The organism is Thiomicrorhabdus sp. Kp2, from assembly GCF_000478585.1.
Lineage (GTDB): Bacteria > Pseudomonadota > Gammaproteobacteria > Thiomicrospirales > Thiomicrospiraceae > Thiomicrorhabdus.
In genome coordinates this window covers 1,153,431-1,211,101 of the sequence record NZ_ARWI01000001.1, presented here as the reverse complement: position 1 = coordinate 1,211,101, position 57,671 = coordinate 1,153,431, and the positions used below count along the sequence as shown (strand labels likewise).

Genomic DNA, 57,671 nt, shown 5'->3' with positions numbered 1-57,671 from the left:
TCTTGATAGACTGATGTAATATGTTGCCAGCGACTTTCGCTCATATGACCAGGTTCAATAAGGTCAGTTCTCATTAAGGCTTGCATTGCCTGGGCTTCAAATTTGAGCGCCTCAAGCGTTTTGATGGTGGGGTAATGATTTTTTATGTATTGCGCAGTTTCATCGATATTTGACATCGCATATTTCCAACCCAGAATTGAAGCTTTTCGGAACTGTTCAACTAAATCTGGGTTTTGGTTTAAAAAGTTTTCAGTGGTGAAAAAGTTGTCACCATAAAAATCAATGCCAGCCATTCTTGGCGTAAAAATTCGATACGTTATATTCTTTTCAGCAAGTTCATAAATTTCTGATGTGGTATAGACCGTCATAGCATCGACTTTTTTGGTTATTAAGTCGTTGATATTAAAGTGATGTGGAAGCTCATTCAGTTGTGATCTTTTTATTTGAGATTGTTGTAGGTAGGCATCAATTTCAGAAGAGTTTTCTTCAATCATGATTTTGCGGCCTACAAAGTCGTGAATGGTATCAATACCATTATTTTCGAGTGCAACAATGCCTAAAGGTGAATGTTGAAAGATAACGCCCAAAACCACGATAGGTTGGTTTTGATTGTAGCTAAGGAGTAATTCACTCGTGCCCACACCAAACTCAGCATTGCCCTTTAGCACCTCGTTAATAGGGTTTATTTTTGGTTCTGCTGGAATAATCTCAACGTTAAGCCCCGCTTTTTTATAAAAACCTTTTGCTTGAGCCATATAGTAGCCCGCAAATTGAAACTGATGTTCCCATTTTAATTGCAGCTTAACCGTTTTTTGAGTATTTAACGGATGCCCCCACTTATCTTCAGCTAAGCTTTTGCAACTCAATATAAGCCCCAAAATAAATAGCAAAAGATAAGGTGTGTAATGTGAGGAAATAAAAGTTTTTTTTAATAGGTTATTCATTTAATAAACTCGGAGCACCGTAATAATATCCTTGTGAATAGTTCACACCAAGTTGGTTAAAGGCTTTAAGTTGTGCTTCATTTTCAACAGCCATAGCGATAACATCAATATCTAAACTGCTGGCAAGTTCACATAGGCTTGATACGTAATTGCGAGTTTGTTCATCGGATTCAATTGCCTTGCTAAAAGCTGCGTCTAACTTGACATAGTCGGGGCGCAAGTCTTTTAAGTAGCGCATATTACCAAGTCGACTTCCAAAGTGATCAATACCAATATTGACACCAAATTGCTTTAGCTCAGAAATTAATGGCCAAGCCAAACCCTTTTGTTCATTGATTAAACGCTCTGGCAGTTCAAATGCCATTCTATGAGTATACTTTGCGTGATTAGCTAATATTTGTATAAGATTTTTCTGGAAAGCATTATCTTCTATAACCGATTTAGAAAGGTTAATAGCTAGAATAGCGGTATCCATGTGGGTTTTTAGGTGTTGTATTACAAGATTAATAACCAGCTGATCAATTTCAGCGGTTTTGTTAAGTTGTTCTACCGCTGGCATAAAATAACCTGCAGAGCGGATTGTTCCATCACTGTCTTTAAGACGGATGAATAGCTCTTGGTCATGGACACTGTGGTTTTTATCGTAGGCGCTTTGTTGAAAAAGTATAAAGCGCTTTTCAAGAATCGCTTGGTTTATGGTCTCTTCCCAAGCATGTTCATTACTTTCTTGGTTTTGCTTAGTATTATAGTAATACACACAGTTTTTACCCTGCTTTTCTGCTTGTTCAATCGCAAAATCCAGATGGCCAAGAATAGGGCCACGACTTTGGCCTGGTTGATAATCGGTATAAGCAACAGAGATGGAGGTACTGGCAGCTTTGGCTTGTAGAGACTCTAAAATAGCAGGTAACGCATCGGTGATGCGTTGACTTGGTTCAGTAATCTTTGAGGCTACCAGGCCTGGTAATACTGCAACAAGCTCCGTTCCGTTCAGTCGAGCAAAGAGACTATGTTCACACGAAAGGTAGGTGCGCATTGTGTCGGCTAAAGACTTCATAAGCTTATCACCCACTAAATACCCAAATTGATCATTTAACTCTTTGAGTTCATTGACTCGAATTAAACAAATTATCCCTTCAGGAAGATCTTCATTTGGGTCAAGCAAGGTATCAACAATCATTTCAAAATGGCGGCGGTTGCTAAGTTCTGTAACACCATCTTGATAGGCCATTTTTTGTAATTTTTCAGCACTATTGGCATCACGCTCAAACACCGTCTGTAGCTTATTGACCATGGCATTCATTGCCGAGACAACTTGTCTGAATTCAATGGTTGAAGGTAGCTGGTCTTGAATTAAATACTCTTTTTTAACAATGGCTTCGGCTTGTTTTTCCATATCTTTTAAAGGTTTGAGAATCACTTTTAATGTATAGATAACTACCAATATTGCGAATATCGCGGCAAGGCCAAACCATAACAGTAAGTTTATTGCTGTTTTCCAAAGTTCTTTATAGGCGTATCCTGTATGGCTTTGAACACTAAGGGTTCCAATCGGAATCCAGCCAGCTTGAACAAGTGATTGAGCTTCTGGGGCTTCTAGTTTTATGGCATTAATAAACCAGTCTGGAACAGAGTCTAGACTTTTGGTGTTTTCACGGCTATATAGGCCAATGTTTTCCATGTCGGTAAGTGTAATGTGATTGTAGTAACCTCGATCAAAAACGGCATTGATCATGGTTTCCATGCTGGAAATGTCCTCAGGATTCTCAATACTACTAAGGGATAGACCGAGTGAGGTGGCAGTATCTTGAGCGTGAGATTCAAGCTGGTTCTGTAAAAAGTTCTTGGTGTTGTTCAAATTTAAGGTAAAAGTACCCAATAGTAAGATGATTACCATTGTGGCTATGAAGAGAATCATTTGTTTATTTAAACTCATACCTAAATCCTTTTAACACTTGTGTGTTAGGCCAATATTTTAGCCTATTGTTTTTTCATTAATTGCGATTATTTATTTAGCCGTTCTAATAGGCTGTTCCAGTTTTTTAGTTTAGCTGTTCCGCCAGAAACTGACCTACCTTTACCTCGCTCTCGAGCCAGCCATAAACCGTCACCATTAAAACTGTAAATAGGAACCAAATCGGTTCGTCGATTGGCTTCTAGTATGCGTTTATTGATGTTATCTAATACCAACGGAATCGATTTAGGGGTTTTAAAATAGGTGAGAACCATATGGGCTTGGTTAAGGCGAATGGCTTTAACATAAGTGATATAGAGTTTACTTTCAGGAACGCCTAACGCTTTAAGGGTGAAGTATTTTGCGATAGAGTAGTCTTCACAGTCTCCTGCATCGGTTGCTAGCATCTCCAGAGGAGTGGCCCAGTAATCTTTCTTTTGCCAATGAATAATGTCATCAATAAAGCGTACCTGGTTGAAAAAGTCATTAACAATCTCGAGTTTATCTTCTTCTGATTTATGTTGATTTTTATCAACCAGTTCTTGCCATTCGGTTAAACGCACAGCGGCCCGTGAACCATATTTTATTTTTGTCTGCTCAATCTCTTTTAAGGTTACGACCTTAGGTGTTTCCTCGGCTGAAACCCAAATAGCTAAAACTGCACTGAGAAGTACAGAGATTGATAGGGTTTTTTTGAGGGACATTTTCATGAGATTAAGTGTAGCCACTGTAAAAAATAAAGGCAACCAATGGTTGCCTTTACATCTTACAAAATAGCTTTTAGCTGCGTTGTTATTTAACTAACATCTCTTCTGGAATGGTTGTTAACGCATCAGCAGGCAGTTGATCTTTAGGGATAATCTGAACCTCAATTCGTCGGTTTTGTTGGCGACCTTCCGCTGTTTTGTTGCTGGCAACAGGCTCCATTTCGCCTTTACCATTTATATAGATTCGGTTAGTCTCATAATCTAGATGCTGTTCCAAAAAGTCTTTGGTGCTGTTGGCACGTCTCCAAGAAAGTCTCTCGTTAACAGGTGCTTTGGCTTGCCAATCTGTATGACCTGTAATCAATACGACTTGACCCTCTTTAAGTTCACTGAGTACACCCACATCACTTTTGAGCTTGGCAACTTGATCATCACGGATTACGTGTTCATAAGAGTCAAAAACAATGTTTGTTAAAGCGACCGCTTTAGGTTCACAACCATGTGTGTTAACAACAGTGCCTTCTGGTGTGTCAGGGCATAAATCATCCGCATCGTTTACACCGTCTTTATCGCTATCGCCAATGGTTTTACAGCCAACTTCATCAACAACGGTGCCTTCGGGTGTTCCTGGACATTGGTCTTTGCTATCGTAAACACCATCATTATCCTCATCACCTTCACAGCCAAAACGGTTAACCTTTACACCTGGAGCTGTATCAGGACATTGGTCTAAACGGTTAAACACACCATCTTGGTCTGAATCTAATTCACAACCTTTTGCATCGACATCAACATGTAATATGGTATTAGGGCAATGATCGAGTTTATCTGCCACGCCATCTTGGTCTAAGTCTTTGTAGCTGTTTTCAACAAGATTGGCATCCACATTAGGAATGCTTTTAAGTGCTTCTGTCTCTTGTCCTGCTGGATTGTAATCAAGCGGGAGTGGTTTTTGTTCTGCAGCATTTGCAGGTGAAAGCAAACTGACCAAGCTGATAACTAAAAGGCTGTTTAATATTTTCATAGACGTCGTCTCAATAATTTATTTTGAGTGATTTGATTAATTTATTGCCAATCATACACTTTTTTTTAGTGGGGTTAAAAGGAAAAAACAGGAAAAAATACCTATAATTATTTGCTAAAGTCTTTGTTTTACAGGGAGTTTTCAATCGATTGCCTGAGTTGATGGTCAGAAAGTGTTACGGAGTTACCTAACATGCTTCCACTTCGACAATTTTTAATCACCACGGATATGTTCTCTTGGGTCAGTCCAAATTCAGCTAAACCTTGCGGTGTATATTGTTGGGCGTATTGTTGTAAGGTTTTTACCAGGCCTGGTAAAAGGGCTTCGTCATTGAGTTCAGAATTAAATAATTGACTGACTTGTTGATATTTTTTTAAGGTCAATTTTGCGTGTTCTGATGTGTCTTTTTGTAAAGATAGGATATTCTCTTGGGTGATTGGTGCGAGTAATCGGGCGCAGACAATGCCGTGTGGTGCTTCAAAAAAAGCGCCAATGGGTCCCGCTAAACCATGTACTGCCCCTAAACCCGCATTGGCCAAAGTTGTGCCAGAGAGTGAGGCGGCAAGCATTAAGTTGCTGTAACCATTTTGTTGGCGCTTTTTATCGCTACTATTAATGTCTTCAAAAGCACCTTTAAACAGTATCATGCCTTTCCAAGCGAGTGCGTCAGTCATAGGATTGGGTTTAAGAGTTGTATACGATTCTAATAACTGGGTAAAGGCATCCATACCTGTTGAGTAAAGCACCTCTTTGGGGCAGGTGGTTAAAAGTTCAGGGTCTAACCAAGCTTCTTTGGCGAGTAATTTATTATCCCTAAACGATTTCTTAAATTCACCAATGCGAGATAAAACCGCATTTTTAGTGGTTTCACTGCCTGTACCTGCGGTGGTTGGAATGGCGATAAACGGGCAAGTTTCCACGTGAAACGGCTTGCCAGCGCCCACGCCTTCTAAATAATCCATGACTGAGGTTTGGCTTGGAATCAATCCCGCAATTGCTTTGGCGGCATCTAACACACTTCCTCCGCCTAAACCCAGAACGATATCTGTGTCAGAATCACACTGCTGAACAACCTCATCCACAATATCGGGTGAGGGTTCACCCGAGATAATAAAGTGTTTTACCAGGCCTGTTAACTTTAACTTTTGATAAAGCTCATCCCCAAACTCACCAGGGTGTGCTATGGTTTTACCAGTAATTAACACCACGCTTGTATGCCGTTGCTTTGCTAAGGTTTTAATAAGCTGATGACGAATTCCCCAACCAAAATGAATATGAGGCATAGGGGCAAATTCAAAGTTTGTAATGGGGTTTGTCATGTGGTCTCCTAATCAGTTAGTGGGCTGATTTAGTTTTTCTTAAACATCGATTTTAAGTTGGCAATATGGGCATTGCCTGTTTCCATCTGCTCTTCTTTAGAAACCACAACCCCAGGTTTGCCTTCCCACTGTAACGATTCTGGTGGCAACTCTTCTAAAAAACGGCTCGGTTCACAGGCCATATCTTCACCATATTTACGGCGCTTGGTGGCATAAGTCATGGTTAAAGAGCGTTGTGCGCGTGTGATGCCAACATACGCTAAACGACGCTCTTCTTCCAGGCCTGGTGATTCTAAGTTTTGTTTATGGGGTAGTAATTCTTCTTCCATGCCAATTAAAAACACATGCGGAAACTCCAACCCTTTAGAAGCATGTAAGGTCATTAAACTCACCATATCATGCTCTTTTTCAGACTCATTTCGCTCCATCATATCCATTAGAGCCATGTGCGTCACAATGGTTTCTAAACGTTTTTCTTCCCCGTCTTCCTCTTTGGCTTTATTGACAATACGCTCAATCCAAAGAATTAAATCTCTTACATTGTTAATGCGACGTTCAGCGGTTTTTGGGTTACTTGAATTTTCATGTATCCAGTTGTCGTACTCTATTTTTTCAACCAGTTGTTTCACAAAAGAGGGTACTTCTTCGCCAGATGCGCCATCGGCTTCTTGAATCCAACCTAATAACTGCTCACCAAAATATTGCACTCGCTTTAAAGCTTTGTCCGACAAAATGGTGGTTAAACCAAACTCTTGCGTGGCGTCAAATAAGCTAATGCCACGGCCAGTTGCGTAGGTGGCGAGTTTTTCTAAGGTGCTGGCACCAATCTCACGTCTTGGCGTATTTACAATTCTTAAAAAAGCGGCATCATCATCTGGGTTAACGATAATGCGCAAATAACTCATCACATCTTTGATTTCAGCGTGGTCAAAAAACGATTTACCGCCCGATATTACATAAGGAATATTCTGTTCACGCAACGCACGTTCCATTAAACGGGCTTGGTGGTTACCTCTATACAATATGGCGTAATCGCGATTTTTGGTTTTGTGCTTGAATTTATGCACAATAATTTCAGAAACCACACGCTCAACCTCTTGGTTTTCATTGGCACAAGAGATAACTCGTAAAGGATCGCCTGCACCCATCTCACTCCACAAGGTTTTTTCAAATACGTGTGGATTATTGGCAATAAGTTGGTTGGCCGATTTAAGAATTCGATTGGTAGAGCGGTAGTTTTGTTCAAGTTTAATCAGTTCAAGAGAGGGAAAATCTTCTTTAAGCATCGCCAAGTTTTCTGGTTGCGCACCTCGCCAAGCGTAAATTGATTGGTCATCATCACCTACCACGGTAAAACGAGCTTGGACACCGACTAACTGTTTAACCAAAGCATATTGTGAGGCGTTAGTGTCTTGATACTCATCCACTAATAGATAACGCACACGGTTTTGCCATTTTTCAAGCACGTCAGGGTTTTCAGAAAACAGTTTTACTGGCAAACCAATCAAATCATCAAAATCGACCGCGTTATAGGCTTTAAGTTGTTTTTGATAGGCCTGGTACAAAATAGCACGGGCTTGTTGTTGAGCATCTTCTGCTTTTTCTAATGCTTGCTCGGGTGAAATATGAGCGTTTTTCCAGTTAGAAATATCCCACTGAACACCTTCTAATACTTCTGGGTCTAAGGTTTGTTTAAGCATTAACTCTTTTAAAATTTGCCCGCTATCAGCAGCATCCATAATCGAAAAGTTAGACTTATAGCCAAGCGCTTTATATTCACGACGAATAATGTTTAAACCTAAGTTATGAAAGGTCGAGACATTTAAGCCCGTAGTATTCTCATTTTTTAATAGCTTGGTAACACGCTCTTTCATCTCTTTTGCGGATTTATTGGTAAAGGTGACGGCATAGATATTGTGAGACTTTACATCGCACTGGCGAATCAAGTAAGCGATTTTTTCTGTGATAACTCGCGTTTTACCCGAGCCCGCACCCGCCAAAACCAAGGCTGGGGTCTCAATGTGTTTTACGGCTTGGCGTTGTCTTTCGTTTAAACTGTGCATGGATGATTTATGGCTTATGCTTTTTAAATTAGATGTTGTAGAAAAGGTACAATATGATAATTCAAAATGCAGAAAATTACTGGGAAATACCGTGGCAACAATTGAAGAATTAAAACAAGATTTACATATTCAAGCGAACTTAGCTGGCAAAGAGTTAAAGTTTGCTACTACTTGGGGAATTTTTAGCCCAAGAGAGATTGATTCAGGTACCGACCTGTTTCTGAAGTATTTAGAGATTAAAGAGGACGAAATCGCCCTGGATATTGGTTGTGGCTACGGACCAATTGGTTTGGCGATTGCCGCCAATGCACCAAAAGGTCAAGTACATATGGTTGATAAAGATTTTGTGGCGGTTGATTATTCTAATAAAAACGCCAAGTTAAATCATTTACCAAATGCCAAAGCCTATTTATCAAATGGGTTAAGTGCCGTGCCTAAAGATATTCAGTTCACGACTGTAGTGTCAAACGTGCCAGCTAAAGTCGGTAAAGAGATGTTAAGTATTATGTTGCATGATGTACATAATCAGTTAGCACCAGGTGGACAGTTTGTTGTGGTCACCATTAATGGTTTAAGACAATATATGAAACGTAACTTTATGGAAGTGTTTGGGAATTACGAAAAAGTGAAACAGGGTAAGGACTACACCATTTCACGTTGCATTAAACAATCTTAATAAAAGAGACCTTTGCACGAGGCCCTGAACACATAAAAACAGCTATAATTCTCTATCTTCAAGCTAAAAAATCCGCCCAATAACTCGTTATTATGCTAATTTTTTAACCTAAATCTAAAGAATTCTATCTTGTTTTTCTTGTGCCCCTGTCTCGTGCAAAGGCCTCTAAAAAATAGGATTTGATTTTAGATAATCTACCAGGCCTGGTAAGATGCATTTTTCAAATTTAAATGAATTGTTAGAGTTAGGAGTTTTGCGTGAAATCGCTATTTACTATTAAACCGAGTTTTATTGTTTTATTCACCCTGATGTTTGGCTTGTTTTCAGTAGCGCAAGTGGCTGAAGCTAAACGTTTTGGTGCAGGTAAAAGTTTTGGGTACAGCAAACAAGTTGCGCCTAAACAATACAATACTCCACCTAAAGCAGCGCCTGCTAAACCAGCGGCCAATACTGCAACCGCAGGTAAACCAGTATCAGGTGCTTCAAAGTGGTTGGGGCCTTTGGCAGGTTTAGCAGCGGGTGGTTTATTGGCGGCTATGTTGTTTGGTGATGGTTTTGATGGTCTTCAGCTCTTTGATATTTTACTGTTTGCTCTGATTGCCTTTGTATTGTTTAAATTGTTTGCTCGTAAAGCCCAAGGCCGTTCTCAGCAAGAGTATCAGCCAGTATATTCAGAGCCAGAACCTTCTCATCAAGCGTCTTATCGTTCTGAACAAAATGCATATCGCCAAGCTAACGAGCCTGCGTCATCCAACTCAACCTCATCGAATACAGGTTCAATTATTGGTGCCGACTTAGAGGATGGTGTTGGTCAAGGTGTGAGTGAAAATGCTCAGTTTTTAAATGAAATCCCAGCCTGGTTTGACGAACATGGCTTTGTAGAGGGTGCCAAATCACACTTTATTACCCTGCAAAAAGCTTGGGATAATGTTGATTTAAGTGAGATGGAATCTTACTGCACGCCAGAGCTTTTTAGTGCTTTGCAACAAGAGTTAAGAGGTGTGCAAGCGGGAGATAATCAAACGGTTGTGGATACCTTAGATGCTGAAGTTGCTGCTATGGCGGTTGATGGCGAGTACTTTATTGTGAGTGTGCGTTTTAGCGGGTTTATTCAAGAAGAAGCCGTTAAGGGGGCACACGCCTTTAATGAGATTTGGCATATTCGCCGTTTAGCGAACGATGAAGGTAATTGGCAAGTTGCGGGTATTCAACAAACCAATGGTTCGTTATAATCAAGTCTCAAAATAAACGGTTAAACAAAACAGAGGTGTTTTATGCGTTATTCTTGGATTAAACTTTTTAGCCTGAGTGCGATGGTATTCAGTTTTTTGTTTCTCCAAGCTTGCAGTAAAGCACCTGTTACCATTACCACCGCCAAAGTGGTGAGTGGTTTAGATAAAGGGTCTGGTAACTTTGACCGAGTATTACAAATCTGTTTTGCCGAGCCTTTAACTTCAACCTATTATCACAAAATTACGATTATTACCAAAGAAGACGTCAAGATTACTGGGTTTGGTACTTTGCGCCCTTTAGCCTCTGACCCCGATAATAAGTGTCATCTACGTAATGTCTATTTGTATATACATAAAGATTCTCCTGTTGATGCACGTCAGTTAATTAAAGACTATGTATTACCTGGTAATATTCGTCAGGTATTGGTACAGATTTATAATGAAAAACCTGAAGGCAAAGAACTCCCTATTGCTGAAAAGGTGTTTACCGATTTATAAAACTGAATGAGTTTTGATTATTTTTAAATGAAAGGCCTGGTGAATTCCAGGCTTTTTTGTGTCCCCCATAAGAAAGCCAAGTGCTAGAGAGCCAAATGTTCCTAAACAATCAACCGTCCACTTCCGATTCAAATCAAAGTTCTCTATTAAATATTAAAGCGGACTTTAATTTATTGGCTTATGCCTATTCGCAACCGATATTAACGGGTCAGCTAAAAACCATTCCAGAAGACTTTAAGGTTGAAGAAATCATAGAAAATCAGTTAACGGGGGAGGGGGAGCACCTATGGTGTTGGGTAGAAAAGCGAGGACAAAATACCGATTGGGTGGCGGGCATGTTAGCTAAATGGGCAAATACCGCTAAGCATAATGTGGGCTTTGCAGGCCAAAAAGATAGACAAGCGGTCACCAAACAGTGGTTCAGTATTCAACTGCCAGGTAAAGCCGATCCCAATCCTGCAGAGCTAAACTTGGATGACGTTAAGATATTAAAGATGCAACGTCATAATAAAAAGATTCAACGAGGAGGTTTGCAGGGTAATCGTTTTGAACTGGTTTTAAGAAATATTACTGGGCGCACTACCGAGCAAACTGCCGATACGATGATGGCTGAACTGGAGTCTCGTTTACACAAAATTCAACTTGAAGGAGTCCCTAATTACTTTGGTGAACAGCGTTTTGGTCGAGATGGTAATAATTTAGCACAAGGTGAAAAACTCTTGCTGAGTGATTCGTTTGCCAATAACCGAAGACAAAAGCGGGGTGCCAAACGAAAAGGTGGCAATCAAAATCAGCAAAGTTTGTATATTTCAGCACTTCGCTCTTGGATGTTTAATGACCTGCTTAGTCTGCGACTTCAGCAAAATAATTGGAACCAAGTGCTTTGTGGCGATCTTTTACAGAGTGCAAATGGCCATGAGGTTTTACTTGCTGATGAGAATCAAGAAATTGAACAGTTGCAGAAAAAAGTAGTGTTGTCCGAATGGTTTATCACAGGAGGTTTATTTGGTGATGGCACCTTGCCAACAAAAGCGGATGCACAAAGACTAGAACAAGAAGTGGTTGAAAAATACCAGGCCTGGTGTGATGCCCTAAGTGCCAATAGAGTAAAGCAAGATAGAAGGGCTTTAAGAGTTATGCCTGAAGAGTTAAGTTGGTCTTTTGAACAGCTTAATGAGAGTGATACTGATGCCCATCAAGACTCAAAAGGGGGGGCATCAAGTCTTACGCTAAACCTTAAGTTGAGTTTTAAACTCCCCGCAGGGAGTTTTGCAACCATGTTGTTAAGAGAACTCATGTATATATAACGTAGTAAGGCCTTTAATGCTTGCAGTACATGACTAAAAGTCGGCCCACTCATCGTTATTAGGACTGGTTGGTTTGACGTTCTGTGTTAGTGTTTTTTGAAGCCCACCACTTGAAGTTTCTGTTTCAAAAGGTTTTATTAATTGCGCTTTTTCTGTTGATTTTGTGGTAAATCCGCTCGAGATTTCCCTCTCTAACTGCCTGATTAACTCAATCACTTGGCTGCTTTCACCTTCGAGTTTTGACATTTCAATATTAGCGGTTTCAATATCACCAATGTCTTTAAGTTCTAAAATTCGTCCAATAAATTGATGAAGTTCAGCGTGTGCTCGCTCGAGTGCTTGATAACTTGATAAGGACTGATACTCTTTACCTTGACCATATATCCATTGTCCAAGGGCACAGAGTGTTCCATCTTTAGCGGTATTGCGATCAAAATCCACCTCAATATCATTGATATAGGCGCGTACTTTTACTCGCCACTGGCGATGTGACCTACGCGTTTGTGCAAAATCAAATCCTGTCGCCGTTGAGGCAATATCAAGACTTGTTCTTGAGCTATCAACTTTAAAGTGCGAGATGTTTTTTGTCATCATTTGAGACATGGTGCCAAGTTCTTCAGCGGTAGCTGCGGTTTCTTCAACTAAGGCCGCATTTTGTTGTACCGCGCTGTCAATTTGGCTAATGGCGTCATTGACTAAATTAACGCCTTCACTCTGTTCAGCACTAGAGTTTGCAATCTCTTCAATGATTTGATTTACATTGTTAATGGATTCTACAATGGCGTTTAATGACTCACCAGAACCTTTAACATGGACGGTTCCTTCGGAAACCTTTTTAACAGTATCTTCAATTAATTGACGGATATCTTTTGCGGCATCAGCCGACTTTTGAGCCAGAGTTCTGACTTCACCCGCAACCACGGCAAAACCTCTGCCATGTTCACCCGCTCTGGCTGCTTCAACCGCTGCGTTTAAAGCGAGCAAGTTGGTTTGAAAAGCGATACTGTCAATCAAGGTGATAATGTCATTGATTTTTTGGCTCGATTTATTGATCTGTTCCATGGCGAGAATGGCATTTTCCATGACGGAAACACCCGATTTAGCCAAGTCTGCGGAGCTGTGGGTGACCTGAGAGGCTTGTAATGCATTTTCAGCAGTCTGTTTTACCGCCGCCGTCATTTGTTCCATGCTGGAAGCGGTCTGCTCAAGCGATGCCGCTTGGTTTTGGGTACGATTATTTAAATCGACACTGCCCTGATAAATTTGCGATGAGCTATTGCTGACATTATTGACGGCTAATTTGGTTTGCGACATCATAGAGCCTAAGTTATCTACAGCCACATTCAAACTGTCTTTCATTACTGAAAAGCGCCCTAAGTACTCGCCTTTAATATGTTCCGTTAGATTGCCTTCAGAAAGAGAGACTGCCACTTTGACCACTTCATTGATGGGGTTTTCAATATTGGCAATTAATTCATTAATAGATTCACTCAACTCTCTGGCTACACCTTCGGTTTTGTCCAAATCAATTCTGCGGTTAAGCAACCCTGCTTTTGCCGCTTCGATGGCATTACCGACTTCTTGCAGTAGTTGTTTGTCCGCAGTTTTATCTTGCCACTCGACAATAGTGGCTGTTTGTAAATTGTTTCGATTGAATACAGGGATAATATTTAAGTCAAGGTGATAGTGCGCCATTTTTATGTGTGCAGTCGTCGGCTCTTTAATGTTTGCCAGCATCGCTCTATTGTGTTCAGGGTTTTGGTGGAATATGTCGATATTGGAGCCCAAAATAGATTTGGCATCTAGGTTAGGTAAATCCTTCTTAAGGTTGCTTTCGCGCTGCAAAAAGAAGGCCTTCATTGCGTTATTCATATAGATAATATCCAGCTTATTATCCGCAATCATAACGTTAGAGTTGATTTTATCCATGGCTGTTTGTAAACGCTTGGCATTATCAAGTTGGTATTGACTCTCTTCAATTTTTTCTTGTGAGGCCAGTGCGGTTGATTTAATGGCGCTGCGAATTTTGCCACTAAATGTCAAAGGGTCAAACCACACATTATCGATTCTCTGACCACTGGCGATACTTCGTAGCGTATGGCGGTTTTGACGTTCGTTTTTGAGTTGAGAAAGGCCTAATAAGTAAGGCGGTATAAGACCTAACAGGCCAACAGTGATGATTTCACTTAGATGGTGTCCATCAATTGTCGCATAAATAAGGTAAGGGATGAGATACAGCAACCCTACCATAATGCTTAACTGATATTGTGGGTTTAATCGAAAGTAGAGGTTGCGTATTGGTAAAAAATCAAAGCCGTAAACAACACGGCCATTTTTGATTTTTGCGCGGCCATCTTTTATGTCTTTATAGGCTTTTTCTGTCGCTGCAATTTCATCCGAGGAGGCCTTTGAACGAATCGACATATAGCCAGTTATTTTGTTGTTCTCAAACAAAGGAGTGGCATTCGCTTTCACCCAGTAATAACCACCGTCGGCTCGTCTGTTTTTTACAATTTGAGTCCAGGGGGATCCTATTTTAAGGCTTTTCCACATGTCAGCAAAAACCGCCTCTGGAACATCGGGATGTCGAATCATATTGTGGGGTTGACCAATTAAATCGCTACGAGTGAAACCACTGGCAAGTTCAAAGGCATCATTACATTCTAAAATAGTACCGTTTAAATCTGTTTTAGAAACAAGGGTCATATTTTCAGATATAACAAATTCATTATTATTGGTTGGCTGATTATTTCTCACAGGATAAGGCTCCGTTGTCCTATTCGCTTGGTTTAGAGCACCTATGAAGGCAGGCTCTCTATTGCCGAGGCTTGATTTTTAAAAATCACGATTGAATAAGAACTGATTAACTTGGTAAAAGAGATTTCTTTTATGTACAAAATCGGCTTATTCAAGTTAATTATTATACATATATTATACAAGCTGTACAGGTGTGTATTCATTCAATACTTAAGCTTGCTTGAAAAGCCACCAAGGTTACAATAGTTGAACTCTTTATAACTGAATGACATGAGTTAACTCGGTTGGTTTATGTCTAAAATCATGGCAAAACTATGTCAAATAATACCGATCAAGCCAATTTGAAAAACCGTTCTACAAAATCTAAGTTTAAACTGCCACTGATTTTCTGGTTTTCTATGTTGAGCTTTGCTTTTTTTATTGTCACGATTGTGGTTTATATCATTTCGCAAAATGAACAGCGTGTAACGCAAGCGGCAAAAATATCGGCAAACGGCTTAGCTTCATTTGTTTCTGATTATGTTGAAAAGCATCAGTTAATTGTAAAATCCATCGCTTATCATCATCAGGATAGAATTTTACAGTTATCAAAAGGGGCTGGTTATCCTTATGATTTGGCAGAGATAGCAAGTGATGTAACAGAGTTATTTCCTGCGGATACTGAGTTTGCTGTTATTAATCACAAGGGCAAAATCATAGTGGGTAGCCATGTTGAAGATATGGGGCCAAAATGTCGACGTTTAATTCAAGAATCTATTAACACTACAACGCCAAGTATCCCACGAGTAAATGCACATCAGGCGCCTGATGGCGGCTTTCATTTTGATATCCTTTTTCCCATTACGGTTGTCGATAAGTGGGCTGGACTGTGGGTAAAACTCTCTTTTAAACCGCTTGAAAGATTCATTGTGAATTTGAATATTCAAGAGTATGAACTTGTTATTAGCGAACAGTTTCCACCCTATAAAACCTTATTGGGTGATCACCCTGAGGGTGAAATGAGTAGCTCAAAAATTTCAGTTTTTTTCAATGAGATGGATTCCAAAACCTTAGGTGCAAGACCAGGTGAAAGGGCGTTAGCCATTGCATCTATTGATAACGTTGCATGGCAAGTGCGAGCGATTCAGCGTAACGCAGTGTTTGATGAGTATGTGCATAATGTTGTGTTTATTGCTTTGTTGCTTTTTATTGTTGTTTTTATCATCACCACACTTCTTTATTTGTTCTTTAGACAATTGCAGGAAGAGCGAGAAAGAATTAAGCAGGCTGCGGTTCATGACCAGTTGTTCAATGCAGGCCCAACCATTTTATTGGAAAAGAAAATTGATCGAAATATGTCAATTTTATATGCTTCGCCTAATGTGGAAAGTTTATTAGGTAAAGATTCAAAAAGTTTAGTTGAGCACTCTTTTATTGAATGGATTCATAATGATGATGTGGATGAGGTAAGGCAAAAATTACTCACAGCCTACTTAGAGAATCAGGATAAGGTTGAAATGGTGTATCGACTTAAAACCAATGGCAAGGGTTCATATAAATGGATTTATGACTTGAGCCATATTTTATACAACCGAGCGGGCAAGCCAGAAATTCTTCGTGGTTATATCACTTCTATTCACGCCCAAAAAACAGCAGAAAAGAATGCAACAGATTTGATTCAATCTGTACCAGAGGCTATTTTTGTTATTAACTTTCAAGGGCGAATACTGAACGCGAATACAGCCGCTGAGAGTTTACTAAAATGCCAAAAAAGTGATTTGCAAAACAAGTTGTTCAGTCTCTGGTTAGAAGCCGAAAGTTTTGCGATATACGATCGCTTGAAACAGCATTATTTAAATAATAAAACATTACAAGAAGACTCTTATCGCGAAAACGCACCTCTGTTTTTAAGGAATGCTATTGGGCAGAGGGTATCCGTAGAAATTGGCTTTAACCAGATTGAATTAAATGGTGAGAACTTTTTGGTTCAGGTAGTGAGAGATATTACTTTACAGCAACAAACGCAGCAACAATTAAGCTTGGCTAAAGAAAGAGCTGAGGCCTTGGCAAAAGCTCGTAGCCGTTTTGTGGCCACAATCAGTCATGAAATTAGAACACCAATGAATGGTGTTTTAGGGATGGCCGATTTACTGTTTGATACGCCGCTCGATTCAACTCAAACCCAGTATTTACAAGCCATTAAACAAAGTGGTGATATCTTGTTAAAAATCATTAATGAGGTGTTGGATTTTGCCAAGTTAGATGAAGGGCAAGTGTTTCTTATTAAAGAGAAAGTGGCATTACAAAGTTTGGTAGAAGAAACCCTTCATCTGTTATCAACCACCTCAGAAGAGAAGTCGATTACCTTAAAATATGATTATGCAGATAATCTTCCTAAAGCATTTTTAGGGGATTCTATGCGTATTCAGCAATTACTTATGAACCTTATTGGCAATGCACTTAAATTTACCGAGAAGGGCGAGGTTCTTGTAAGAGTAAGGCTGGTTGAGGAATATAAAAATACCACAGATGTGATGATTGAGGTCATTGACAGTGGTATTGGCATTGCAGAGGAGCACTTAGATAAGTTATTTGATTCATTTACTCAAGCAGATGGCTCAACCTCCAGAAAATTTGGTGGCACAGGGTTAGGTTTAGCAATTTGTAAACAGTTGGTTGATTTAATGGGAGGGGAGATTGGCGTTACTTCAGAGTTAAATAAAGGTAGTTGTTTTTGGGTTAAGTTGCCTTTTGAAAACTTTTCTAAAATCAATATGATTGACTCAACCGCTTCTCATCAGGTTGAAGATACCAGTCACAAAAATGCTAAAGAGTTACCACTATTGGGTAAACATATTTTATTAGTGGAAGACAATCTCATAAATCAAAATGTAATTGATGCGTTTTTACAGCGATTAGGCGCTAAAGTGGATATTGCAGATAATGGACTTAAAGGGGTCGATTATTGGCGTCTTAATCCGAAAAGATATCACCTTATTATTATGGATTGCCAAATGCCTGTGATGGATGGTTTTGAAGCGACTAAAATGATAAGAAAAGAAGAGCGTTTAGCTAATGTAGCTAATGATGTAGCGAATGAGGTTGCTCATATTCCAATTCTCGCGTTAACGGCAAATGTGATGGTGCAAGATAAAAAACGTTGTTTACAAGCAGGGATGGATGACTTCTTGGCAAAACCCATTGAAAAAGACTCTTTTAATGAGATGGTGCTTACTTGGTGTTTATAAACCCCGTAACTATTTGTGTGATGCATGAATAATCGTTTGAGTACTCCTCAGCAGATTACGGGGGTTATTATTGCGGGTGGCCAAGGTAGCCGAGTGGGTTATCAACAGAAAGCGCTATTGCCTTACCATGGTGAGCCGATATTAAAACCGATTTTATCGCTGTTATCGAGCCAGGTTAAGAATGTATGGGTTAATGCAAACGCCGAATTGCTACGTTATAAAGCCTTCTCAGAGAAGTTATTCAGTGATGAATATCAAGGGTTTTTAGGTCCGCTAGCTGGTATGCATGCTGCTTGGCAGCACATTGATACAGAGTGGGCGGTGTTTGTGCCATGCGATAACCCCAATATTCCCAACGATTTTGTAGAACGTTTAGTTCAAGCCTATAAACAACAGCCAAATCCGATTGTGGCCGTGTTTGATGGCCAAAGGTTGCAACCGTTGTATTTGTTAATGCATTGTTCAATGAGAGAGTCTTTAGGTCATGCAATTGATATTGGACATTTAAGTGTTAATCGCTGGGTAAAAGAGAACCCATTTACCCAAGCCAATTTTGCAGACTGCTGCCCAGATGCCTTTAAAAACCTGAATACCCTAGAAAGCTTTAACCAAAGCTGATTAGAGCTATCCTGGTTAATAAAATATGAATGCGACAGAATAACCAGGCCTGGTAACTTCTGTAGCAAACTTATTTTTTGTATAAATCTTCAGGGTTAATAATTGGGTTTGTGGTAATAGTGACTTTACCAGCTTCCACTTGTGTGTAAAAGCAGCTTTTACGACCTGTATGGCAAGCAGGCCCTGTTTGGTCTACTTGTAAAAGAATGGCATCACCATCGCAGTCAAAAGTTAAAGATTTTAAAAGTTGAACTTGTCCAGACTCTTCACCTTTACGCCAGTAGTTTTGGCGTGAACGCGACCAATAACAGACACGACCTGTTTGCAGTGTTTCTTCTAAAGATTGACTGTTCATCCAAGCCATCATTAACACTTCTTTTGTGTCAAACTGCTGGGCAATAGCGGGAATTAAGCCGTCTGCATCAAACTTAATTTGAGACTTTAACTCTTGCCAATCAAATTGCTCGCCTTGTTGAGCCTTCTCTAATTGCTTAAAAGTCGTGTTGCACATTGAAAAAGTTCCTTTACTTGAGTTGCCCTAAAGCGGCAAATGGGTTGTTGGTAATTTGTTCCTGCTTTTTCTTAGGCTTCTTTTCTTCAATCTTGGATTGAGTACCTTTCTCTAGCATCGCTTTAAAAAGGTCAACGGTCGCTATGGCATCGGCCAAAGCGTCGTGCGCATCGCCAGGGAATGGTTTGCCTAAAACTTCTTCATAGGCCACAGTCAATTTTGGTGTTTTAAAGAACCAATACATGTTTTCACTGTGCCAACGCATAGCACCAATTAGGTCTTTACTCAGCTCAGCGGCATCTAACCAGGTGTTGTAGTCTAGCTCAAATTTGAGCATCTTCTTTTCAGCACTTTTTTCTAGGTACATAAAGTCGCTCTCGGTGCTGTAAGCTAATACCACATCGGCTTGTAAAAGGGTGTCGTGAATCAGGTCCCAGGCCTGGCCAAGAGAGGGTTGGCCTTGAACCATTTCGGTTGTGATATTGTGTTTTTCGTTTTCTGGAATGTCATAACCTGGGTTGATTAACTGATTAAACAGCTCTTTGCCGTTAATGTCACAAGCTGAAACTTGAATAATATCCGCTTCTGGATCCGTCGAAATATTGGTCGCTTCAATATCAATACACACCACATTCTTACCTTTTAGGTCTTTAGCGTGGTTTTTAAGTTTGAACAGAGCGTCATTACGGCTTTCTTGAATAAGTGGAATCACATCAGAATCACAAAATTCTTTGATTAATTCAGCCAGTTTTTTTGAAAAACGAGCTACCGATTTCGTTAAGGCTTTACGAACCTCTTCCTCTTCTGAGCAGCGCTGAATGAACTCGTTAATATCGATGATTTCTTCATCAATGGTGAGTTTGCTTAAAGACTCTTCGGCCAATTTTTTTGGGTTATAGTCAAAGTCTTCAAGTGGTGGAATAAAGATGTTGGCATTGAGTAACGATTTTTGCCCTTTTGCTGGAGAGGCCATAATTTCAACCCCTTTGATATTTAGGCCGTCGGAGGCAGCGACTGCAACAAGATACTCTTTAAGAGGTTGTTTACGTTTATCTAGCAAAATCAGTTGTGCATTACTCATAAGAAAAGGGCTTTATTGTTTGGGAGCTTATTTAGGCAAAGCTTTTATGTTAAAAAAATAATGAGGGGTATTGTACCGTTTATACAGTCAGATAACTAAAAAATCCATCAGTTAATATGGGTTCAGTTAGACCAATCAATCGGGCTTAGATTTTGTAAAAATTGTTGGGAGGCATGTGGCCAGTTAAATTGAGGAATGCTGAGGTGTATATTCTGTTTGGGTAGGGATAAAGCGGTTTTAATGGCTTGTTTTAGGTCGTCATTGACTGAACCATTTAAGCCTTCCGTAATAATATCTTTGGGCCCCGTTACAGGATAGGCAGCAACTGGGGTTCCGCATGCAATTGATTCAATATTGACCACACCAAAAGTATCGGTTTTAGAAGGAAAAACAAAGACATCGGCTGAGGCATAAAATTCGGCTAATGTTTTTCCTGATTTAGCCCCTAAAAAATGACTATGAGGATAGCGTTTTGTTAAATTTCCCCGTTCTGGGCCTTCGCCAATAATGAGTTTGCTACCTGGTATCTCTAATGACAAAAATGCTTCAATATTCTTTTCAGGGGCAATACGGCCAACATAGAGCATAACTGGTTTTGGATAGTCGAGCTCTCGATGCTGTTGTGGATTAAAAAGCTCTGTATCTACGCCACGTGACATTAAGGTCAAGTGGTTAAAGGCTTTTGCCTGTAAGTCTTGCAAAATAGACAGGCCTGGTACCAGCGTTTTTTGTGCTGGGCGGTGAAAATAGCGTAATACTCGGTAAGTAAGGCCTAGAGGAATGGGTATGCGCGCACGAATGTATTCTGGATAACGAGTGTGATAACTCGTGGTAAATGGTAATTTGTTTTTAAGAGCAATGTGTCTGGCAAACCAGCCCAAAGAACCTTCGGTAGCAATATGAATAGCATCAGGTTTAAAGTCTAATATTCGGTTATTTAAACCTTTTGGTCGCCACACACATCTAATTTCAGGGTAAGTCGGTAACGGAAAACTTTTGTATTCAGAAGGTTGAATAATATCTACCTTAACACCTTGGTTTCTAAGTTCTTTAATAAGGTTTGTTAAGGTCGTCACAACCCCATTCACCTGGGGTGTCCAAGCGTCGGTAATTAAGGTGAGTCGCTTAATGTTTTTTAGGTTTTCTACTTTCATTGTTACAAATCTAATAGAAACGTATTAAAAGTAGATGAACTCTAAGTGACAAAGTAATGATATTTAGTTCATTCAAGCGTCATATTATTGTCAAAAAAGCTTTGTAGACTGTCTCAAATCCCCTAATTATTTTTGAGATGTTTACATGGAATTTAGTGCGCAAAACTTGAATCAAAAAAACATTCAAGGAAACGAGGAAATTAGTTTTCCAAATTGGATGGCTTCCATCGCAGAAGCGGATTTTATTTTGGCCGAAAATGACCATGAAAAACACTTGTTTAGAAGTGTTTTTATCTCAGATACACACTTGGGAAGTAAGGGTGCCAAAGCTGAATTTTTAGCTGAATTTCTTAAATATAATCATTGTAAAAACCTCTATTTGGTTGGCGATATTATTGATGGCTGGCGTTTAAAAAAACGTATGTACTGGCCACAATCACATACCAATGTAATCCGTCGTATTTTAACCATGTCAAAACGTGGTACCGATGTGACTTACGTAACGGGAAACCATGACGATTTTCTACGTCGTTATTCAGGTGTGGATTTTGGCAATATTACTCTGTGTGATGATGCGGTGTTTGAATCGGCTCGTGGGCAACGGTTTTTGGTGATTCATGGCGATAAGTACGATAGCGTGGTACAAACCCATAAATGGTTAGCGATTATGGGTGATTGGGGTTACGAATCATTGGTGATTGTGAATCGCTACTTCAACCACCTGCGCCGTAAATTTGGTATGGGCTATTGGTCGCTGTCATCCTACGTTAAGCAAAAGGTAAAAGGCGCTGTTTCCTTTATTTCAGCTTACGAAGAGGCGGTGGTGGATGACTGTAAAAAAGAGGGTTTTCACGGGGTGATTTGTGGGCATATTCATCACCCAGAAATCAGAATGATTGACGATATTCAATATTTAAACTGCGGTGATTGGGTTGAGTCTTGTACGGCTATTGTGGAAACCTTAGAAGGTGAGATCAAGTTATTGCGTTGGGTTGAAGTGAATCACGATAATCAGTAAGTCAAAGACCACTCTGTGCTTCGGCTCTTCGCCGAGTTTTTGCTTTGTGGTTAAAACCATTTTGTTATGTGGGTATTATGCAGGGACGGTACCCAAAGGTACCGTCCCTCATTCACATTCCTAACCACAAATCTACCAGGCCTGGTAAGTATGGTTTATGGGTTTAAATTTGATTGTCTTCAAGTACCTTAGGAGCAAACTTGTTTAATAATTTGGCAAAGCCTTGCATAATTAGGGTGCGAGAACATGAAAGGTGTTTGGTATAAAACGCTGTGTATTCAATGGTAGGTAGGCCGCCACGCGCTCGTTTAAAACTACCCGCACCCGAGCTTAAATTCATCATCTGACCCGATTCATACGTCTCTTTTAATAAAACCGCCATCAGCAAACGATACAATCCCAGCTCTTTTGGTTGCTCAGTATCGTAACCTACCATGGGGGTGGTTATGATCTCTTGCTGTGTAAACAAGCCAATGGAGGCTATGATTTTATTGTCTTCAGGGTTTCTAAAGCTGTAAAACTGAATTAAACCGATATTATGCATCTGGTACAAATACGCTGCGCTAAATTGAGGGTTAAAATGCGAGTGCTTTTCAATAAAAAGTTTATTAAAGCAGTGCACAATATCCTCAAAATCAGCTTCTTGATGTTCATGTGGCTCCATGAGTTTGAGCTGAGTTTTGCGCAATAGATTTTGATCTCTTTTGGTGTGGCTTCTGTGCCACCACTGTCTATCTTGATTATCAAACAGATAAACCTGTCTTGCTGGAATCAATAGCCAACCATTGTCTTGCAAGGATTGCATGAGCTCAGCATTATTGTGCCAGTTTAAAGAGCGAATATTAAAGCTGTGTACAGGATAACGGTGAATCAGTTTATGGGTGAGTTTAGGAACGGTTTCTTTAGACCATTTAGGAGGTAAGTTGGTCGAAACTAACCAGTTGTTAATGGAGAGTGTTTGGTTGATTTTGGCCAGTTTTAACAGCTTATCGGCAATGCGAATAGCGCCTAAAAACAGGTTTCGCTGACTTTTGGATTGAATCAGCTCAAGTTCATCTTCAGCATAGGAGATGTAAGCGGTATACGGAGAGCACACATAACTATTGGTAAATTCTTCGTCATTAAGTGTTGTTGGAACAGGTTCTCCATCAACCACCAGCAAGTCGAGTTTGGTTTGGACGTTGCAAATGGCTTGGCTGACACCAAGTTGTTTTACGGTATTCACATAGAGTATTGAACGATTCAGTATATCCATTAAAGTATCTTCTGGCCTTCTGTGGTGCTGGAATGAATATAGAGATGTACTCCACCATAGATGCCCGAGCGATCTTGTTTAGTATAGTTTTGATTGTCTTCTTGGTTAGTATGCCAGTGCTGAAGAATCGAATGCGGCAGTTTCTCTTCTAAAGGAGAAGTATCGCCAGCGGTTCTAAATACCACGCGGGCATTTGGCATAGCGGTACGGTTCACCTCTTGCCATAATTCAGTCAGTTGTGTTTCATCCATCCAATCTTGAGCGTCTAAAAACAGGTAAGCATTTAAGCTGTTATCTGGCAGGTCTTTAAGGCGTTCAGTCATGGAAATGTGAGTGACATTCACCTGATTAACGTGATTTTGCAAAGCCTCAAACTGGTCGCTTTTTAAATAACGTGGCACCGCTTTACGATGTTTAATGTCATATCCACGGTTAAATGCTTGCCATGCAAAGTAGTTCTGATCTAGCGGGAAGTCACAAGCCAGTTGACGAGCGCGCTCTTTAAGCAGTAAATGCATACCAATTTTGGCTTGTTTAGAGTCGCGGTTCATCTCTTCAAATTGCGCAGGCGGAATCCCCAGGCTATACATTACCATTGAGCGGTTGCATAAAAATTTCAGCAGTTTTGTGTCGAATACAGGAGCAACATGTTGGTCAAACAGCACTTGCTGTTCTTGCATTGTACGGGCTTGCATGACTTGTGAAATATCATGCCCTAAACGTTTGCTGGTCCAATGTATTAAACCAATAAAATGCCCAAGTAAACCATGTTTATAAAAACCATTGGTAAAATATTCAATACGCTTCTGTTTCCAAGGTCTTTCTCTAGACTCCCAGTATTTTAGGGTTTCAGAATCTAAATTTGGTTTAATGTAAGCTTCGTATCGGTCTATGTTTTTAGGTAAATCGGCGCGGCCAAAAAAATCAAAAAAGGCTTCATAGCTAGGCAGGTGTTGAATAGCGATCAATTTCAGCTTAATTAAAGCGATGTGCGCTTCATTTAAATCAACGACCTCAATCACTTCAGGTTGTTCTGTTAAATAATTAAGTACATTACAACCACCCGAAGAGATCGTAAAAATTCGTGAATTATGGTTCAACTGTAAAGCCTGTATATCCACTTCTGGATCTTCCCAGATTTGCGGATAGACCAAACGATCAAACCAAGCGGTAAACAGTCTATCAAGAAAGCCTTTGCGACTAAATATGGAAGTGTTGTTAACCGCAGAACCCAAAAGTTTACGCGTGTTTTTATTCTCTACATTTACATCCATTGCTGAAGTGCTGTTCATTACTTTTATACCTAAGATTGTGGTTTAGTCGGCTTTTTACAGAGGGTGTAAACGGCAGGGACGACTATACAAAATTGTTGTTAGGTATATTAATGAGATGTCGTTACCAAAATATGACGCTAGGGTAACAACTTGGTGAAGATTGTTATAAGGATGCTAGCCATTAACCTACAAGTTAATGGGTGCAGTCTTATTAAATGTAATCGGTTGAGCAGGCCTGGTAACTTATTTAAGAAGCGGAATGACCGATAACAGCGTTTGTTGTAGTAGATAGGGGGCGTTGCCCATTGCTTCGTGTTCGTCCATGACTTTGTTTACAATGCTAAAAATGGCTTTAAATTCGGGAAGCTCTTCTACTGAACAAGTTAGGCTACCGCAAAGACCAATGGTGGGTACATTGTATTTTTGGCCGAGTTCAGCAATTCTTAATGGCAGTTTTCCAAAACGGGTTTGGTTATCAAACCGTCCTTCGCCAGTAAGGATGTAATCGAAATTTTGATTTTTAATAAGCGCTTCAAGTTGGAGTGTTTCATTAATTACATCAAACCCAGGTACCAGTTTGGCATTTAGCAATCCCATAAAGCCAGCGGCCATACCGCCCGCCGCCCCTGCGCCAGATTCTAAATGAACTGCCTTATTGGCATGTGACTCTAGTACTTTGGCAAATTGGCTTAACGCTTTTTCTAAAATTTCAAGTTGTTGCGGTTGTCCACCTTTTTGTGGGCCAAAGATTGCTGTTGCCCCTGTTTCACCCAGTAAAGGATTGGTAACATCACAAGCAATTTGCCAGTCTATTTCCAAAAGGTGTGATGGGATTTCACCAATTGTGGCTAACTCCTTTAGGGCTTGGCCACCTAGGTTAATAGATTGGTTTTTGCTGTTGAGCATTGGTACACCTAATGCCATTAAAGCACCGGCACCGCCATCATTTGTGGCTGAGCCACCGAGTCCCAGAATGATTTTTTTAGCCCCCAAGTCAATCGCTTGTTGAATCAGTTGGCCAGTACCGTAGGTATGGGTGTTTAACGGGTTTAATTCTTCTTTGCGAACTTTTGTGATACCCGAGGCTTGTGCCATTTCTATAATGGCGGTTTGACTCTCTGCTTGCCAAGCAAAGTTGGCTTTGGTTTTTTTACCCAAAGGGTCTGATACCCAAGCCGATTTAGCTTGCCCAGCCCCTGCGCAAACAAAGCTGTCTACAAAACCTTCACCGCCATCTGACATAGGGCGAGAGAAAACCTGGGCGGTGGGGGCTATTGCCTGAATGACTTGGCTAGCAATCTTACAAAAATCGGATGCATCTAAAGACCCTTTAAAGCTGTCAGGGGCCAGTAAGATAGAAAGAGGTTTAGACATATAAAATCCTATGCATTTATTGGGTAGCGAATCTAAGAGGGTGGCGACTTTGCAAGTATAAGGGGAGTTCACAGCGTTGTTTACTCGAAATTTCATTATAACCGAGCCTTTAAAAATATCTACTAGGCTTAGCCTTTGTTTACTGCGTTTGATTAAGAAAGTATGACTGAAAATGAAGATTAAGTGATTGATTAACACCAATGAATAAGAGACTATAAATAACCTGGTCGTGTGAGTATAAAGGATTAAAACTGATAATGAGTTCCGCTAATTTTGAACAAGAACTAGCTGTATTAACCCACCTAGAAGAGGGACTTCACGCTGAGATTTATCAGCCATTGCCTGATGATTGGTGGGTTGTGATAACCGATGTGAAAGGTTCAACCAAAGCCATTGAGGAGGGGCGTTATCGAGATATAAATGCCATTGGTGGCAGTACGATTGCTGCGGTTCTTAATGCGCTTAAACCTTTAAAAGTACCTTTTGCTTTTGGCGGGGACGGCGCTAGCTTTTGTATCCCTTCTGATTCAATCACCGTTGTTAAGCAAGCTTTAAAAGGGTGCCAAGAGCTTTCAAAGGATTCATTAAAGCTAGAACTTAGAGTAGGCTTAGTGCCAGTTAATCGACTTACCAGGCCTGTTAATATTTGTAAATATAAAGCTTCAGAGTCACTCGTTCAGTATTTTTTTATGGGGGGTGGTTTAGAAGAGGCAGATAGTTTAATAAAAAACCACGCTGAATTTGCTTTAGAAAAAAATGTACCATCCAATGCCGATTTTAGTGGTTTCGAATGTCGATGGAACGAAGTCCCTAGTCAACGTGGTGTGACCTTAAGCTTGCTGGTTAAAGCACAAAAAGAGGCGCAAGCTTATTCTCTGTATCAAAATGTTTACCAAAAAATTCAGGATTTATTAGGGGGTGTGGAATTTCACCACCCTCTAAATGTACAAGGTATGTCACTCTCTTTGAATAAAGATAAACTCAATATGGAAGTGTTGGCCAAGAGTCAGAATCAAAGCAAATGGCATCAATGGAAGGAGAGACAAATCATTCGGGTTGAGAACTTGATTGGTAAGCTTTGGATGCGCTTTAAAGTCAAAAATACTTATGGAGACTGGGGGAAATACAAGCAAGAGATGGTGGTGAATTCCGATTATATGAAGTTGGATGATACCTTTCGTGCGGTGCTTTCGGGTGATTCAGAAAATGTGCAAGCGCTCTTAGATTGGCTTGAAGAGGCTTATAAAAAAGGGACTTTGTTTTATGGCTTTCATTTAACGGATGCCGCGCTAATTACCTGTTTAGTGGAAAAAACAGGTATTGAGCATATTCACTTTGTGGATGCCAATAAAGGGGGGTACGCCTTGGCGGCTAAACAATTAAAGAAGCAAATGTCTCAAGCTTAAACATGAGGTTATATTGAGTTTAAATGAGGGTTAATACAATCCGTTTGCATTCCTATAAGTAATAATGAATAGACTTTATGGGTTGCATTAGTTAGTGTGATAGTTGTTCTATTTCTAATGATAAGCCTGGAGTGGCAAGATGGTCTTAACTAAGAAAATCTATTTACGGTTCATTATTTACTTCACGGTTTTTAGTTTTGTGGTGGCGTTTTTAACAGCGTTCGTTACCTATAATGCCGAAGGTTATAAGTTAAGTGAAAATGTTTATAAGTTAGCAGAGACCAAGGCAGATCAAAAGCGCAATGCGATTCGATTCGCTTTAAAAGGCATTGAAGACCAAGTGAGTGCCATTATTGATAACCCTCTTTTTGGACAGTACCTCTCTCATCCAAGCCAAATCTCTCAGGCTCAAGCCGAAAACCTTTTTTTGTATGTTTCAAATGCCAACAACCAATTTTTTCAAGTACGGTTTATTGACGCCAAAGGGTTTGAAAAAATCCGAGTTGAAAGACCAAGAGGTACATTTCAATCTATTTTGATTCCTGAAGTGAACTTACAAGATAAGTCTCTACGTTACTATTACAAAGAGTTGTTAACGGCTTCGCCAGGCCAGTTTTGGCACTCTAGTCTTGACCTAAATATTGAAAATCAGCGTGTTGAATTGCCTATTAGACCCACTTTAAGGGTGGCCAGCCCCGTGTTTAATAATGGGGTGTTTGCTGGTTTGGTGATTATCAATACAGAAATGTCTCATTTACTGGATGTGTTACAAGAGAGTTCAGAATTTAATGTGTATTTGGTTGATGAGGACGGCTATATTTTAATCAATCCTAATGATGCTTTGAACTGGGCAAGGTATCTTGATACAGGTTATAAAATCCCAAGCGTTTTACCAGAAATGACCATGGACGTTTTAAAAACCTCTAGATATCGTTCTGAAGATTGGTTTAGTTTTTCGCTCAAAGAGGACTTTAAAAGCCGTGAACAGCTGTTCTTGATTTTGGAAACCAAAAAAGATTTTTTAAATAGTTTGAATGAGCAAAACCTGCAGGTCACACTCTATTTGGCGCTATTAATTCTATTGGTAGCCATTCCGACCGCCCTACTTATTGCTGTTTCGCCCTCTCGATTGCAACAAAAACTCAATGTTGAAATTGAAAAAAACACCAAAGCACTTGCGATTATTGATGAATACGTTGTAACCGCTTCATTAGATTTAGAGGACAACTTTACCAAAGTGAGTAAAGCAATGTGTGAGTTGAGCGGTTATAACGAGTCTGAACTCATTGGTAAGCCAAGTACCATATTAAAAGCGCCAGATAGTGTTGATGAACAGAGTGAAGAGATTTGGTACAAGCTTTCACAAGGATTAATCTGGCGTGGTCAGGTCAAAGACCAAGCCAAAGATGGTTCCATTTTTTGGCTAGACAGTACATTCCTACCTGAATATGAAGGTGAAAAGATTATTGGTTATCGAGAGGTCTCTCAGAATATTACCAATGAAAAAATGATTGAAGCCATTTCTGAAACCGATGCATTAACAGGCGTATGTAACCGAGTGAGATTAGATGCCGTATTGGAGAATGAACTACAACGGGTAAAACGTTCTCAATCCTCGTTTTCAGTCATTATGGTTGATGTTGATTGTTTTAAAGCCGTTAATGATCAATATGGCCATTTAGTGGGTGACAGTGTTCTAACAGAGCTGGCGAATCTGCTTAAAGACAATTGTAGGGTGGTTGACACCGTTGGGCGCTGGGGCGGCGAAGAATTTATGATTTTATGTGTCGATACCAAGCTAAACGGTGCTGTAGAGTTAGCCGAGAAGTTACGCCAAATCATTTGTCAGCATACTTTTGAGCATATTGGGCATAAAACAGCGAGTTTTGGTGTGTCTGAGGCGACAGCAGAAGATGGTGTTGATCAAGTTATAACCAGAGCAGACAATGCACTTTATCAAGCCAAAGCGTTAGGGCGCAACCGAGTTGAATTTGGTTGAATGAATAAAACCATGGTTATCAGCGTTTTACCAGGCCTGTGCTTTTGGTAACGGTAAACTTGGTTTTAAAATCTAACTTTTGAAGCGTTATAATATTGCTGTTTTATAAAGAGTTTAAAGATAAAAATGACATCAAAAGATACCAAGCAAGAAATTACTGAACTTGCGCTCAAATGTTTTTCACAACGTGGGTTTAGTAAAACCAATATGTCATTAATTAGTGAATATACAGGCTATTCTCGGGTAACGGTTCATAAATATTTTAAAAATAAAAAGGTTTTATTTAGAAACGTTGTTCAACACTGTATGACGAATTCGATTGGTGAAGCTCAAGCGAGAATGCAAGAGGTTGATGTAAAAGATCCCTGGGATGCGATTGAGGAGTATTTAATTGCCAGTGGAAAAAAAGTTTTTGAAAATGTGCATGATGATTTCATTTTGAAAGATTTGCATATTGCTATAAATGAGTTGGCTGAAGACTTGGTTGATACTAAACAGCAAATTATCATTCAATTTATTCAAGAGGAATTAGAGAGGGGCGTTAACGAAAATCGTATTACCTTGTCACCTATTCAGACGACTCCTAAAGGACTCGCTCATTTGCTGGATTATTGTTATTTGGGAGTGATGAGAAATGCGCCTGTTCAGCAAATTAAGGGGGAGTTACATCACTTAATTCGTGTTTACCGTAAAGCCACTCAGGTTAAATGAGCGGCTTTAATGTAATTCAAAAGTGAACAAAAAACTAAAGCGATTTTTCGATTGCTTTACGTTCTTCTATCCACGCTTTTTGGTCAAAATCTACATTCATACAGCTGTAGCAATGCTCTTTAAAAATGCCAAGTTTTGCCAGAATCCAGTGAATCTTACAGCCCAAACAGAAACCAAAAATTGCCTCTAACCACATTAATGCAAAACAAATACCGACAAGTAAAGGAATAAAATCTGGCATCCAGTTACTGGTTGTTGCTAGTAGTTCAGCGCTAAAGAGTGCATTAACCGTTCTGGCGACCGAATCAGGGTTAAAAAACATTAAGCAAGAAATAATTAACACCGCACCAATTGTCCAGGCAAACCGTTTGGGTTTGAGAGGTTCCCATTTAGGGCGGATATTTCGGGTAAGAAATGTCGCTATGTGAATTGTTGGTGAAAGGTAAGCGGTTTTGATAAACATACCAGCCAGCATTTCAAATAAGCCGAATAAAAGTACAATACTTGGAATGGTGTAATCAAATACCGTTTTAGAAGCCTGTACATTAAAAATGACTCGCCAATCCTGAGTCATATCAAAAGTCTCTTCTACAAATGTGTTTGGTAAGACTGTCCAGGTTGGGGCAAGTACCGTTGTGAATAGAATAATCACCATGTAAATAGGTATGAGTAACATCAAACCAGCACGCATTTGCACGGCATATTTATTTATAAAAACAATCTCTTCCGATTTGTCTCTAAACCAGAGGTTTTTAAAGTGATATTTCAGCATGTTTTGCCCCAAAATTTTAAGTAATAAAGTTAACAGATATTATATAAGTGTTAACTTTAGAAGCGAATCAAATTAATTTATAGGGGTGTGATGGGATTGGATAAGGAAGCTTTGTTTAAGGTTTCCATTTGATAGAACAGCCCATTGATGGGATTTGTTCTAAAGGGCCTTGTCCTGTTTGAGCGACTTGTTTCATCGCTTCTAATAAATCTCTTTTAACACCTTCAGCTGAAGTCTCTTTGCGAGACTCGTCTAAACGACCACGGTATTGTAGTTGTAAATCAGCGTTATAACCAAAAAAGTCAGGGGTGCAAACGGCGCCATAGGCTTTGGCCGTTTCTTGTGTTTCATCTAAAACATAAGGAAATGGGAAATCCCAAAGTTCTGCGACTTTTTGCATATTCTCAAAAGAGTCTTCTGCATATTCATTTGGATCGTTAGACATAATAGCAATACTGTTCACGCCATATTCATCACGCAAAATACGCGTGTCTTCAACTAATCGTTTATGAATCGCTTTTACATAAGGGCAGTGATTACAAATAAACATGACTAAAAGACCATTTTTACCTTTGGCTTTTTCAAGTGACCAGGCCTGGTTATCTACGCCAGGTAAATTAAAGTCGATAGCGGGTTGGTTAAAATCACAAACAGGGGTAGTTAAACTGACCATCTTATTCTCCTTGTTTTGAAACCACAAAGGCACGAAGTCACGAAGAGTTTAAGGTTTTAGATTTAACTTGGTTAAATCTAAGTTAGCAGGCAATCGGTGATGAATGCTGATTCTTAAAACTTCGTGTCTTCGTGCCTTCGTGTGAATGCTTGTCAGACTATTTTAGTTGCGAATAAAGTTATTTAGCCGCACTGTATAATTCTGAAACTTTATCCCAGTTAACCACATCCCACCAAGCTTGCATGTAAGCTGGGCGTAGGTTTTGGTAACGTAGGTAGTATGCGTGTTCCCAAACATCTAAACCTAGGATTGGCGTACCTTTGGTATCGGCGCAATCCATTAATGGGTTATCTTGGTTTGGTGTAGAAGAGATTTCTAATTTACCGTCGGCTGAAACCGTTAACCAAGCCCAACCAGAACCAAAGCGTGTAGCACCCGCTGTGTTGAACTGTTCTTTCATGGCATTAAAACCACCAAATGTGGCATTGATGTCATCGGCTAATGCGCCCGTTGGCGCGCCCATGCTATCTCCAGACATAACATTCCAAAAGAATGAGTGGTTCCAGTGTCCACCACCGTTGTTGCGAACGGCAGGAGGTAAAGTACCTGCTTTAGCCATCATCTCTTCTAAAGAAGCGTCAGCCAATTCAGTATCTGCAATGGCATTGTTTAAGTTAGTGATGTAAGTGTTATGGTGCTTGGTATGGTGAATTTCCATAGTACGAGCATCGATAGAGACTTCAAGTGCGTCGTAGTCATAAGGTAGATCTGGAAGAGTAAAAGCCATGCTGATATTCCTTGTAAAATGTGTGATGAAATTAAAACTAAACCTCTATTGTATTCACATTGTGTTGTTTGTAAATACTTGAGTGATTTAATTGGTTATTCAGGCGTAAAGTTCACAGGCCTACTGTTCGTATTTAACAGATATTATCTAAACGTTCAGGAGGTGGTGCCATGTCACCCATTTTCTCAATTTCATTAGGTGGCATCTGCATAAAATAGCCTTTGGTGTTAATGGATTCCAAAACACTCGTGGCATCTTCTCTCGCTAATTTTTTATCAGCAGTGAGTTCAAAATCAATGATGTGTTCAGGTTCACCAAACATCACTAAAAGTTCATTTGGCAGGCCTTCTAAGCCTTTTTCTTCGGGTACAAATAAATACAGTTCGGCTTTTTTGGGGCTTCTGTAGGCTGAAATGTTAATGGCTGACATGCTTTAATCCTTTATTTAATTTTGCGCGTATTGTATCAAAATAGACAGGGTGAATCTGAGATTAAAACTTGACCTTGCATCAGCATTTACTTATTCTTACTCGGTTTGGTAAAAAATAATGAATGAATAATATTGGATAAAGCATGTTATTAGGAAATAAAGTCAGTGTATTTGGTGGAACAGGTTTTGTTGGAAAATCTGTTGTAAACGAATTGTCCAAAGCCGGTTACGAAGTAAAGGTTGTGGTACGACGTCCTGAGAGATTTAGAGAGTTTTTGCTTTATCCTAATGTGACTTTGCATACTTTAGAAAGCTACGATAATGCAGAGCAGCTTAAAGCGGCTGTTGAAGGTGCAAGTATTGTTGTTAATTTAACGACAGATCGTTTAACCGCTACTGAAATGGTTGAGCAAAAAGATTTGACCTCTGTGACGCAAAAAATTAAATCTGTTTCTGAGACGGCAGGGGTGAAGCGTGTTTTAAGTCTTTCACAGATTGGTGCGAATAATAATGCGCCCAATTCTGACTGGCTTGGTGAGCTAGGTGAAGTCGATAATTTGATGCACAATGTCGCTAATGCAAATGTGACCATCTTCAAACCAAGTCTGTTGATTGGAGAAGGTGATGACACTACAACACGTTTTGTAAAGCAGTTAAATCGTATGGATTTATTAATGGTGGCTAATTCAGCTACGGTTGTTCAGCCTTTGTGGATTAAAGACTTTGCCCAAGCAATGGTTTCAAGCATTAAAAAGCCTGAAACGTTTGGTAAAAAAATAGAGCTTGCAGGTGAAGAACGTTTAACGATGAAAGAGCTGGGTGAGTTGGTGGCTGAGTTGATGCAAAAAGACGCGATTGTTTTCCCAATGTGTAAACTGAATGCAAATATTATGGCCTTTTTTGGCCCCTTTGCGCCAGTAGCGTCGGTTTCAAAGTCACAGCTGTTTATGTTAAATAAAGAGATGACAAGCGATACTGACTTTGCAACCCAGTTTGGTTTTGTTCCAAGTAGTTTGGAGTGGTCGATTTCAACGTATGCCGCTCCACACGATATTCGTGAACGTTATAATTTCTACCGTAAAGAAGCGGGTAGAAACCCAAGTGAGCTAGTGTAATAAGTTAATTTAATTTGTTAACCATAGTAACCGATTTAAAAGCCGTCATTTTTGACGGCTTTTTTGTTTGAATTGATTCGTAGATTTCACCTTACATTTTCTATGTTTAGGTAGAATGGTGTTTTTAGAACTCTAGAAATAATAGGTTTTTGTAGATGCAGATATATTTAGTTGGGGGCGCGGTTAGAGATGCCATGCTAGGTAAGCAAGCTTATGATCAGGATTGGCTGGTTGTTGGCGCAACGCCTGAGGAGATGCTTGCTCAAGGTTATCAGCAGGTCGGTAAAGATTTTCCCGTTTTTTTACATCCCAAAACCAAAGAAGAATATGCATTAGCGAGAACCGAACGTAAAGTAGGCGCTGGCTACCACGGTTTTGAAGTGTTTTCAGATCCCACTGTAACGATTGAAGAGGATTTGATTCGTAGAGATTTAACGATTAATGCGATGGCACAAGATGCTGATGGCAATCTTATTGATCCCTATGCAGGCCTGGTAGATTTGGAAAATCGAATTTTGCGCCATGTGTCTGATGCGTTTTCAGAAGACCCATTAAGGGTACTGCGTGTGGCGCGTTTTGCCGCCAAACTGGCCTCTTATGGCTTTACCTTAGCAGATGAAACTAAGCGGCTTATGACTGCGATGGTGGCTTCTGGTGAGTTAAGCGATTTAACGCCTGAGCGTGTTTGGCAGGAGGTGGTTAAAGCACTTAAAACAACGAAACCCAGTGTGTTTTTTGAGGTTTTGGACAGTGTAGGAGCGGTAGAAAAGCTGTTTCCAGAACTAAGTGCATTACACGGTGTAACCCAGCCTGAAAAATATCACCCAGAAGGCGATGTGTGGATTCACACGATGATGGTTCTGGATGCCGCAGCTAAGTTGAGTGAGTGTGAAAACGTCCGTTTTGCTGCTTTAGTGCATGATTTAGGTAAAGGCATTACGCCAAAAGAATTATGGCCAAAACATACAGGCCACGAAGGGGCTGGTGTCCCTTTAGTAACCAAATTGGCGCAGCGCTATCGATTGCCAAAAAAGACTCAAATAATGGCGGAGAAAGTCACCGAGTTTCACGGTTTAATTCATCAAGGGTTAACTTCGGATGGCATGCCTCACTTAAAGCCCAAAACCTATTTAAAAGTATTGAAACATTGCGGAGCGCTGAAAGATGCAAAAAACTTTGAGTCGATTTTAGTGGCTTGTGAAGCCGATGCAAAAGGGCGTTTAGGTTTTGAAAATGTAGAATATCGCCAAAAATCATTTTGGCTTCAAGTCTTAAAAGCGGCCAATCAAATAGATAATCAGCAGATATTGGCAACGGGAGTCAAAGGGGCGGATATTTCGGTAGCGATTGAGCAAGCTAGGATTAAACAAATTAAAGATTTTCTTCAGGGTTATTCGTCGTAATCATTATTTTTAAAGTATAAAATTGGTTTTTACCAGGCCTGGTAGAATGCCTAAAACAAATTAAGATGAGACTTTATTTTTTGAAATGAGTCCTAAAATAGATAAAAGAGCAAAGTCTGATGTTGCAAAAAATGAAGCGTTTTTTAATTCCATTACTGATTGTTGCATTGTCCATTGTGGTGTTTGTGTATATGAAATCCACAAAGCCAGTGCAGAAGCCAGTAGAGATTAAAGAAAAAGTCTGGATGGTTGATACGCTAACCGCTAAATTTGAGAGCTTAGCGCCAGTGCAGACCTTGTACGGTAAGGTTGAATCTTATTCGATGGTTTCTGCTTCAGCGCCTGTAAGCGGTGTGATTGAGCAGGTCTTTGTTAAAGAGGGGCAGGCCGTCAAAAAAGGTGAGAAATTGGTCTTTTTGAGTGAGTCAGATTTGCAAATTCCTCTAGTCCAAGCCAAAGCGGATGCGGCGGATGCAAAAGCTCAGTTGGCATTGCAGAAATTAACCAACCAAGCCAATCAAAAACGTTTAGAACACGAAAGCAAGGTGCTTAAATTAAAGCAGACTGCAGTTACTCGTGCAAAACAATTAATGCAGAAAAACCTGGCGTCACAATCTTCTTTGGATATCGCCAATGAAGCTTTGGTAAGGCAAGAGTATGTGGTGGTGGGCGCTAAATTAGCAGTACAAGAAAATCAGTTGAAAATAGCTCAAGCCCAGGCGCGCCTTGAAAAAGCCCAGGCGACTTATCAGCAAGCCCAGTTGAATTTAAAGCGCGGGCAATTGGTGGCGCCTTATGATGCACGAATCGCTAAAGTGAACGTGAGTGAGGGCTCTCGTGTGAATGCGGGTGCAGTAATGGTGAGTTTTTACTCTTTAGAGAGTTTGGAATTAAGGGCTAAGTTACCTGTGGCTCAATTGCCTGTGCTTGAAAAAGCCTTACGAGAAAATGTGGCTTTAAATGCCATTTATCAATCGGCCAACAAAGAGACAGAATTGCCTCTATTGCGTTTAGCGGGTGAAGCAACCACCAGTGGGTTAGATGCGTTTTTTAAACTGCCGAGTAGTTTATTGGAGCTTAGACCTGGTGAGTTGATGGAGGTGAGTTTACGTGGTGTTGTCAAAGGCAAGGTGCTTGCAGTGCCTTACAGTGCCATTTACGGTAATAACCGACTTTACCTTGTAGAAGAGGGGCGTTTGCAATCCCATACGGTACAAATAGTGGGGGAGGTAATGCGAAATGGCCAATTATGGGCTTTAGTAAACCCCGAGTTTTCTGAAGGAGAGAAGGTCAGTATTACCCATTTACCCAATGCAACATCAGGGTTAAAAGTGGCTGAGGTGGCTAAATGAGCCAGCTAGAAAATTCAGAAAAAGATGATTTGGATATTCATCCAAAAGAGTCTAAGTTTAAATCTCGAGGCATAATTGGTGTTTTTGCACGCCATAAAGTTGCGCCGAATTTGCTGATGCTGATTATGATTCTTTCGGGAGTTGTAGCATTGATGAAGTTGAATGTTCAGTTCTTTCCTACCTTTGAATTGGATTATGCTTCGGTACGAATTGTTTGGCCAGGAGCTAATGCTCAAGATGTGGAAACCAGTATTACCGAGCCTGTTGAACGCGTTCTGAGAAATCTAGACAGTCTAGATGAGATGACCTCAACCTCTTCTTTAGGGATTTCTTCGATATCGCTAAAGTTTGAAGAGGGCACTGATATGATTGAGGCGATAGATCAAATCAATCAACGGGTAGGCGAGTTAAGGAATTTACCGCAAGACTCGCAAAAGCCTATTATTGAAAGAATCGTACGTTATGAATCCATTGCGCGGGTTTTAGTGGTTTCTGATAAGGGCAGTTTGGAGGAGCTGCGTCCAATAGTGCGGAACTTTGAGAGAGATTTACTTAACCGTGGAATTGATAAAATTAATTTCAAAGGTTTGCCAAGTGAAGAGATGGCGGTAGAAATCTCTCAGGACACTTTAGAACAGCATAATCTGACGTTAGAGTCTGTTGGTAATCAACTGGCGGGCATGAGCCGAGATTACCCTGCAGGTTCAGTGGGGGATAACGATAGTGTGCGTGACTTACGTGCCTTGGAACAAAAGCGTACCGAAATGGCGTTTAATCAAATGCCTTTAATTGTATCTGATTCACAAAATCTCTCATTGGGTGATATTGGAACCGTTGAAAGACGACCAATCAAAAACGCCCCTTTTCTAACGGTAGATGGTTCAACGGCGATTGAAATGCAGTTGATGCGTGCCGAAAGTGGCGATACCTTAAAGTCATCTGAGATTATGCAAAAGTGGGTAAATGAGGTTGAACCTCAATTGCCTCAAGGCGTTCGCTTACAGGTTTATGATGAAACTTGGTCATTAGTCAATCAACGTATTATGCTGCTTGTTAATAACGGTATTGGCGGGTTAATTCTGGTTGTTTTAATTCTGTATATTTTTCTTAATGGACGTGTGGCCTTTTGGATTGCGGTGGGGATTCCCGTTTCGTTTATGGCGACCTTAATGATTATGTATTTGGCAGGCGGCTCAATCAATATGGTGAGCTTGTTCGGTTTGATTATGGCGTTGGGGATTATTGTTGATGATGCCATCGTGGTGGGAGAGGATGCTCTAGCGCATCATGAAATGGGCGAGCCTGATTTACAAGCCGCCGAAGGTGGCGCACACCGAATGCTGGGGCCTGTTACGGCTTCATCATTGACCACCGTAGGCGCTTTTTTACCGCTTATGTTGATTGGTGGTGAAATCGGTAATATTCTGTTTGCAATTCCACTGGTCATTATTGCGGTTATTTTTGCCTCTTTAATTGAAAGTTTCACTATTTTACCAGGCCACTTGCGCCATGCCTTAAAAGGGGTAAAAAAAGCCAAAGAAGGTTCGGTTCGTTATCGTTTAGAATCGGCTATAGACCATTTTAGGCATCATCAATTTAGAAGTGTGATTCGTTGGGTCTTACATCACCGTGGTATTACCTTAGCGAGCACGCTTGCACTGATGATTTTTGTTATTGGTCTGTTAGCTGGAGGCCGTTTAGGTTTTGTATTTTTCCCGTCGCCTGAATCAACTAAATTAAATGCGGATGTCCGTTTTGTGGCGGGTACGCCCGCATCAGTAACAGCGGATTATGTTGATCAACTTTATCAGGCTCTATTGGAAACTGAAAAAGAACTTGAGCCAGGTATCTTAAAAACCGCCGTGGTTCACTATAACGAAACGACCACTCAGGCTGGGGCGAATTATGGTGCAATCAATATTCAACTTGAAGAGCCTGATTTAAGAGCCACACGAAATGCGGAGTTTGTAAAGGTTTGGCAAGAAAAGGCGGGCATGGCACCAGGCCTGGATACTTTAACCATTAGTGCGCCAAGAGCAGGGCCACCTGGGAGTGATGTCGATGTTCGTCTGTTTGGCGCTGAGCCTTTAAAACTTAAAGAAGCCGCTTTAGATTTAGAGCAAGTATTACAGCAGATACAAGGTGTTAGTGGGGTGCGTGATGACCTGCCATTTGGTCGAGATCAATTAATCTATCAGCTTACTCCTCAAGGGGAGGCGTTAGGATTTACTTATGTCTCTTTAGGTCGTCAGTTGTCGGATGCCTTTTCTGGCCGATTAGTGCAAATTTTCACTGATGGTGAAGATGAGGTTGAGGTGCGTGTGCAGTACCCAGTATCGGAACAGGTCTCTTTAGCTTCAATTAATAAAATGCAGGTGGTCTCACCTAGCGGTGAACGTGTGCCATTAAATTCAGTTGCCAGTTGGACTACTCAGCAAGGCTTTGATGCTATGCGCCATGTGGATGGGCAGCTTGCCGTTACTGTAGTGGGTGATGTTGACTCTAATGCCAATAACGCCAATCAAATACTGGAGAGTTTACAACAAACAGCGCTACCTGAGTTGGAGCGCAAATATGGTATTAGTTATACCATTGAAGGGCAGAATAAACGTCAAGCTGAAACGATGGATGATATGAAAGTCGGTTTATTGATTGGTTTGTCGATGATTTATATTGTACTGGCTTGGGTGTTTGGCTCTTATGGTTGGCCTTTGGTGGTGATGATGGCGATTCCATTTGGTTTAGTGGGGGCGATTCTAGGGCATTGGTGGATGGGCTTAGATATGACTATTTTGTCAATGTTTGGCTTTTTTGGTTTGTCGGGAATAGTGGTCAATGATTCCATTATTTTGGTGAGTTTTTATAAATCGCTGAGAGCGTCAGGCCTAGGAATTAATAAAGCGTTAGAAGAAGCGGCAGTGCAAAGAGTGCGAGCGGTAATCTTAACGTCGCTTACAACGATTGCAGGTTTAACCCCGCTCCTGTTTGAAACGTCATTACAGGCGCAGTTCTTAATTCCTATGGCAACAGCGATTGCCTTTGGTTTGATGTTTTCAACCTTTTTAATTTTGTTGGTATTGCCGGCAATGCTGTCAATTTATGAAAATTTAATGGAAAAACGTGGTAAAAATTCTATGCCTCCAGTTAATGAAGCGGACGCTGTATCTGCTGTTATGTAGCTGTCATAATAGTTTAATGACTCTTTAACCCAGGTTTAGCCTGGGTTTTTTATATTGCAAAAGCATTATTGTTTGTTTGAGTTTAAATAACTCTTTGTTCTAAATAGAGACTTTATAGTCATTTAGGTTTTGTAAAAACCGTCTTTATTTGTTTTTTTTGTTAAATAAAAGCAATCAATAGATAAGAAAACTTGATGATTTTGTCATTTTGAGAGAGAATAATCGTCCAAATTTATATTGCGGTAATTATTGAAGTCCTTATTTACTCATCAGATGATGTTGATATTAACCCTCTGAAACTTCAATAAGTTTATCCCGCAAGTACCGAATTTTTAAAATAGTTGAGGAAGTTGTATGGCAACTCGTAGAGATTTAGCAAATGCAATCCGTGCGTTAAGTATGGATGCAGTTCAAAAAGCAAATTCTGGTCACCCAGGTGCTCCAATGGGTATGGCGGATATCGCTGAAGTATTGTGGAACAGCCACATGAAATTCAATCCGACAAACTCTAAGTGGGCAGACCGCGATCGTTTTGTACTTTCAAACGGTCATGGTTCAATGCTTATGTATTCTCTATTACACCTATCTGGTTACGACCTAAGCATGGACGACATCAAACAGTTCCGTCAGCTACACGCTAAGACGGCTGGTCACCCAGAGTATGGTTATGCAGAAGGGATTGAAACGACTACAGGTCCTCTAGGTCAGGGTATTACCAACGCTGTTGGTATGGCAATCGCTGAGCGCACTTTAGCGGCACAGTTTAATAAGCCTGGTCACGAAATCGTAGATCACAACACTTATGTATTCATGGGTGATGGTTGTTTAATGGAAGGTCTTTCACACGAAGCGTGTGCAATGGCAGGTACTTTAGGTCTTGGTAAGTTAATCGCTTTCTGGGATGACAACGATATCTCTATCGATGGTAATATCGGTGACTGGATGGAAAAAGGTGTTCCTGGTCGTTTCGTATCTTATGATTGGCACGTTATTCCTAACGTTGATGGTCATGATGCTGATGCAATCAATGCAGCAATCGAAGAAGCTAAGAAAGTAACTGATAAGCCTACTTTAATCTGTACTAAGACGGTAATCGGTTTCGGTTCTCCTAACAAGTGTGGTACTTACTCTTGTCACGGTGCACCTTTAGGTGACGACGAGATTGATTTAGTTCGTAAAGAACTAGGTTGGACTGCAGCTCCGTTTGAAATTCCTGAAGATATCTATGCTGGTTGGGATCATAAAGCACAAGGCGCTAAAGATGAAGCGGCTTGGAATGAGAAGTTTGCAGCTTATAAAGCGGCTTACCCAGCTGAAGCAGCTGAGTTTGTTCGTCGTATGTCTGGTGAATTACCAGCTAACTTTGAAATGGATATGGATGCGTTCATCGCTAAGACTCAAGCAGAGATGCCTAAGTTAGCTTCTCGTCAAGCTTCACAGAAAACAATCGAAGAGCTAGGTAACTTATTACCAGAGATGTTCGGTGGTTCTGCTGACTTAACAGGTTCTAACTTAACTAACTGGTCTAAGATGGTTAAGGTAAACAAAGAAAACGCGAACGGTAACTACCTGTCTTGGGGTGTTCGTGAATTCGGTATGGCTCACATGATGAACGGTATGGTTCTTCACGGTGGTTTCAAAGTATTCGGTGGAACATTCTTCATGTTTATGGAGTTTATGAGAAACGCGCTAAGAATGTCTGCATTGATGAAAATCGGTACTATCTATGTTTACACTCATGACTCTATCGGTCTAGGTGAAGATGGTCCTACTCACCAGCCTGTTGAGCAGTTAGCGACAATGCGTGTTATCCCTAACTTCCAAACTTGGCGTGGTTGTGATGCGGTTGAGTCGGCAGTTTCTTGGAAACGTGCCATCATGCGTAGTGACGCACCAACGGCATTAGTATTCTCTCGTCAGGCTCTTGAGCCAATGGAGCGTACACCTGAGCAAGTTAAGAACATCGAAAAAGGTGGTTATGTACTTAAAGATACTGCTGGTACGCCAGATATTATCTTTATCGCTACAGGTTCTGAAGTGGGTCTAGCGGTTGAAGCGGCTGAAGCAATGGAGGAAAACGTTCGTATCGTTTCTATGCCTTGTACTGATGCTTATGATGAGCAAGATCAAGCGTATAAAGATTCTGTACTTATTCCAGGTGTTAAGCGTGTTGCAATCGAAGCGGGTGTGGCTGACGGTTGGTATAAATACGTTGGTCTTGAGGGTGGTACAGTTTGTATGACTACTTTCGGTGAATCAGCACCAGCTGACGAGCTATTCAAAGAGTTCGGTTTCACAGTAGAGAACGTTGTTGCTACAGCGAAAAAAGTATTAGGTAAATAATCCATTAGCCATCTTTTAATGATGGCTAAGTTGTTTACTAGATAAATCTTTAAATTTTTTATTAAGTCAGGCCTGGTAATTATTTAGCAGGCCTGGTAACAATTGGAGTAAAACTCAATGACTATTAAAGTTGGTATTAACGGTTTCGGCCGTATCGGTCGTATGGCTTTCCGTGCAGCAGCACAAGATTTTCAAAACATCGAAGTTGTTGCAATCAATGACTTACTAGATCCTGAATACCTAGCATACATGCTAAAGTATGATTCAGTACACGGACGTTTTGACGGTGAAGTTGAAGTTAAAGACGGAAACCTAGTTGTTAACGGTAAGACTATCCGTATCACAGCTGAGCGTAACCCAGCTGACCTAGCTTGGTCTGATGTAGGTGCTGACCTAGTTATCGAATGTACTGGTTTCTTCCTAACTGAAGAATCTTGTCAAGCACACATCGAAGCGGGTGCTAAGAAAGTAGTTCAGTCTGCTCCTTCTAAAGATCACACTCCAATGTTCGTATATGGTGTTAACCATAACGAATATAAAGGTGAAGCAATCGTTTCTGCGGCTTCTTGTACAACTAACGGTCTAGCTCCTGTTGCTAAAGTACTTAACGACAACTTCGGTATCAAACGTGGTCTTATGACTACTGTTCACGCTGCAACAGCTACTCAGAAAACTGTTGATGGTCCTTCAATGAAAGACTGGCGTGGTGGTCGTGGTATTCTTGAGAATATCATTCCATCTTCAACGGGTGCGGCTAAAGCGGTAGGTGTTGTTCTTCCAGAACTTAACGGTAAATTAACTGGTATGGCTTTCCGTGTACCTACTTCTGACGTTTCTGTTGTTGACTTAACAGTTGAACTAAACAAAGAAGCTTCATACGAAGATATTTGTGCAGCAATGAAGAAAGCTTCTGAAGGTGAAATGGCAGGTGTATTAGGTTACACAGAAGAAGCGAACGTTTCTACTGATTTCCGTGGTGATTCTCACCCATCTATCTTCGACGCTAAAGCAGGTATCGCTCTAGATTCTACTTTCGTTAAAGTGGTTGCTTGGTACGATAACGAGTACGGCTATACATGCAACATGATGAGAGTAGTAGAGCACGTAGGCAAGTAATGGTTTTGTGAGTTCATTAGCACTGGTACTTCTGCGTTAGTTGTCGGTTGTGTGCCATTTGCACACGCCCTCCGCCAGCCTTGAATTACCAGCACCACTGAACTCACAAATTCCATTCTTGTTGCTTTACAGCAACTCTTATTGTTATTAATTTGGAGGGAGTTATCTCTCCAAATTAAATTTTCTTGTTTGTATTTGGTTTTTTCTGAGTATAAAAAAGTAAATTTAATTGTTAATCGAATGCTGTTACATTTCTGTAAACAGCCTTAAACTTGAGGACTCAACATGTCTGTAATTAAGATGTCTGATCTAGATTTAGCTGGTAAACGCGTATTGATTCGTGAAGACCTTAACGTTCCAGTTAAAGACGGTAAAGTAACTTCTGATGCGCGTATCCGTGCTTCATTACCTACAATCAAAATGGCAGCTGACGCTGGTGCTAAGGTAATGCTAATGTCTCACCTTGGACGTCCTACTGAAGGTGAATATGAAGAAGAGTTCTCTCTTGCTCCTGTTGCGGCTGATCTTTCAGCTAAACTAGGTAAAGAAGTTCGTCTTGTTAAAGATTACCTAGATGGTGGTTTTGATGTCGCTGACGGTGAAGTGGTTCTTTTAGAAAACGTTCGTTTCAACGTTGGTGAGAAGAAAAACACTGAAGAATTATCTAAAAAATACGCAGCACTTTGTGATGTTTATGTAATGGATGCTTTCGGTACGGCTCACCGTGCTCAAGCTTCTACTCATGGTGCAGGTGCATATGCTGATACGGCTTGTGCAGGTCCTTTATTGGCAGCAGAATTAGATGCTCTAGGTAAGGCTTTACATAACCCAGCTCGTCCAATGGTTGCGATTGTTGGTGGTTCTAAAGTTTCTACTAAGTTAACGGTTCTTGAGTCACTTTCTGAGAAAGTTGATCAGTTAGTTGTAGGTGGTGGTATTGCTAACACGTTCATCGAAGCGGCAGGTTATAACGTTGGTAAATCACTTTCTGAAACGGACCTAGTCCCTACTTGTAAGAAACTAAACGAAATCATGGAAGCACGTGGTGCGGCGATTCCTTTAGCTTCTGACGTTGTTTGTGGTAAAGAATTCTCTGAGTCTGCAGCTGCAGAAACTAAAAATGTTTCTGAAGTTTCTGATGACGATATGATTTTCGATATCGGTCCTGATTCAGCGGCTGAACTAGCGGAAATCATCAAAAACGCGGGAACTGTTGTATGGAACGGTCCAGTAGGTGTTTTCGAATTCGATCAGTTTGGTGAAGGAACTAAAGCGATCTCTATGGCGATTGCGGAATCTTCAGCTTTCTCTATCGCAGGTGGTGGTGATACTTTAGCGGCTATCGATAAGTACAACATTGCAGATAAAGTTTCTTACATCTCTACGGGTGGCGGTGCTTTCTTGGAATTCTTAGAAGGTAAAGAGCTACCAGCAGTTACTATGTTAGAAGCTGCAGCTGCAAAATAATTCGTTTTACGAATAAGTTACCAGGCCTGGTAAGGTTGAATCTACCAGGCCTGGTAAAACTAAACGATTCAAAGGCTTTGAGTCGTTTTAATTTTATTGTCATATAACTTTGTTAGATTAAAAAGGTTCACTAAAGAGGGTGACTCGGTAAATAACACTTTAGACACCTCAGCCAAAAGATTGGCTGTTAAGTTAGGTCGGAGTTTATTTTGCGAGACATCTTTTTTGGACACTAACAAGTTCAAATTTTTATAAGGTAGAAAAAACAAAATGCCAAGTGGTTTAAGAAGAACAAAAATTGTTGCAACTTTAGGTCCTGCTACGGATCGTGAAGGTGAATTAGAAAAAATTATTAAAGCAGGTGTAGACGTTGTACGTATCAATATGTCTCACGGTAATCCTCAAGAACATATCGAACGTGCTCAAGCGGTTCGTGATATCGCTGAAAAGTTCGATAGACAAGTGGGTGTTCTCGTTGACCTTCAAGGGCCTAAAATTCGTATTGCACGATTTGCGGATGACAAAGTTTTCTTACAGGCAGGTGATAAATTTGCATTTGATAACGGGGTAGGTAATAACGACGGTAATCAACATGAAGTTGGTTTGACCTACAAAAACCTACCTTATGATGTAAAGCCTGGTGATAAGTTACTGCTTGACGATGGCCGCTTGGTTTTTCAAGTAGATAATGTAGAAGGTGAGCGTGTTAATACCACCACGATTGTGGGTGGTGCTCTATCTAACAACAAGGGTATTAACCTTGCTGGTGGTGGTTTATCGGCCGCGGCTCTAACGGATAAAGATAAAGAAGACATTATTACGGCAGCTGAAATTAATGCAGATTATCTAGCATTGTCTTTCCCACGTTCTGCAGAAGATGTTGAATATTGCCGCTCTTTAGCTTCTAAAGCAGGCTTGAACTGTAGCATTGTTTCTAAAGTAGAACGTGCGGAAGCGGTTGCAGACGATGCGACTCTTGACGGTATTATCCTAGCTTCTGACGTTATCATGATTGCTCGTGGTGACTTAGGTGTAGAAGTCGGTGATGCACAATTACCTGCATTACAGAAAAAAATGATCAAACGTGCTCGTCAGCTTAACCGTGTCACTATTACGGCTACACAGATGATGGAAACGATGATTGATAATGCTATCCCTACTCGTGCAGAAGTATTTGACGTAGCTAATGCGGTAATGGATGGTACAGATGCGGTTATGCTTTCTGGTGAAACAGCAACTGGACATTCTCCAAGTTTGGTTATTGAAACCATGGGAAATATCTGTCGTGAAGCAGAGAAGTCACGCACTTCTCGTGAATCTACTCACCGTATTGATGAATCATTCACGGCGGTGGATGAAACCATTGCAATGGCAACTATGTATGCGGCTAACCACTTTGATGTGAAATGTATTGCAGCGTTAACTGAATCAGGTAACACGGCATTATTGATGTCACGTATCAGTTCAGGTATGCCGATTATTGCAATGACACCGCACTTGGATACACGTCGTAAAGTAACTCTTTTCCGTGGTGTATATCCATCAAGCCTGACTTATGATGGTTTAAATGATGAAGAAGTCAAAGCATCGATTATGGATCGCATTAAAGAATTTGGTATCGCTAAATCTGGTGATCTTATTCTTATGACTCGTGGTGAAGTTAATGGCACTATGGGTGGAACAAACAAAATGGAAATTGTAAAACTTCCATAATTTTAAGCTTTGTTAGAAGCACTCAACTAAAGAGATTTTGAGTGAATTCAAATTGGCGAGTTTATGAAAAGCTTGTTAAAATACAAAGATAACTTTTTTGAAAACCAACTAGAGGAGTCTCGCACATGGCGATGATTACACTTCGTGAATTAATGGACTACGCAGCAGAAAATAACTTCGGTATGCCTGCGTTTAACGTAAACAACATGGAACAAGTTCGTGCCATCATGCGCGCTGCTGACGCTGTAGATTCTCCAGTAATCCTTCAGGGTTCTGCAGGTGCACGTAAGTACGCTGGTGAGCCAATGCTTCGTCACATGATCGCTGCTGCGGTTGAAATGTTCCCTAACGTTCCAGTTGTAATGCACCAGGATCACGGTTCTGATGTTGGCGTATGTCTACGTGCAATCCAGTCTGGTTTCACATCTGTAATGATGGATGGTTCTTTAGAAGCTGATATGAAGACTCCTGCTTCTTATGAGTACAATGCGGGTATCACTGCTGAAGTGGTTAAAATCGCTCACGCTGGTGGTGTTTCTGTTGAAGGTGAACTAGGGTGCCTAGGTTCATTGGAAACTGGAATGATGGGTGAAGAAGATGGTCACGGTTCTGACGAGAAGTTAGATATGCATAGCCTATTAACGGATCCTGAAGAAGCGGCACAGTTTGTTAAAGATACTAACGTTGACTGTTTAGCAGTTGCGGTTGGTACTTCTCACGGTGCTTACAAGTTTACTTCTAAGCCTTCTGATGATGTACTAAAAATTGACCAAATCAAAAAAATCCACGAGCGTATTCCTGATACTCACATCGTAATGCACGGTTCTTCTTCTGTTCCTGAAGAGTGGTTAGAAATCATCAACAACTACGGTGGTGATATGGGTCAAACTTATGGTGTTCCTGTTGAAGCAATCGTTGAAGGTATTAAATATGGTGTTCGTAAAGTAAACATCGATACTGACTTACGTATGGCTTCTACTGGTGCAATCCGTAAGCACCTTTCAGAAAATACGTCTAACTTCGATCCTCGTAAATTCTACAATGCGGCAGAAAATGCGATGATGGAAATCTGTAAAGCACGTTTTGAAGCATTTGGTTGTGCTGGTCACGGTTCTAAAATCAAGTCACTTGGTTTAGAAGAGATGCAAGCCCGTTACGCTTCTGGTTCATTAAACCAAACTGTTAAATAATAACCGTTAGTTATGAATTGATTAAAGGCCCGCTTCATGCGGGCTTTTTTGTATCTAGGGTTTATTACAGGAATGGTTTATAAAGAACATAACGGCATGTAATAGTTCCGTTTAAAAGCACTGTTATAATAGGATAAATAATTCGTTACACAGGTACCAAAATGAGTAGTAATCAAGTATTAAACTTTGAAATTTCTCAAAGTAACTTTAATTCAGTTGTTTTAATGAATTCGTATAAGCTTCCTGTTTTCACTCTTTTTATGAGTCCGAGTTTGGGTATGTGTATTCAGTTAGAAAACCTGCTTACTAACTTTGCAGAGGACTTTGCAGGGCAGTTTCTATTGGCACGTGTAGATATTGATATGGAAACAGATTTACGTGAGCAATATGAGATTGTTAATGTACCAACTTTAAAAGTATTTAAAGATGGAGAGATGGTTCATCAAGAAGTTGGATTGCTTGAAGAAGCTGAATTGGCCGCCTTATTAAAATCCTACGGTATTTATAAGGCATCAGATGAGATGCGTGAACAAGCTAAGACAAGTCATTTAAATGGAGATACTGCAGGGGCGATTAAGTTACTGACTGAAGCGATTCAGAGCGATCCTAGCAATACGCGTGTCGCGTTAGATATGATTCAAATATTGCTCGACATAAATGAACTTACAGAAGCGAAATCGCTGTTTAATCGTTTACCAGACAAAGATAAAAATTCAGAAATCGGCAAGGCGATTATAGGGCAAATGACATTTAAGGATTTAGCGACCAAGACACCAGGCCTGGTAAGTCTGCTAAAAACAGTTGAAGAGACCCCAGAAGATTATGAAGCTCGGCTTTATTTAGCAGTATGTTATGTTGCTGAACATGCGTATGAAGAGGCATTAGATCAAGTGTTTGAGATATTGGAAAACGACCGTGGATTTAAAGAGGGGGCTGCCCAAGAGCTTACCATCACGATTATTAATATGTTAGAAGGCAGTCAGCCTGAACTCGCAAAAGATGCCCGTAGGGTTTTGAGTAATTTATTAGCTCAATAAAAGTTATTCAGTTATGTTAGAAACAAAAAAGGGCGGTTAAACCGCCCTTTTTTGTGGAAATATGACAAAACTATAACGAACCTGAATAAGAACTGGTATCTTCTACTTCCATATCAGCGCTACTAAAACGGCAAACGTTAACACTGATATAGTCATCATAAGCACTACCTGAGCTGACCCAGTTTTTTACTTTGTTTTCGACAGCTTGCGGCAATAACTTTTCATTCAAAACATAGCAAAAGCCATATTTGAATCTAGGGCTTTCATTGGTTTCGACAATCACTTCACTGCCTTCAACAAAAAGCTTAACAATGGCTTCTTGTCCTGGCATGGTAACAAAGGCATTTGCACCATGTTCTTTAACAAGGTTCATTAACTGGTTATTAAAGTGCATTTTACTGATTGGGTTGTATTGATAGTACTCTTGAATTAAATCATTAGAGCGCTCGATTAGTGATGCTTTAAGCGCATCTGAAGAGTCAAACGTTTCATCACCCATTTCAAAAATAACATAAGCTTGCTGAGATTTTCCAAGGGTCAGAGCTTTATCTTCAAAGACAATTAGAGCGGCGCCATCAATAATGGCTTGATAGTTTTCATCTGGAAACTCATTTAAAGCTTGTTTAAACTGTTCTGCGTTCATTGTTTAATCCTAATTAATTGCACTATTTGCAATGTATTCTATCAAATTTGGGTATAAAAAAACCCTAGCCAGTTTCCTGACTAGGGTTTTGGACTTGATTAGCAAATAAAGCTAATTAAGTTGTCAGGTTGGCAAATAATTGCGGTAACTTCTCTGGTAGTTTCATTACGTCATCAACAATAGCATAACGATTCTGTCCAAAGATATTATGTACATATTTATCTGCGTATTGGTCAATCGTTAAGCAGTATGAGTGAATACCTTTTGATTGCAGCTCTTCAACGGCTTTCTTGGCATCCTGTTTCAAATACTGACCATCTTGTTCATCAATATCAGCAGGCTCACCATCGGTAATCACTAACAGTAGCTTCTGCTTGCTGTTCTGTTGTTCAAGATAGTGCCCAGCATGACGCATCGCTCCACCCATACGGGTTGATAATCCACCTTGCATGCCCGCTAAACGAGCGTGAACGTCAGCATCAAAAGAGTCATCAAACTGTTTAAAACGGACATACTGTAAATCATGACGACCATCCGAAGAGAAGCCATGTACAGCAAATTGGTCGCCAATACCATTGATGGCATGTGAAACCAGAATGGCCGCTTCTTGAGTTACTTCCAGAATGGTTCTATCCGTATCAGCAACCATCTCATTAGTGGATTCAGATAAGTCTAATAAGATAACCACCGATACTTCACGGCTACGAATCACATTTTTCATGGTAATTCGTGGATCAGGTTCCTGTCCCATACGGATTGAAGTGATGGCCTCAACACAAGCATTCAAATCTAACTCATCACCGTCTTCTAAGCGACGGATACGTTGTAAACCAACCGCTTGTAATTTATCAACAATTTGTTTAATGCGGTGAGCAATCCCTTTATTGGCATCTAAGATACGATTATAAAGTTCAGGATCACCTTTTTTAGCACGACGTTCATACAGTGTTACCCAGTTAGGACGGTTCAGTTGAACACGGTAATCCCACTCGTGATAGTGGTAAGGGTCTGAAACAGGTTCAATCCCTTCCATTTCATTGTAAGAAATACCGTTGTCTTCATATGGCATTAACTCAGAACCGAGTACCCAAACTTCATCATGGTCAACATCAACCAGTTCTGAGTCTATTTCGTTAATCATCTCCATAACCGAGACGTGACGGCGAACGGTTTCTTGGTAGCCAGTCGAGCCTGCTTCCATCTCCGCCCACTCTTCTGAAGCCCATACAAAACGGTTATCATCACGGTAGCCAAAACGTTGTTTATTCAGCTCTGTTAACGAAACCCATTTATTGGTTGCGATGTTGAGTACGTTATGTAGTAAAACACCTAACTCCCAAGACCATTTTTCATTGTCGAGGTTGTCTTCGATTTCAGAATAGAACTTATCGGCAACAATCATCAGTTGCTCATCTTGCAGGTCGTATTGTTCGTCCATCAGTTTAATGGCAAGTTGCTCAATGCGATAAGCATTAGACTTAGGATCTAAATCGACTTGTTCCTGGCTCGCTCTGATGACTTTCATCCACAGGTTGCGTAACCCTGGGAACTGCTTAATGGCATTGTATTCCACTCGTGCATCTTCGATGATTTCGATAAAAAACATCTGCTGTGGTGTTAGCTGTTCCATTGAAATAGCCGCTTTACTGTAGCAAACGTGTGATGCCAAGTGCGCTGCCATTGCACGATAAAGCTCACCACCTGATACGTCACCCAAATCATTTAGGGCGTCTGGCAGGTGTAAAGCCATTTTTTCAAAATAAGGTTTAAAGTCCTCAAAGTCAGCTGCAGCTGGACGGATAAAAAAATCACGAGCCCAGAAAGCACGCAGGTAAAAGTTGATTGGTCGATGGAAATCGATAAACAATGAACCCTTACGCTGTTGCTGAAATACCGCTTTTGAATCTTCAGACTCTAAACCAAAGTATTTAATTTGCGCAGGGAAGTTACGGGCGTGTGCTTGCGCACCCCATTGAGCCCAACGACGTAAACCAGATACAGTCAGCTTAGACATAAGCTCATCCATATTGGCTAACATTGGACGCATGCCACGAGGTGTTTTAGAACCAATTTGATAAATCAGAGCTAGATATTGTCTGGTCAGATCGATATCACGTGTTTTATCGGCAATGGTCGGCAATGAATCCAAAACGAGCGCAATGACTTCACCAGAAGTTACTGATGATAGTTTCATTACGTTTTCATGGATATCGTCCAGAATCTCGTCTTCAACCTTAGCAATAACTTGTGGAACTGCTTCAAGATAACTCACTACAACATCTTGCCCTTTACCAAGATAGGCAAGCGCATTGGCGTTGTCTAACCACTCTTCTCGAGAGTGCTCATTCATGTAGTGAGAAGCTTCTTGTATCAAAGAGTCAAGCATATCCTCTAGTTGAGGAACGCTTTTAATCAATGATGCTTTGACTTCTTCTAGATCAAAACTCATAACATTATCCTATACATTTTTAAATTCAACTGAGTGCCTGGCTACATCTTCAGCTAAGAGTTACCAGGCCTGGTGGCTTTATTCAAAAAATGTATCTACTGTTGTTAATAACGTATCTAAAATATCATCATCATCCGTTAATGGAGTGATAAGCGCCATAGTACAAGCTTTCTTAGGGTCTACACCTTTATTGATTAATTGTGCTGCGTAAACCAATAGACGAGTAGAGATACCTTCATCCAATCCGTGACCTTTCAGGTTACGAGAGCGTTGAGCGATTTGAACCAATTTCTCAGCGGTTGCTGCATCGATTCCTGCTTCTTTAGCTACGATGTCTGCTTCAATCGCTGCTTCAGGATAGTCAAAACGGAAACCACCAAAACGTTGCTTAGTCGATTGTTTTAAGTCTTTCATCATTGACTGGTAACCAGGGTTATAAGAGATAACCAACTGGAAATCAGGGTGAGCTTCAACCAATTCACCTTTTTTATCCAAAGGTAAAATGCGACGGTGATCCGTCAGCGGGTGAATAACAACGGTAGTATCTTGACGTGCTTCAACCACCTCATCCAAATAACAGATAGCACCGATACGAGCAGCAACTGTCAAAGGACCATCCTGCCAACGAGTACCGTTGATATCGATTAAGAAACGACCTACTAAATCAGATGCGGTCATGTCCTCGTTACAAGCAACCGTAATTAGAGGCTTGTTTAGTTTATGAGCCATATACTCAACAAAACGTGATTTACCACAACCAGTAGGACCTTTAAGCATGATAGGCATACGCGAAGCGTAACCAGATTCAAATAACTCAATTTCATCCGCAACAGGGCGGTAGAAAGGTTCTTCTTTAATTAGGTATTGAGATGGATCTAATGCATTGACTTCTGACATGGGGTTTCTCCGTTAGCATGACAAATTCAAAAAAGAGTTTTCAAACTTTTAGATTTGTTCACTTATTAGAAATAAACAAATCTAAAGTGAAAGGTCGGCCAGTTTCGGGGCCAGCCGACCCGTGTTACTAAATCGTGAGGTATAAAAGTGATTTAGCAAACTTGGTTAAGAAAGGCCTAGACTTAATTGTATAGGCATTTCTCAGAATTTGGATAGACTAGAAAAAGCTTTTCTAGTCTAAAAGGTTGGTGGTTTATAAACTTACCAGGCCTGGTAAGTTTATAAAGAACACCTGATATCAATAAGAGCGTAACACGCTGTTATTACATATCACCACGCTTAACAAGCATGTTAGCACCTTGAGACTGCGCAAAGTTATCATAACCAATCAAACGAACGTGGTTGTTTGGGTTAGCTTTGATGCAGTTATCAACTTCAGCAAGTACTGCGTCTGCAGAAGTTTCACCGAACATTGGAAGTTTCCACATGTACCAGTAGTAATCAGTAGCACGCTCTGGCTCTGAATGTTCGATAGCTGGGTTCCAACCTTTATCGATGATGTACTGAACCTGAGCTTTAACTTGGTCAGCACTCATAGACGGAAGGTATGAGAAAGTCTCAGCCTTACGTGACTTAGGGTCAGAGATTCTTGAAGGGTAATCTTGTACACTCATTGGTATATTCTCCTAAATTTCAATTACTTATGCTTAACGTCAAGCTTGTCAACTGTGTCGAATTCGAACTTGATTTCTTTCCAAGTTTCCATAGCGATCTTAAGTTCTGGGCTATCTTTAGCAGCGTTAGTAAGGATATCTTTACCTTCTTTCTCAACTTCACGACCTTCGTTACGAGCTTGTACACAAGCTTCCAACGCAACACGGTTAGCAGCTGCACCAGCGGCGTTACCCCATGGGTGACCTAAAGTACCACCACCGAACTGAAGAACAGAGTCATCACCGAAGATAGTAACAAGAGCAGGCATGTGCCATACGTGAATACCACCAGATGCAACTGGAATAACACCAGGCATTGCACCGAAGTCTTGATCGAACATGATTCCACGAGCACGATCTTCAGGAATGAAAGAATCACGCATGATATCGATCCAACCTAGAGTTGCTTCACGGTCACCTTCTAACTTACCTACAACTGTACCTGAGTGTAAGTGATCACCACCAGATAGACGTAGAGCTTTAGTTAAAACACGGAAGTGAATACCGTGGTGTGGGTTACGGTCAATTACACCGTGCATTGCGCGGTGAATGTGTAACAACAGACCGTTTTTACGGCAGTAGTTAGCTAGACCAGTGTTAGCAGTGAAACCACCAGTTAGGTAATCGTGCATGATGATTGGCGTACCAATCTCTTTAGCGAATTCAGCACGCTCATACATTTCTTCTGGCGTACCAGCAGTAACGTTTAAGTAGTGACCTTTTTTCTCACCAGTTTCAGCTTGAGCTTTCTCGATACCTTCCTGACAGAATAGGAAACGATCTCTCCAACGCATGAATGGCTGTGAAGTTACGTTTTCATCATCTTTAGTGAAGTCAAGACCACCACGTAGGCACTCATATACTGCACGACCGTAGTTCTTAGCAGAAAGACCTAGCTTAGGTTTGATAGTACAACCTAACATTGGACGACCATACTTGTCCATTTTGTCACGTTCTACTTGGATACCGTGTGGAGGTCCACCACAAGTCATAACATACGCTAGTGGGAAACGGATATCTTCTAGACGACAAGCACGTAGTGCTTTAAATCCGAAAACGTTACCAACTAATGAAGTCATTACAGATACAACTGAACCTTCTTCGAAAAGATCGATTGGGTATGCAATGAAAGCGTAGAAACAAGTATCGTCACCAGGAACGTCTTCAATTCTATACGCACGACCTTTATAATAGTCAAGGTCAGTTAATAAGTCAGTCCAAACAGTTGTCCATGTACCTGTTGAAGATTCTGCCGCAACAGCTGCTGCGATCTCTTCACGCGGAACACCATCCTGTGGAGTTACTTTAAAACATGCTAGAAAATCTGAGTCTTTTGGCTCGTAATCTGGCATCCAATAAGTTTCGCGGTATTCTTTTACACCGGCATTGTAAGTCTTAGCCATGTTCTACCTCATTTAGGTTAAAAAAACTGTAATCTGAAAATCGTTTATTAAGTTGGGAAGTCGTCCCTTCGTTTTCAGTTGCTGCCCATGTTAAAAACTTTCTTCAATCTTGGCAATACAGCGATTGTTATGCACAACATATACAAATGTATATAATAGAAAAGTCTGAAATTCATCAATTTACAATGGCTAGGATCAAATTTTACTATGCATAATCTCCATGTTACTGCCCAACAAATCCGTATATTTGAAGCGGTTGCACGCAACTTGAGTTATACCAAAGCGGCTGAGGAATTGAGTCTTACTCAGCCTGCCGTTTCGATCCAAGTGAAGCGTTTAGAAGAGAATAATGATGTCAAATTTATTGAGGTAGTGGGTAAAAAATTGTTTCTTACCAGGCCTGGTGAACATATGTATAAGAGTTGCCAGAAGATATTAGATGAGCTAAAAGAACTCAATGTCAGTATCAAATCTGAGCAGGCTCGTATTGATGGTGAACTTCGTATTGCCGTTGTCACACCAGCCAAATATTTTATGCCTTATATTCTCAAAGCTTTTTTGAACCGTTTTCCTGATGTTAAGCCAATGATAACGGTTATCAATAGACGCCGAATCCTCGATGAGCTCAAGCATAATCAGTATGATTTGTCGATTATGGGACGGGTTCCTGAGGACTTAAAAATGGATGCCTTTCCCTTTTTTCAAAATGAACTTGTGGTCGCGGCGCCCTCAAAACATCCCCTCTCTAAGGAGAAAAAAATTCCAATTACGGCCTTGTCAAATGAACGCTTTTTGATGCGTGAGAAAGGGTCTGGTATTCGGGATTCTGTTGAGGATAGATTTAAAGAAAATGGTATTGATTTAGAGCCTTATATGGAGCTGGGCAGTACAGAAAGTATTAAACAAGCTGTAATGGCTGGGCTAGGTATTTCAGTTTTACCAAAGCAAGCGATTCGCTTAGAAACTCGCTATCGACATATTGATGTGTTGGATGTAGAAGGTTTTCCTGTTACCCGTGATTGGTATGTGGCCAAAATGTCGGGAAAATCATTGGTTCCAGCTGCAGAAGCTTTTTTAGATTTTGTGAATGCTGTGGATATTAATAAACTATTAGTTATGTCTGATACACGTTAAACCTGTTTTTTTGTCATAAAATATTCATAAAAATTCTTATTGATAGGTAGTCTCTAATGCCTGAAAAAATATCCGTTCTTGCTCGAAACGCCACTTTAAGACAGTTACAAGTGTTTGAAAGCATTGCGAGGCATAATAGCTTTTCTAGAGCTGCTGAAGAGTTGCATTTAACTCAACCCACTGTTTCAATGCAGGTTAAAAAGCTCAGTGAGGCTTTAGATACGCCGCTGTTTGAACAAATCGGGCGTAAGGTCTATTTAACGGATGCGGGCAAAATACTCTACGAGTCTACGGATATCATTCTCAAACAGTTATCTATAACAGAGCAAAAGATTAATCATCTTAAAGGGTTTTCGGGCGGTAGTGTTAAGCTTGCAGTGATCTCAACAGCTCAGTATTTTGTGCCTAAAGTCATTCATGAATTCACCCAGGCTTATCCCGATGTGACCATCTTATTACGTGTGGGTAACAAAGAGACGCTCTTAGAAAGAATTGCAAAAAATAGTGACGATTTCTATCTGTTAGGCCAGCCAACTGAAGAGCTTAACGTTGAATCTTCTCAGTTGGCGGTTAACCCACTTGCCTTTGTGGCCAATGCAAATCATCCTTTAGTAGGTAAGAAATTAAATATTACCGATCTGGCCAATGAACCGTTTTTAATGCGTGAAACGGGGTCAGGTATTCGCGCCCAAATAGATAAAGTGTTTGCTGAGTTTGAGTTTCAACCACATATTAAAATGGTTTTAGGTGGAAATGAGGCGATACGTTTGGGTTTATTGCAGAACTTAGGTGTGACAGTTGCCTCCGTTCCAACTTTAATGGAAGAGATTGGCCAAGGTAAGATAAAAATCCTTGATGTAAAGGGGTTTCCGATCAATCGTCATTGGTACTTGGCTTATCCAAAGGGTAAAGTGCTCTCCATTGCGGCAGAAAAATTAATAGAACTACTTAAAGTAGAAGGCCAAACGCTGAGTCAGAAGGCCTTTAACGAATTTTGATAAGGGGTTCGTGAACTTTACATGTCTGTTTTGTTATCAATAAACTTCAAATAAAAATGTATTTTCTATAGTCTTAAAGCTATAGGTTTAATCAAAATTATTGATTTGAACTTATCGCTTAGCTCTCTATAATGGTCTCTCGTTTCGGGGTTAAATCAAATTTAATACTTCTTAAATGATTTGAAGTATCAAAGATTTAACTAAAAATTAAGGGCAGTGAATTTCATCACAAACCCCAAAATTGAGGTATAGAAAATGGATCAGTCGAATCGTTACGCTGACTTAACTCTTTCAGAAGAGAAATTGATTGCTGATGGTAATCACCTATTAGTTGCATACCGTCTTAAACCAGCTGCTGGTTACGGTTTCCTTGAAGTTGCTGCTCACGTTGCAGCTGAGTCTTCAACAGGTACTAACGTAGAAGTTTCTACTACAGATGATTTCACACGTGGTGTTGATGCATTAGTTTATGAAATCGACGAAGCTGCATTTGGTGAAAAAGGTGGTCTGATGAAGATCGCTTACCCAGTACCTCTATTTGATCCTAACCTAATTGATGGTTTCTACAATGTTTCTCATATGTGGTCTCTAATTTTAGGTAACAACCAAGGTATGGGTGACCACGAAGGTCTACGTATGTTAGATTTCTTGGTTCCAGAGCAAATGGTTAAGAAGTTTGACGGTCCTGCGACTGATATCTCTGACCTATGGCGCGTATTAGGTCGTCCAGAAGTTGATGGTGGTTACA

45 protein-coding genes (2 of these 45 cut by a window edge) are annotated in these 57,671 nt (G+C 40.4%); 23 read left to right on the top strand and 22 right to left on the bottom strand.

The genetic code is table 11. The annotated features are described in order from the left end of the window. The 6 genes from A379_RS12640 to rep all read right to left on the bottom strand — a co-directional run. Positions 1–866, bottom strand: partial view of an ABC transporter substrate-binding protein gene (locus A379_RS12640; RefSeq protein ID WP_198525651.1) — the 5' portion only. 763 nt of this gene lie to the left of the window's left edge; only the first 866 of its 1,629 coding nucleotides appear in the window; it begins with the start codon at positions 864–866; the stop codon falls past the left edge of the window. Positions 867–936: 70 nt separating this feature from the next. After that, on the bottom strand, positions 937–2,880 hold the full coding sequence (locus A379_RS05770) for an EAL domain-containing protein (RefSeq protein WP_040726617.1): 1,944 nt from the start codon (positions 2,878–2,880) through the stop codon (positions 937–939). Between the two features lie 68 nt (positions 2,881–2,948). Further along, positions 2,949–3,608 carry a transglutaminase-like cysteine peptidase gene (locus A379_RS05765; protein WP_369759610.1) on the bottom strand — a complete coding sequence of 220 codons (660 nt, stop codon included), beginning with the start codon at positions 3,606–3,608 and terminating at the stop codon, positions 2,949–2,951. An 82-nt stretch (positions 3,609–3,690) separates the two neighbouring features. After that, entirely contained in the window at positions 3,691–4,629 is a 939-nt protein-coding gene (locus tag A379_RS05760) for an OmpA family protein (protein ID WP_051145030.1), read from the bottom strand. A gap of 128 nt (positions 4,630–4,757) precedes the next feature. Next, on the bottom strand, positions 4,758–5,948 hold the full coding sequence (locus tag A379_RS05755; protein WP_040726614.1) for an iron-containing alcohol dehydrogenase: 1,191 nt from the start codon (positions 5,946–5,948) through the stop codon (positions 4,758–4,760). Between the two features lie 29 nt (positions 5,949–5,977). Continuing rightward, positions 5,978–8,011, bottom strand: coding sequence for a DNA helicase Rep (rep, locus tag A379_RS05750; protein ID WP_040726610.1), 2,034 nt, complete (start codon positions 8,009–8,011; stop codon positions 5,978–5,980). Positions 8,012–8,102: 91 nt separating this feature from the next. On the opposite strand from rep, the gene A379_RS05745 reads away from it, so the two are divergent. The 4 genes from A379_RS05745 (at position 8,103) to truD (ending at position 11,724) form a co-directional block, all read left to right on the top strand. Continuing rightward, positions 8,103–8,687, top strand: coding sequence for a class I SAM-dependent methyltransferase (locus tag A379_RS05745; RefSeq protein WP_040728755.1), 585 nt, complete (start codon positions 8,103–8,105; stop codon positions 8,685–8,687). A gap of 257 nt (positions 8,688–8,944) precedes the next feature. Beyond that, positions 8,945–9,919 (top strand): Tim44 domain-containing protein, encoded by a 975-nt coding sequence (locus A379_RS05740; protein ID WP_051145029.1) that lies wholly within the window; start codon positions 8,945–8,947, stop codon positions 9,917–9,919. A 42-nt stretch (positions 9,920–9,961) separates the two neighbouring features. Further along, positions 9,962–10,417: a hypothetical protein gene (locus tag A379_RS05735; protein ID WP_040726608.1), complete on the top strand. Its 456-nt coding sequence runs from the start codon at positions 9,962–9,964 to the stop codon at positions 10,415–10,417. 95 nt (positions 10,418–10,512) lie between these two features. Next, the gene (gene truD / locus A379_RS05730) at positions 10,513–11,724 is read left to right on the top strand and encodes a tRNA pseudouridine(13) synthase TruD (protein WP_051145028.1); all 1,212 of its coding nucleotides are present in this window, start codon (positions 10,513–10,515) and stop codon (positions 11,722–11,724) included. A 33-nt stretch (positions 11,725–11,757) separates the two neighbouring features. Here the strand turns inward: truD and A379_RS05725 are convergent, their stop codons facing one another. Beyond that, the gene (locus A379_RS05725) at positions 11,758–14,481 is read right to left on the bottom strand and encodes a methyl-accepting chemotaxis protein (protein WP_051145027.1); all 2,724 of its coding nucleotides are present in this window, start codon (positions 14,479–14,481) and stop codon (positions 11,758–11,760) included. Between the two features lie 314 nt (positions 14,482–14,795). Here A379_RS05725 and A379_RS12635 point away from each other — a divergent pair, with 314 nt between their 5' ends. Both A379_RS12635 and mobA read left to right on the top strand, forming a co-directional pair. Then, positions 14,796–17,708 (top strand): ATP-binding protein, encoded by a 2,913-nt coding sequence (locus A379_RS12635; protein WP_051145026.1) that lies wholly within the window; start codon positions 14,796–14,798, stop codon positions 17,706–17,708. 24 nt (positions 17,709–17,732) lie between these two features. Then, complete coding sequence (mobA, locus tag A379_RS05715) at positions 17,733–18,326, top strand: molybdenum cofactor guanylyltransferase MobA (RefSeq protein ID WP_040726605.1); 594 nt, start codon at positions 17,733–17,735, stop codon at positions 18,324–18,326. Between the two features lie 70 nt (positions 18,327–18,396). On the opposite strand, the gene hisI is transcribed toward mobA, so the two are convergent. From hisI to A379_RS05700, 3 genes are all read right to left on the bottom strand, one after another. Next, on the bottom strand, positions 18,397–18,837 hold the full coding sequence (hisI, locus tag A379_RS05710; protein WP_040726603.1) for a phosphoribosyl-AMP cyclohydrolase: 441 nt from the start codon (positions 18,835–18,837) through the stop codon (positions 18,397–18,399). Between the two features lie 13 nt (positions 18,838–18,850). Then, positions 18,851–19,918, bottom strand: a complete 1,068-nt coding sequence (locus tag A379_RS05705; RefSeq protein ID WP_040726600.1) for a 3'-5' exonuclease — start codon at positions 19,916–19,918, stop codon at positions 18,851–18,853. 122 nt (positions 19,919–20,040) lie between these two features. Further along, positions 20,041–21,072, bottom strand: a complete 1,032-nt coding sequence (locus A379_RS05700) for a glycosyltransferase family 1 protein (protein WP_040726595.1) — start codon at positions 21,070–21,072, stop codon at positions 20,041–20,043. 145 nt (positions 21,073–21,217) lie between these two features. Here A379_RS05700 and A379_RS05695 point away from each other — a divergent pair, with 145 nt between their 5' ends. After that, positions 21,218–22,090, top strand: a complete 873-nt coding sequence (locus A379_RS05695) for a UDP-2,3-diacylglucosamine diphosphatase (protein ID WP_106381687.1) — start codon at positions 21,218–21,220, stop codon at positions 22,088–22,090. 163 nt (positions 22,091–22,253) lie between these two features. Here A379_RS05695 and A379_RS05690 read toward each other — a convergent pair whose 3' ends face one another. The 3 genes from A379_RS05690 to A379_RS05680 form a co-directional block, all read right to left on the bottom strand. Continuing rightward, entirely contained in the window at positions 22,254–23,345 is a 1,092-nt protein-coding gene (locus tag A379_RS05690; protein WP_040726593.1) for a hypothetical protein, read from the bottom strand. Continuing rightward, entirely contained in the window at positions 23,345–24,637 is a 1,293-nt protein-coding gene (locus A379_RS05685) for a DUF3419 family protein (protein ID WP_051145025.1), read from the bottom strand. The genes A379_RS05690 and A379_RS05685 overlap by 1 nt, the downstream gene beginning before the upstream one ends. Positions 24,638–24,862: 225 nt before the next feature. Continuing rightward, positions 24,863–25,993 carry a glycerate kinase gene (locus A379_RS05680; RefSeq protein ID WP_040726591.1) on the bottom strand — a complete coding sequence of 377 codons (1,131 nt, stop codon included), beginning with the start codon at positions 25,991–25,993 and terminating at the stop codon, positions 24,863–24,865. A gap of 257 nt (positions 25,994–26,250) precedes the next feature. Between A379_RS05680 and A379_RS05675 the strand changes: the two genes are divergently transcribed. The 3 genes from A379_RS05675 (at position 26,251) to A379_RS05665 (ending at position 30,109) form a co-directional block, all read left to right on the top strand. Then, positions 26,251–27,399 (top strand): DUF3095 domain-containing protein, encoded by a 1,149-nt coding sequence (locus tag A379_RS05675; RefSeq protein ID WP_081696347.1) that lies wholly within the window; start codon positions 26,251–26,253, stop codon positions 27,397–27,399. 139 nt (positions 27,400–27,538) lie between these two features. Beyond that, entirely contained in the window at positions 27,539–29,398 is a 1,860-nt protein-coding gene (locus A379_RS12630; RefSeq protein WP_051145024.1) for a GGDEF domain-containing protein, read from the top strand. A 126-nt stretch (positions 29,399–29,524) separates the two neighbouring features. Beyond that, positions 29,525–30,109, top strand: coding sequence for a TetR/AcrR family transcriptional regulator (locus A379_RS05665; RefSeq protein WP_040726590.1), 585 nt, complete (start codon positions 29,525–29,527; stop codon positions 30,107–30,109). 34 nt (positions 30,110–30,143) lie between these two features. Here the strand turns inward: A379_RS05665 and A379_RS05660 are convergent, their stop codons facing one another. The 4 genes from A379_RS05660 to A379_RS05645 all read right to left on the bottom strand — a co-directional run bounded on the left by A379_RS05660 (position 30,144) and on the right by A379_RS05645 (position 32,771). Beyond that, the gene (locus A379_RS05660; RefSeq protein ID WP_040726587.1) at positions 30,144–30,881 is read right to left on the bottom strand and encodes a DUF4395 domain-containing protein; all 738 of its coding nucleotides are present in this window, start codon (positions 30,879–30,881) and stop codon (positions 30,144–30,146) included. Positions 30,882–30,996: 115 nt separating this feature from the next. After that, entirely contained in the window at positions 30,997–31,554 is a 558-nt protein-coding gene (locus A379_RS05655; RefSeq protein WP_040726586.1) for a thioredoxin family protein, read from the bottom strand. Positions 31,555–31,732: 178 nt separating this feature from the next. Continuing rightward, positions 31,733–32,341 (bottom strand): superoxide dismutase, encoded by a 609-nt coding sequence (locus A379_RS05650; protein ID WP_040726583.1) that lies wholly within the window; start codon positions 32,339–32,341, stop codon positions 31,733–31,735. A 133-nt stretch (positions 32,342–32,474) separates the two neighbouring features. Then, a complete protein-coding gene (locus A379_RS05645) occupies positions 32,475–32,771 on the bottom strand; it encodes a YcgL domain-containing protein (RefSeq protein ID WP_040726579.1) in 297 nt (98 codons plus the stop codon). Between the two features lie 143 nt (positions 32,772–32,914). Between A379_RS05645 and A379_RS05640 the strand changes: the two genes are divergently transcribed. The 10 genes from A379_RS05640 to A379_RS05595 all read left to right on the top strand — a co-directional run bounded on the left by A379_RS05640 (position 32,915) and on the right by A379_RS05595 (position 48,686). Next, a complete protein-coding gene (locus A379_RS05640; protein WP_040726576.1) occupies positions 32,915–33,886 on the top strand; it encodes an NAD(P)H-binding protein in 972 nt (323 codons plus the stop codon). Between the two features lie 155 nt (positions 33,887–34,041). Beyond that, on the top strand, positions 34,042–35,289 hold the full coding sequence (locus A379_RS05635; RefSeq protein ID WP_040726575.1) for a multifunctional CCA addition/repair protein: 1,248 nt from the start codon (positions 34,042–34,044) through the stop codon (positions 35,287–35,289). 119 nt (positions 35,290–35,408) lie between these two features. Then, complete coding sequence (locus A379_RS05630; RefSeq protein ID WP_040726572.1) at positions 35,409–36,641, top strand: efflux RND transporter periplasmic adaptor subunit; 1,233 nt, start codon at positions 35,409–35,411, stop codon at positions 36,639–36,641. Next, positions 36,638–39,820, top strand: coding sequence for an efflux RND transporter permease subunit (locus tag A379_RS05625; protein ID WP_081696346.1), 3,183 nt, complete (start codon positions 36,638–36,640; stop codon positions 39,818–39,820). Before A379_RS05630 ends, A379_RS05625 begins: the two co-directional genes overlap by 4 nt. A gap of 354 nt (positions 39,821–40,174) precedes the next feature. Then, on the top strand, positions 40,175–42,163 hold the full coding sequence (tkt, locus tag A379_RS05620; protein WP_040726570.1) for a transketolase: 1,989 nt from the start codon (positions 40,175–40,177) through the stop codon (positions 42,161–42,163). Between the two features lie 117 nt (positions 42,164–42,280). Further along, entirely contained in the window at positions 42,281–43,279 is a 999-nt protein-coding gene (gene gap / locus A379_RS05615; protein WP_040726568.1) for a type I glyceraldehyde-3-phosphate dehydrogenase, read from the top strand. Between the two features lie 285 nt (positions 43,280–43,564). After that, a complete protein-coding gene (locus A379_RS05610; RefSeq protein ID WP_040726567.1) occupies positions 43,565–44,746 on the top strand; it encodes a phosphoglycerate kinase in 1,182 nt (393 codons plus the stop codon). Between the two features lie 270 nt (positions 44,747–45,016). Next, entirely contained in the window at positions 45,017–46,459 is a 1,443-nt protein-coding gene (pyk, locus tag A379_RS05605; protein WP_040726563.1) for a pyruvate kinase, read from the top strand. Between the two features lie 125 nt (positions 46,460–46,584). Continuing rightward, complete coding sequence (gene fba / locus A379_RS05600; protein WP_040726562.1) at positions 46,585–47,649, top strand: class II fructose-bisphosphate aldolase; 1,065 nt, start codon at positions 46,585–46,587, stop codon at positions 47,647–47,649. A 161-nt stretch (positions 47,650–47,810) separates the two neighbouring features. Further along, complete coding sequence (locus tag A379_RS05595) at positions 47,811–48,686, top strand: tetratricopeptide repeat protein (protein WP_040726560.1); 876 nt, start codon at positions 47,811–47,813, stop codon at positions 48,684–48,686. A 70-nt stretch (positions 48,687–48,756) separates the two neighbouring features. Here the strand turns inward: A379_RS05595 and A379_RS05590 are convergent, their stop codons facing one another. The 5 genes from A379_RS05590 to A379_RS05570 all read right to left on the bottom strand — a co-directional run bounded on the left by A379_RS05590 (position 48,757) and on the right by A379_RS05570 (position 54,791). Further along, positions 48,757–49,329 carry a hypothetical protein gene (locus tag A379_RS05590; RefSeq protein WP_040726555.1) on the bottom strand — a complete coding sequence of 191 codons (573 nt, stop codon included), beginning with the start codon at positions 49,327–49,329 and terminating at the stop codon, positions 48,757–48,759. 115 nt (positions 49,330–49,444) lie between these two features. Beyond that, the gene (locus A379_RS05585; protein WP_040726554.1) at positions 49,445–51,778 is read right to left on the bottom strand and encodes a nitric oxide reductase activation protein NorD; all 2,334 of its coding nucleotides are present in this window, start codon (positions 51,776–51,778) and stop codon (positions 49,445–49,447) included. Positions 51,779–51,856: 78 nt separating this feature from the next. Beyond that, entirely contained in the window at positions 51,857–52,675 is an 819-nt protein-coding gene (locus A379_RS05580) for a CbbQ/NirQ/NorQ/GpvN family protein (RefSeq protein WP_040726551.1), read from the bottom strand. Between the two features lie 323 nt (positions 52,676–52,998). Further along, the gene (locus tag A379_RS05575) at positions 52,999–53,349 is read right to left on the bottom strand and encodes a ribulose bisphosphate carboxylase small subunit (RefSeq protein WP_040726549.1); all 351 of its coding nucleotides are present in this window, start codon (positions 53,347–53,349) and stop codon (positions 52,999–53,001) included. A gap of 23 nt (positions 53,350–53,372) precedes the next feature. Continuing rightward, complete coding sequence (locus A379_RS05570) at positions 53,373–54,791, bottom strand: form I ribulose bisphosphate carboxylase large subunit (protein ID WP_040726547.1); 1,419 nt, start codon at positions 54,789–54,791, stop codon at positions 53,373–53,375. 207 nt (positions 54,792–54,998) lie between these two features. Here A379_RS05570 and A379_RS05565 point away from each other — a divergent pair, with 207 nt between their 5' ends. From A379_RS05565 to A379_RS05555, 3 genes are all read left to right on the top strand, one after another. Then, a complete protein-coding gene (locus A379_RS05565; RefSeq protein ID WP_040726546.1) occupies positions 54,999–55,925 on the top strand; it encodes a LysR family transcriptional regulator in 927 nt (308 codons plus the stop codon). 56 nt (positions 55,926–55,981) lie between these two features. Continuing rightward, positions 55,982–56,923, top strand: coding sequence for a LysR family transcriptional regulator (locus tag A379_RS05560; protein ID WP_040726540.1), 942 nt, complete (start codon positions 55,982–55,984; stop codon positions 56,921–56,923). A gap of 255 nt (positions 56,924–57,178) precedes the next feature. After that, positions 57,179–57,671 carry the start of a ribulose-bisphosphate carboxylase gene (locus A379_RS05555; protein ID WP_040726535.1) on the top strand. Its footprint extends 908 nt past the window's final position, so only the first 493 of its 1,401 coding nucleotides appear in the window; the start codon lies at positions 57,179–57,181; its stop codon lies beyond the right edge, outside the window.

Bases quoted from the DNA above. Each gene is read 5' to 3' on its own strand.
- A379_RS05580 (WP_040726551.1), bottom strand. From the start codon at position 52,675: ATGTCAGAAGTCAATGCATTAGATCCATCTCAATACCTAATTAAAGAA.
- A379_RS05685 (WP_051145025.1), bottom strand. From the start codon at position 24,637: ATGAACAGCACTTCAGCAATGGATGTAAATGTAGAGAATAAAAACACG.
- A379_RS05735 (WP_040726608.1), top strand. From the start codon at position 9,962: ATGCGTTATTCTTGGATTAAACTTTTTAGCCTGAGTGCGATGGTATTC.
- A379_RS05645 (WP_040726579.1), bottom strand. From the start codon at position 32,771: ATGTCAGCCATTAACATTTCAGCCTACAGAAGCCCCAAAAAAGCCGAA.
- A379_RS05595 (WP_040726560.1), top strand. From the start codon at position 47,811: ATGAGTAGTAATCAAGTATTAAACTTTGAAATTTCTCAAAGTAACTTT.
- A379_RS05760 (WP_051145030.1), bottom strand. From the start codon at position 4,629: ATGAAAATATTAAACAGCCTTTTAGTTATCAGCTTGGTCAGTTTGCTT.
- A379_RS05755 (WP_040726614.1), bottom strand. From the start codon at position 5,948: ATGACAAACCCCATTACAAACTTTGAATTTGCCCCTATGCCTCATATT.
- A379_RS12630 (WP_051145024.1), top strand. From the start codon at position 27,539: ATGGTCTTAACTAAGAAAATCTATTTACGGTTCATTATTTACTTCACG.
- A379_RS05640 (WP_040726576.1), top strand. From the start codon at position 32,915: ATGTTATTAGGAAATAAAGTCAGTGTATTTGGTGGAACAGGTTTTGTT.
- A379_RS05660 (WP_040726587.1), bottom strand. From the start codon at position 30,881: ATGCTGAAATATCACTTTAAAAACCTCTGGTTTAGAGACAAATCGGAA.
- A379_RS05765 (WP_369759610.1), bottom strand. From the start codon at position 3,608: ATGAAAATGTCCCTCAAAAAAACCCTATCAATCTCTGTACTTCTCAGT.
- A379_RS05680 (WP_040726591.1), bottom strand. From the start codon at position 25,993: ATGTCTAAACCTCTTTCTATCTTACTGGCCCCTGACAGCTTTAAAGGG.
- gap (WP_040726568.1), top strand. From the start codon at position 42,281: ATGACTATTAAAGTTGGTATTAACGGTTTCGGCCGTATCGGTCGTATG.
- A379_RS05635 (WP_040726575.1), top strand. From the start codon at position 34,042: ATGCAGATATATTTAGTTGGGGGCGCGGTTAGAGATGCCATGCTAGGT.
- A379_RS05610 (WP_040726567.1), top strand. From the start codon at position 43,565: ATGTCTGTAATTAAGATGTCTGATCTAGATTTAGCTGGTAAACGCGTA.
- hisI (WP_040726603.1), bottom strand. From the start codon at position 18,837: ATGTGCAACACGACTTTTAAGCAATTAGAGAAGGCTCAACAAGGCGAG.
- A379_RS05675 (WP_081696347.1), top strand. From the start codon at position 26,251: ATGAGTTCCGCTAATTTTGAACAAGAACTAGCTGTATTAACCCACCTA.
- A379_RS05700 (WP_040726595.1), bottom strand. From the start codon at position 21,072: ATGAAAGTAGAAAACCTAAAAAACATTAAGCGACTCACCTTAATTACC.
- A379_RS05590 (WP_040726555.1), bottom strand. From the start codon at position 49,329: ATGAACGCAGAACAGTTTAAACAAGCTTTAAATGAGTTTCCAGATGAA.
- A379_RS05570 (WP_040726547.1), bottom strand. From the start codon at position 54,791: ATGGCTAAGACTTACAATGCCGGTGTAAAAGAATACCGCGAAACTTAT.
- truD (WP_051145028.1), top strand. From the start codon at position 10,513: ATGTTCCTAAACAATCAACCGTCCACTTCCGATTCAAATCAAAGTTCT.
- A379_RS05565 (WP_040726546.1), top strand. From the start codon at position 54,999: ATGCATAATCTCCATGTTACTGCCCAACAAATCCGTATATTTGAAGCG.
- rep (WP_040726610.1), bottom strand. From the start codon at position 8,011: ATGCACAGTTTAAACGAAAGACAACGCCAAGCCGTAAAACACATTGAG.
- A379_RS05690 (WP_040726593.1), bottom strand. From the start codon at position 23,345: ATGGATATACTGAATCGTTCAATACTCTATGTGAATACCGTAAAACAA.
- A379_RS05665 (WP_040726590.1), top strand. From the start codon at position 29,525: ATGACATCAAAAGATACCAAGCAAGAAATTACTGAACTTGCGCTCAAA.
- A379_RS05575 (WP_040726549.1), bottom strand. From the start codon at position 53,349: ATGAGTGTACAAGATTACCCTTCAAGAATCTCTGACCCTAAGTCACGT.
- tkt (WP_040726570.1), top strand. From the start codon at position 40,175: ATGGCAACTCGTAGAGATTTAGCAAATGCAATCCGTGCGTTAAGTATG.
- A379_RS12635 (WP_051145026.1), top strand. From the start codon at position 14,796: ATGTCAAATAATACCGATCAAGCCAATTTGAAAAACCGTTCTACAAAA.
- A379_RS05585 (WP_040726554.1), bottom strand. From the start codon at position 51,778: ATGAGTTTTGATCTAGAAGAAGTCAAAGCATCATTGATTAAAAGCGTT.
- A379_RS05705 (WP_040726600.1), bottom strand. From the start codon at position 19,918: ATGAGTAATGCACAACTGATTTTGCTAGATAAACGTAAACAACCTCTT.
- A379_RS05650 (WP_040726583.1), bottom strand. From the start codon at position 32,341: ATGGCTTTTACTCTTCCAGATCTACCTTATGACTACGACGCACTTGAA.
- A379_RS05770 (WP_040726617.1), bottom strand. From the start codon at position 2,880: ATGAGTTTAAATAAACAAATGATTCTCTTCATAGCCACAATGGTAATC.
- pyk (WP_040726563.1), top strand. From the start codon at position 45,017: ATGCCAAGTGGTTTAAGAAGAACAAAAATTGTTGCAACTTTAGGTCCT.
- A379_RS05630 (WP_040726572.1), top strand. From the start codon at position 35,409: ATGTTGCAAAAAATGAAGCGTTTTTTAATTCCATTACTGATTGTTGCA.
- A379_RS05560 (WP_040726540.1), top strand. From the start codon at position 55,982: ATGCCTGAAAAAATATCCGTTCTTGCTCGAAACGCCACTTTAAGACAG.
- A379_RS05655 (WP_040726586.1), bottom strand. From the start codon at position 31,554: ATGGTCAGTTTAACTACCCCTGTTTGTGATTTTAACCAACCCGCTATC.
- A379_RS05625 (WP_081696346.1), top strand. From the start codon at position 36,638: ATGAGCCAGCTAGAAAATTCAGAAAAAGATGATTTGGATATTCATCCA.
- mobA (WP_040726605.1), top strand. From the start codon at position 17,733: ATGAATAATCGTTTGAGTACTCCTCAGCAGATTACGGGGGTTATTATT.
- fba (WP_040726562.1), top strand. From the start codon at position 46,585: ATGGCGATGATTACACTTCGTGAATTAATGGACTACGCAGCAGAAAAT.
- A379_RS05695 (WP_106381687.1), top strand. From the start codon at position 21,218: ATGGAATTTAGTGCGCAAAACTTGAATCAAAAAAACATTCAAGGAAAC.